Below are 44,136 nucleotides of genomic sequence, written 5' to 3' on the forward strand. Positions count from 1 at the left end.
AGACCACCTATGAGAAAGGGGTCAAGGTTTGCGGAAAAGAAAGGGAAAGACTCGAAGATCGTCTGGAACGTTCAGAAAAACTACCTTGGTATGATATTACTATCTTCCCTGAAACGGTATATTAGAATGTTTATATTCCCTTAGAACCGAAAACTACCGTGCTTTCATTTTTCAATTGATGCAAATGCTGGAAGACGCGGATTACCTTAAATCCCAGACTGCCCGCAGCGAGCTAAATGAAGAGGTGCTGATTTACCGGCTCAAGGTCGAGAAGATCCTCTGGAAGCTTGGCGACGGCGAGACCATCAAAGCCGATATTATCAAAAGGCGTTCCTACAAAGACCAGACCCCGCTTCCCAATAAGTTCTTTCAGGAAATTTATCAGCGTGATTTCTCCAAAATCAAGCGTCTGAGGGCCGAAGATCATACGGGTCAACTGAGCACGGATGACCGTCAAGAAAGAGAAGATCGTTTCCGTGCCGACTGGTATCTCGACGAAGCGAAGACCCGGTTGGATGAGAAGCTCATCCGCAGTAAATCCATCAGCGCTCTCTTTTGCTCACCTACCATGGAATTGGGAATTGATATTGGCGGGTTAAGCGTCGTTCATCTACGCAATGCTCCACCTAATCCCGCAAATTATGTTCAACGCTCCGGACGTGCCGGCCGAAGCGGTCAGGGAGCGTTGGTCTTTACCTATTGCTCCGGGTATTCGCCCCACGATCGCCACTACTTCCAGTACCAGGCTGATTTGGTGGCCGGGGCCGTGCAGACTCCCCGTCTTGATCTCTGCAACCGGGAATTATTAGAAACCCACCTCAATGCCCTGGCCATCTCGGAAATAGGACTGCCTGGGATAGAGGCGCAAGAAGGGGCCAGGCCGACCATTATGCGCTTGGTCGTAGATGACAACGACCGGATGCCGCTCACAACGGAGGTGAAGTCCGGATTGGATATCCTTCCGGGTAAATTCAATGAGATTAAGTCGGTTTTTAAAAGAGTGATCAAGGACTTCGCTCCCAAACTTGAGACCAAGGCCTCAAACTGGTATTCGGATCAATGGGTCGAACAAAATCTGGCCAAACTGGCCGAGCATCTCGACACGGCCCTTATTCGCTGGCGGCATTTGTATCGTTCGGCCAGAACGATCCTTACCAGAGCTACCCAGAAGATCGAGAGCGGCACGCTCAGTCTGGGCAGCGACGAATATCGCAAACACAAACGAAATCAGGATCAGGCCACCCGCCAACTGGATCTTCTCCGTAATAATCTTGGCGGCCGGTCCTCGGAGTTGTCCGAATTCTACCCCTATCGTTACTTGGCCTCAGAAGGATTCCTGCCCGGTTACAACTTCACCCGCCTGCCGCTGCGGATCTTTTTACCCACCAGCGATTCATCCGGCGAATTTATCTCACGGCCACGATCTATCGCCTTACGGGAGTTCGGTCCGCGGAACATCATTTACTATAATGGACGTAAATACCGTGTTTCCCAATTGATTGTGCAGGATGCCGAGTCCTCCCTGTTCGAGGCCAAGATCAGCAAAAAAGCCGGGTACTTCCTGACTGGAGACCAGAAAGACCTGGAGATCTGTCCCTTCACCGGTCTCAACCTGGGGGACAATGCCAACAAGGATCACCTCCACCATCTGCTGGAAATGACCGAATCCCGGGCTGAAGAAGTGGACCGCATTTCCTGCGAAGAAGAGGAGCGGGTGTCCCGTGGATATGAGATCAGGACTTACTTTTCAGTGGATGGCGGGCATCTGGAGCGTGTTCAAAAGGCAGTAGTCCGATCAAGTGAAAGTGCCCTGCTAAACCTCCGATATATACCGGCGGCGCGCCTGGTCTATGTAAACTATCAATGGCGCTCGAACCAGTCGGAAGGGTTTCCCATCGGCCTCTTGTCCGGGGACTGGCGAAGTTTAATGCCCGAGCCGAATAATAATCTAAGGGAAGACTTTCGCCTGGTGAAGCTGTGGACCTCTAATCTGGCCGATGCCCTTCACATCGAGCCGATTCCGGCACTTGGGCTCAAGGCCGAGGGGGTCATCACCTTACAGCATGCCCTGAAACGGGCCATCGAGAGCGTTTTTCAAGTGGAGCCCAATGAGATTGGGGTGGTTGCCGTGGGCGATCCGGAAGTACCCAACGTCTTGCTTTACGAGGCCTCGGAAGGCAGCCTCGGCATCCTCTCCCAGTTTGTGGATGTGGGGGGAGTCGAGATCTTTCACAAAGTCATTGAGCAGGCGATGGCTGTTTGCCGTTATGATGACGATAACTATAAGGGACCGGCCAGTTATGATGACCTGTTAAGCTATTACAACCAACGGGACCACAAGATTATCGATCGCCACTTGATCAAGGATGCATTAGGGAAGCTTAGCATCTGCAATGTCGAAATTCAGACCAACCCCGGGTTTGGAAGTTATGAGGACCAATATCAGACCCTGCTGCGCGGCTTTGACCCGAATTCCTCAACAGAGCGAAGGTTTCTCGATTTCCTCTATCAAAATGGTCTGCGTTTGCCGGACGGGGCTCAAAAACGCGTCGAAGGACTTTATGTCCAGCCCGATTTTTACTACGAACCCCGTATTTGGGTGTTTTGCGATGGAACCCCGCATGATGATCCTGTAGTGCAAGCCGAAGATGAAGCCAAGCGGCAAGCCGTCATTGCCCAAGGGGACGAAGTCTGGGTTTATTACTACCGGGACAATCTGGCGGAAAAAGTGGCGGCCAGACCGGACATCTTCAGGAAAGTGCGATGACTACATTGTTCCAACCCGGAAAACTGGTTTCCCTGCGCGGGCGCGACTGGATCGTGCTTCCTACGGAAGACAAGGATCTTCTGATTGTCAAGCCTCTGGGAGGCTTCGAGGATGAAATCGCCGGCATTTATCTACCCCTTAATATCGAAGCCGACCGGCCTAAAGATGCCAGATTCTTGGAACCGTCCAAAGAAGACTTGGGAGACATCAGCACGGCCCGTTTGCTATATGACTCGGCCCGATTGGCTTTTCGAAACGGCGCTGGACCTTTCCGATCTCTGGCCAAGCTCTCCTTTCGCCCCAGATCCTACCAAATGGTTCCGCTCATTATGGCCCTGCGGCAGGAGGCGGTGCGCTTATTGGTTGCTGACGATGTCGGCGTGGGCAAAACCATTGAGGCCCTTCTGATCGTCAAAGAATTGCTGGAGCGTCGCAAGATCAAGCGATTTGCCGTCGTCTGTCTGCCTCACCTTTGCGAACAGTGGCAGGAGGAGATTCGGGCTAAGCTCGACTTGGAAGCCGTTATCATCCGCTCCAATACTCAGGCGCGGTTGGATCGCCAAATTCAGGGGGATACCAGCGTTTACGACTATTATCCTTACCAGGTCATCAGTATCGATTTTATCAAATCCGACGTACGGCGCGATGTCTTTATCGAGCAATGTCCGGAATTGGTGATCGTGGACGAGGCCCATACCTGCACCCGACCCGCCGGGGCGTCAGCCGCCCAACAACAACGCTATCACCTGGTAAGCCGCATTGCCAGGAAACCCGACCAACAACTTATTATGCTCACCGCCACCCCCCATAGCGGCAAGCCGGAAGAATTTCATTCCCTGTTGGGTTTACTCCGGAAAAATTTCGAGACCATTGACCTCCCCAACTCCAGTCAGGCCCAGCGCCGAGATCTGGCCCGCTTTTTCGTCCAGCGCAAACGGGCCGATGTCGAGAAATGGATGGGCGAAGATACGCCCTTCCCTGAAAGAGAGGCCTTCGAGTGGCCTTATGATCTATCCCGGGGCTATGCCCGATTCTTTGACGATATTCTCGATTTCGCCCGCAAGCTGATCGCCCCCGATCCCATCCAAGGGAGACAAAAACGGGTTCAATATTGGACGGCCCTGGCCCTGTTGCGCGGCGTCATGTCCAGCCCGGCCGCCGGTATCGAGATGTTTAACACCCGTCTTTCTAACCTGGTTTCTGTGGCCGGCGACGACGCTGAAACCTCAACCAAAGGCGAGGAGGTAAGCGAGGAAAACCCCGTCCGCGACACCGAGTTTGGTTTCGAGGGCGACAACGCACCAACACAGGTTATCGAGCGTAACGACTGGACCGGCCACCAGCGTCAAAGGCTCCGGGCTTTTGCCCTTCAATTGGAGAGTTTGGGAACTTTGAAGGATGATCAGAAGCTCGCTTCAGCCGAGCTGATTCTTGAGGACTGGTTGGCTACCGGTTTCAATCCGGTGGTATTCTGCCGCTATATCGCGACGGCCAATTACGTAGGGGAAAGGCTTGCACCGGGGTTGAAAAAAAGATTCCCCAGGCTTGATTGCCAGGTCATCACCAGCGAACTGCCGGACGAAATGCGCAAACAACGGATTGAGGAGATGGGTAAATCTCCCTTGCGCGTCCTTGTGGCCACCGACTGCCTGAGCGAAGGCATCAATCTGCAAGAGCACTTTACCGCAGTGTTGCATTACGACTTGCCCTGGAACCCTAACCGCCTGGAGCAACGGGAGGGGCGCGTTGACCGCTTTGGGCAGAGATCGCTGAAGGTAAAGGCCTGTCTGCTTTACGGGGCGGGCAATCCTATTGATGGAATCGTACTGGATGTCTTGCTGCGCAAGGTGAGGGAGATCAAACGGGCCACCGGCATAAATGTGCCATTCCCTGAAGATTCCCAAAGTATTATTGATACCATTACCCAGGCCCTGCTTCTCAACCCCGATCGACAGATCGAGAGAAAACGCAACCAGCAGCAAATCGAGTTCGACTTCGGGGATTTTGAGGAAGCCGCCGCGGCCAAGGTCAAAGTGACCCGCAAGATTGATGAGGCCGCCGAACGGGAGAAGGTATCCCGCAGCATCTTTGCCCAGAATGTTATCAAGGATAAGGAGATTGAGGCTGATTTGCGGGAAATGGACGAAGCCATCGGCGATCCCAAGGCCGTGGAAGAATTCGTAACTTCGACTCTTAATAATCTGTTCGGGGTGCAGGTCACCCAGGATCGGCGGGGCTATCGCATCGTCTTGGGCAACCTGCCGCGGCAACTGTGCGACCTTCTGCCACCAGGCGACCCGGTCAAAGTCAGCTTTCAGTCGCCCACGCCGGAAGGGTATCACTATCTGGGGCGAAATCACCGTTTCGTTGAACAGCTCTGCCAACTTGTGATGGCCAACACCCTGGCCCGGGTGGACAAACGTGCCGCCCGGGCGGCCGTCATTCGTACCCGACAGGTAGCCGTCAAGACCACGCTATTGCTGTTTCGCTGCCGGAATGTGATCGAGCAGAGCAAAGGTGGGCAGCAGATCGTGGCCGAGGAAATGTTGCTTGGGGGCTGGCGCGGTACGCCTCAGCAGAGGGAATTCTTAAACCATGGGCAGGCCAAGTCCCTGCTGGCCGAAGCCAGAGCATCTTCGGATCTATCGCACCAGGCCAGAGCCGGTTTTCTGGAAAATGAACTCAAGTTGCTCAGTACCCTTAAAGTGGAATTTGATGCCATAGCCGAACAGCAGTCGAAACGACTGGTTGAAGCCCATGAACGCTTCAGCGCCCTCATGGACCGCCAGCGCTTCCAGGTGGTTTACCCAGTGCTGCCCATGGATCTTTTGGGCGTCTATATCTTGTTGCCGGAGTAACCCATGCCGCTGCCTGTCAATCTCATCTTCCCGGCCACACAGATCGACGTAGTCTGGTTTCCCGAAGGCCCCGGGGGTGATAAGTTCACTGAGAAAATCTTTCGAGATCCCCTCCCGCGCATGGTACGGGAGACTTTGGACTACATCCGTCGCAATTATCTGAATGAAACCGTGATCAAACAGGCCGGGCGGGCTGAGTCTACCCGGGTGGCCAATTTTCCCTTCGAGGCCGTTGAAGAAGCCCTGGTCAACGCCGTGTATCATCGCAGCTACGAAGAACGTGAGCCGATAGAGGTCCGTATTTCCCCTGAGGATCTGGTGGTGCTCAGCTATCCGGGGCCGGATCGATCCGTCAAATTGGAACAACTTCGGGTTGGTAAAGCCGTTCCACGCCGCTATCGAAACCGCCGAATTGGCGAATTCTTAAAGGAGTTGGACCTGACCGAGGGACGGTCCACCGGTATCCCGAAAATAATCCGGGCTATGCGGGAAAACGGATCGGCAGCACCTGAGTTTGAGTTCGATGAAGACCACACCTATTTCCTGGTGCGCCTGCTTATTCATCCGGCCATAGCCCAGATAGAAGCCGAGTCGCAGCTTAAAAAAAGGCCAGAGTCGAGGCCAGAGTCAGGGGGAGAGTCAGGGGTAGAGTCAGGGGGAGAGTCGGATTTAACGCATTCGATTCTGGGTGCTTTAGGATCGGCCATTCTTGGAAAGAAAGACCTTGCGTTAAGACTTGGTAAATCCAAACCCTCACGGTATTTGAATGACCTGATAAATAAAATGCTCCATGTCGGCTTGATTGAATATACCATCCCGGACAAGCCCAACAGCCGCTTGCAAAAATACCGGATCACCCGGAAGGGCCGGGATAGGCTGGCTTCCGCTCAAAAACAGGGTAGCCGGGGATGACAGGGCGTGGGTCAGATCTTGAACCTTGGATAAGGCGGCAGATTAAAGTAAGTCCCCGGGATGATCCTTGAATTCTGAAAAAATCAGATAGATTTACATTTTGGCAAAATACTGAATCGGTGAGCAGTTAGAGGATGATCTGTTACCCGATTAAAAAGTATTTCCATCTGTTAATTCACTAAAATAGTTAAAGAAGGAGAAAGAAATGGACAAAGAGGATAAAGGAATTACCCGGCGGCAATGGATACAGACTTCTTCCAGACTGGCCCTGGCCGGACTTCTGCCCGGCGAACTTCTGGCCCAGGCCAAGGAGAAGCCTGCCCCGTCCAAGAAAACCGGAACCCGGTTAATCCTGCTTGGCAACGGCGGCGGACCCAGGCCGAATAAGATGCGGGCCCAGTCGGCCTGGGTGGTCATGATCAATGATGTTCCCTATGTGGTGGATTGCGGCGGCGGGGTGAGCCGTCAAATGGTTTTTGCCAATATCCCTCTGAAGTCCCTCCGATATATTTTCATCACCCATCATCATTCGGACCATAACCTGGAATACGGAAGCCTGATGTACAACGCCTGGGTTACCGGCTTTAAAGGTCGGATCGATACTTACGGGCCTCCCCCGATTGAAAAGATCACCAGTCTTTTCTTGGAAATGAATGCCTATGATATCAACATCCGCATTCCTGATGAAGGCCGGCCTCCTCTCAAGCCCATGATCTTTGTCCACGAGTTCAGCAAGGGAGGGCTGGTCATGGAAAACGACCAGGTAAAGGTAACCGCCGCATTGGTGAATCACCCTCCGGTGGTACCGGCCTTTGCCTACCGGTTTGACTCCCCGGACCGATCCATTGTCTTCTCCGGGGATACCACTCCCTGCGACAATCTGATTAAATTAGCTCAAGGGGCCGACATCCTGGTCCATGAAGTCATCCACAAGCCTTCGCTGGCCCGTTTGCTGGCCCGTATCCCCAATGCCGACCGTCTGCTGGAACATATCGTCGCCTCGCATACTACCCATGTGGATGTGGGTAAGGTGGCCAAAGAGGCCGGGGTAAAGACTCTGGTGCTTACCCATTTTGTCCCTGTCGATGATCCCACTGAAAAAGAGGAGATGTGGATAGAGGGGGCCCGGACCCACTTCGACGGTAAGATTATTGTCGGCAAAGACCTATTGGAGATATGAAAATCCAGGCAAAGAGAGGGGCGAAGTATTGAGGCGGTTAGCTTCTATGAAATAATTCAAAAGACGGCCCCCATGCGCCGGGAACTGAAAAGGGATATCATCCAAAAAGACGACAGGAGCCGTTGGATAATACGCTCGGCCAAGTGACCGATCGATTTTTCGAATCGCCGCTGAAGGAGTGAACATCAAGGGACGAAGGAACCGGATCGATCGGCAATCTCCCGGGCCCGGACCTTCAGTGCTTCTTCTGCCAGGACCAGAGCGGCAGGTAAAAAAAACCAGGCCGGGCGGCGCTTCTCAAGAAAACGGTACAGTTCAAGGGAATCCAGGCCCTGTCTTTCCATCTCATTCCAGAAACCAATGCCCGAAAAACGCCAGAGTTTATCCGAATCCTTGAGAATTTTTTCCTCCAGGGATTCAGGATCGTTTCCGGAATCATGACGGCCGATCATGAGAGTGATCTGTTTGATAAAAATTGGATCATAGTCCAGGCCTTGTAACAGATGGCCGGCAATGATCGCACCTTCGACTTCATGGATGCGGTTAAGCCTGTCGGCTTCCTCCCCGCCGGCCCGGACCCCGAAGGCTATTTTGATCTGTTCAGGGGTAAGTTTAGACCAGCCCACATCATGGAGAATGACGGCAGGTTCAACGATCCGCCGGTTCCCTCCTTCGGCGCTCAATAACTTAAGGGAATATTGATAAGAAATTTGAGCATGAGGAAGGTCGTTCCGAACAGCCAGGTAGGGTTCGGCTAATCGAAAAAGCTCTGCAGTAAACTCAGACCATTCCATGAAAATGACTATACGACAGCCAAGATTCAGGGTCAAGCCGGAAAAGGATAAGATAAAATAATCCGTATGGTTACAGATGGGTCCACCCTGATAATCTTATAAAAAGTCCCTTCTGTTTGAATTGACGTTTTTTTGAATTTATGCTATGAAAATAAAATAAACTGGGGAATAAGAACCAAAGACAATAGGGGGATGGTCTGAACAAAAGGTTCCGGACTTATTTAGGAAACCGATAATGCGGAAACTGATGATCATGGGGGGGAGTCCTGCTTTTCAGGAAAGGCTTTCCCGTTTTTTTAAGGGCCGCTACGAGGTTAAAATAACCGACTCGGGGGAAGAGGGGTTGTCCTTGCTTCGGGTCTTCAAGCCCCCCATGGTTTTATTGGCTGCTTATTTACCCGATAGGATCGGGCTGGAAATTCTTAAACACCTTCAACAGGAATTACCTCAATCCAAGACCATCCTCTTTTCCACCCATCAGGATATGAATACGACCATTCAGGCCATGAAATTGGGGGCCTACGATTATGTCCAGGAAGATGTCGAGCTCGAAGAGCTGGATCGCAAAATACAAAAGGCCCTTCGGGTCCTGATTTTAAACGAAAAAATTCCTCCCCTGAAAGAACCGGAGTCCTTTTCCTCACCCGGTTTCACTTTAATCGGCCAGAGCAAGGCCATGCGGGACATCTATAAATTTATCGGGCTGATCGCCAATACGACCGCCTCGGTCGGCATTCGGGGAGAGACGGGAACGGGGAAGAAACTGATGGCCCAGGTGATCCATCAAAACAGCCCCCACCGGGAAGGCCCCTTTGTCACTGTGGATTGCACCACCATCGTCGAGACCCTCTCGGAAAGTACCCTTTACGGTCACGAAAAAGGATCCTTTACCGGGGCGATTGAAAGTCATCGCGGCTTGTTTGAAACGGCCGCCGAGGGAACCATCTTCCTGGATGAGATCGCCGATCTTCCCCTTTCGATGCAGGGCAAACTCTTGCGTTTTCTGCAGGACAAAGAATATCACCGTATCGGCGGGACTTCTCAAAAAAAATCCAATGCCCGGATCATCGTGGCCACCAACCGGGACCTCTATCAGGCCATCGCCCAGGGAAAATTCAGGAAAGACCTCTATTACCGGCTTAAAGTCCTGACCGCTTATATCCCGCCGCTGCGGGAACGTCGTGAAGATATCCCTTTGTTGATCCAGCACTTCCTGCACAAATTCAATCGCGACCATCATACCGGCGTTTTAAAGATCGAGGACCGGGCGGTTCAATTGTTGATCGATTATGATTGGCCGGGAAATGTGCGGGAATTGGAAAATCTCCTGACCCTGGCCTGCATCCTGGGCAAGGAAGAGGTCATTCTGGAAGAAACGGTCAAAGAGATTCTCAACCGCAGCCAACGCCTTCCTCATGATCGACCGCCTGTTTCCTCCCTGGGCGAAGCCGAAGAGGAAATTATAAAAAAGGCTTTAAAAACAGCGCAAGGCAACCTGACCCAGGCCGCCAAATTGTTAAAAATTTCCCGGCCTACTTTGAGGACTAAAATTCAAAAGTTTCAACTTTCGGTTTAACGGCAAACCGGCAAGGAATTTGCCGGACCTGGCAAAGTATTTACCAGGACCATCCGCCGTCGAACAGCCCCCTTCAAATAACACACTGAATTTAATCAGTTTTCTTTTTGCAGTTTTTGGCATTGAACTTGCTCTAAAGAAAAACAGAGATTAATCTTCCCTTAAATTCGAAAATACCGTTACGGGTTACGAGTTACGGGTTGCGGGTTCAAAACCAACCTTACTTCGACATTCATTATTCATTATTCGATATTCGATATTCGCTTTTAGGGCAAGGTCTACCGGCTTTGTAATGAGAAAAAATAGGAAGGAAACCCTATGCGTTTGACTGGTAAAGTTGCACTGGTTACCGGCGCGGCCAAGGGCTTGGGCCGGGCCTTTTGTTTGAGTTTGGCTCGGGAAGGTGCCCGGATTATGGCCGTGACCCGTAAGGACCTGGACAACCTGGAGAAAACGGTCAAAATGATCCGCGCTATGGGCGGGGAAGCCGAAATGCTTCAAGCCGATGTGGCTTTGGAGCCGGATACCAAGGCCATGGCGGAGGAAACGATTAATAAATTCGGCCGCATCGATATCCTGCTCAATAATGCGGCCATTTATGACGGGATCAAACGAAAACCTTTTTTTGAGATTGACCTTAAGGAATGGGATTTGGTCATGAACGTGAATGTCAAAGGGGCCTTTTTATCCACCCGGGCCGTTTTCCCGTTCATGAAGGATCAGGGATATGGAAAGATCATCAATCTGGCCTCGGAAGTCTTTTTTACCGGTTCCAACGGTTTTGCCCATTACGTGGCCTCCAAGGGGGGTATCATCGGTCTGACCCGGGCACTGGCCGTGGAATTAGGACCCCATAATATCTGTATCAATTGCATCGCCCCGGGGTTCACCGATACCGAAGCCAGCCGGGGTATCGCCGATGTCACTAAATATGATGTTTCCAAGACCCCGTTAAAGAGATTGGAAAGGCCGGAAGACCTGGTGGGGGCCGCCATTTTCCTGGCTGCTTCGGAAAGTGATTTTATGACCGGGCAGACGCTGTTGATCGATGGAGGCCGGGCCATGCATTAAACTCCAATCCCATTAAGCCAAGGGGGTGAGCGGGGACCGTTCACCAAGCCCTTGGCAGAACAGGGTGATCATCCAACTGGTTGAGCAATTCGGGCAAAACCCCGGGTCTCGTAGAGACCCTATAAATAACCACCATAAGGAGGAGGAACCATGAAAGTGTATGATGTCGTCCCCGGTTTGGAATTTGACCCAGAAAGAGATTTTGCCCAATCGCCCGCCTGGTTTCTGGATGGCACCCATTCCGTCCCGCCCTGGACCCCCATGTTTGGTTGGTTTTGGATCAACTTCTGCCGCCACGGTATGCAATACGGGGCGGAGAAGTTGAGCCTGCCGACGGTCAAGGGTTGGGATTGGCGTTTCCATAATGGGGGTGGATACCTGACCTTGCTGCTGGTCCACAGCGAGGAGGAAAAACAAAGGCGGGAAGCGGAATTCCGTAAGGCCATTCTCCCCTTTATCGAAAATTATGATGGATTATGGGGAGGATTTATTAAGGAGATTTTGGGGCGTTATGAAAAACTGAAGGCCCTGGATCTGGACAAGGCTTCCAACATCGAACTCCTGGACAATTTTGAAGAGACCATCAACACCTGCCGGCGCATGTGGGAAATCCACATGTATATGATGTATGGAACTTATACGGCCTATATCCTTTTTGAAAATATGTGTCGGGAAATGGCCGGAATCGACGATACCTCGCCGCTCTTTCATAATCTGGTCTCTGGCTTTGACAATAAGGTCTTCCAGGTGGATCGACGCCTCTGGGAGTTTTCCAAAAAGGCCCGGGAAGATGGATTGGCCGATCTCTTCCTGGAAACCAAACCCCTTGAAATTCAGGGCCGTCTTCAGGAATCACTCAAGGGCCGGGATTTTATGAAAGACTTCATGGCCTTCATGAACGAAGATGGCTGGCGTATGCAACGCATGTCCGAAATGAATCTGCCGACCTGGGTGGAAGACCCGACCCCGGCTTTGGTCAACGTCAAACAGTTTCTCCAAAAAGGGGGCGGCTTTAACCTCGAAGAAGAAAGGGGAAAAATTTCCCGACAGCGCCAAGAGGCGGAAAAGGTGGTTTTGGCCAAGATTCCCCAGGAGCAACGGGGCTGGTTTGAACGCTTGATGGTCCTGGCCCAGAAGAGCGGGGTCTTCAGCGAAGAACATGATCATTATCTGGACCTGTATACCCATGCCATGATGCGGCGCAGTGCCTTGGGTCTGGGCCGGCGTTTTGCCCAGAAAGAGACCATCAACGATGCCGACGATATCTTTTTTCTCATCCCGGATGAGGTTCGTCGGGCCGGAATCAATCCTGATCAGTTTAATCTGCGCTATATTGTGGACCGGCGAAAAGCCGAGTGGCAGGAATGGCAAAAAACCCCCAACCCCCCGGCCTTCTTAAAAGAGGGTTTTGATCTGGATATGGCCATGGGGGTCCTGGTCCAATCGATGGACCCCATTGCCCTGAAGGTCGTCGTCGGTTCCATGCCCCAGGTCCGTCCGGAACTCAAGGCCGATCTGTACGGGACCTGCGGTTCCCCCGGAGTGGCCGAAGGCCCGGCCAGGGTTATCTTGAACGAAGATGAACTCCATTTGGTCGAACAAGGAGACATCCTGGTGGCGGCCAGTACCTCACCCAGTTGGACCCCGGTCTTTTCTATGATCAAGGGCGTGGTGGTCGACCGCGGGGCCAGTCTCTCCCATGCAGCCATTGTCGGCAGGGAGTATGGGATCCCGGTGGTCATGAACGTCTTTGAGGGCACGGCCAAGATCAAGTCGGGTCAGCGGATCAAGGTGGATGCCAATATGGGGGCCGTGTTTATTTTAGACAAATAACCTAAACCCAAACAAAAAAAAATTTTACCGCCAAGGCCCTGAGAGCGTCGAGTCGACCCCGGGGCCGGGATAGGGATAGTTTGCCCTTGAGGTCCCAGGCGTCTTTTGGGTGGGGGAATGATTTCATGGGTACGAAATGGCTATTTTGGTTCGAAGAATTAGACAGCGGCCATAACGATCTGGTGGGGAAAAAGTGTGCCAATCTGGGTGAGATGACCCGGTTAGGCCTGCGCATCCCGCCGGGATTCGCCATATCCGTAGAAGGGTATGAACGGTTTATGGCCGAAACCGGGGCCGGAGAAGAGATCCGGTGCTACGTCCGGGAAAATCAAGACCATTTAAAGGAAGTCCAGCAGCAGATCAAGGCCAGCCAGGTTATTCGGGGTATTATTGAGTCCAAGGAAATGCCGCCGGATATGAAAGAGGAATTATTCCGGTATTACGATCAGCTCAAAGAACGGGCCGGCGGAAAAGAGCTTTCCGTGGCCGTTCGTTCCAGCGGGGCCGTGAGCATGCCCGGTCAGATGGAGAGTTATCTGAATGTTCGCAGGAAAGAATCCGTACTCTTAAAGGTGGTCCAGGTCTGGGGAAGTGCCTTTACCACCCGGGCCATAGCCTTTCGGCTGGAGAAAGGGATGGCCATGGAAAAGGCCCCCATCGGTATAGCCGTCCTGAAGATGGTTGAAGCCAAATCGGCCGGAGTGGTCTTGACGGTCCTGCCGACCATCGGAGACCTTTCCAAAGTGGTGGTAGAAGGCAATTGGGGATTGGGTGAGAGCGTGGTCAGCGGGGAGATCAATCCCGATCAGTTTATTGTAGATAAACATAACGGGACTGTGGAAATGACGATCAATCGAAAAACCAAGATGGTGGTTTATCATAACCTGGGGACCATAACCGAGGATGTGCCGGTCGAAATTCAGGATAAAGCCTGTGTCGAGCAGGAAGAATTAAAAGAAATCGTACGGGTCGCCAAAGAGGTGGAGGACCATTTCCAATGCCCCCAGGATATGGAATGGGTCTTGGATCGCGACAACTCCATTCCGGAAAATCTTTATTGGGTCCAGGCCCGGCCGGCCAAATACGCCAAGGTCAAAGAAAAGGAAGCCGAATATCTGGCTGAGTTGATGACCCGCTTGTTTAAATGACGGAGACCGTCCTCGTTACTGGTTGCTGGTTGCTCGAAAAAACGAATAACGAGTAACACCTGACTTTCAAATAGCTTTGGTTATAATTTGTCTCTCACAATTTTATGAGCGGTTTAAGGACCGCTTCGCTTAAGGAGTACGTATGGCCATCCTGTTTGTTCAACATTGGGATGTGATTCCCGGACAGTTTGATGAATATGCCTCTTTTGTCACCCATAAGTACAACCCGACCCTGCAAAAATTGGGGATACGGTTAGTGGGCGGTTATTATGTGGCGGTTGGGGAAGGGCCGAGGATTGTAGCGGTGGCGACGGTGGATGAAACCGAGAATTTACGGCAGACCCTTTCATCCAGGGAGTACCGGCTTCTTTCCGCCCAATTGCTCGAATATGTCTGGAAATATTGTAATAAGGTCTACGTCCCTACCGGTCGTATCCTGGAAGGCCCTTATCGTATCCAGACCGGGGTTTGGAAATTCACCCATTATTATAATATCCTCCGGGGCAAGGAAGAGGAGCATTTGAAGTTTGTCCGGGAAGAGTGTCTGCCGGGGCTGGAAGAGTTAAAGGTCCCCTTCACCGGGGGCTGGCGTCTGGTGGTCGGCAGCGGACCCAGGATCCTGGCTGAAGCAACGGGGAGAAGTCTCGTGGATATCGCCAAGGCCATTGATACCGCCCTCTTCAGAAAATTGGTCAGGACCCTGAAGAATAATTATGCCACGGATTACAGCAGCCGGATTCTGGCCCCTACGGGCCGAATCGAGGTCCCTTACCTCATGAATGAGATGATGAAGAAGTTTTAGTGCGAAAATAAAAATACAAAAAAGATTTTCATGCTTCGATGAATGGGGCGTCAAGAGAAGTTCGCTTTTTGACCGAAAAAGGGCGATAGGCAGCGAAAGGCAGGATAGATGCACTTTTGGAGAAGCCGTCGGGAAAGACGGAGAGCGTTTTCATGACACCAGGAAGAGAATTGTTTTGGGAGATCGGGGAAGTTTGGATCTTCTATGTTATGGCTGTCTTGGCCGTAGGTCTCCTGCTGGTCGGTGTTGCGGCTTATATCAATGTGTGGCTAAAAAGCGCACCGGGAAACAGGACCGCTTTTTCACGACAGGCTTTAAAGGAAACCCTTCTGGATACTTTTTTGGGGCGGGGTGCCTTTAGGGGGGATCTGTCCGCCGGTCTCATGCACTTGTTTATTTTCTTGGGATTTGTCATTTTGTTTATGGGCACGTCCCTGCTGGCCGTACACGAGTATGTGCACCCTTACCTGAAGGGCAAGCCCTATCTTTTCTTTGAAGCCTCCATGGAAGCGGGGGGGCTTATCCTCCTGGCCGGCCTTATCTGGGCCCTGGTCCGTCGGTACCTTCAACGTATCCCGAGGCTCGAACGCAGGCCGGAAGACGCCCTGGTGCCTCTATGGTTGCTCATGGTGATCTTGTCAGGTTTCTTTTTGGAAGGGGCGAGATTGGCGGCGCAAAAGCCGTCTTGGGCTCATTGGTCCTTTGTGGGGTCATTGATGGCCGGTTTAATCGCCGCTAAGGCGGCAGGGCCGGCCTACCCCTATCTGTGGTGGGGTCACGCCGTGTTGAGTCTGGGATTCATCGCCCTCATCCCTTTTACCAAGCTGTTTCACATCATCGGAGGACCGGCGGCCTTTTACCTCCATCATTCCGCTGGGGAACCAAGCGAAATATCTTTATCGGTTGAGGATGGCGAGGAAGCAGCGGATATCGGCGAGGTCGTATTTTTTGATGCCTGCATGCGCTGCGGTCGCTGCGCCCAGGTCTGTCCCTCGGCCGGTGCCGGTGAGCCTTTCGCGCCCCGCGATTTTGTCCAAGCCCAGCGACGAGCCCTCTGGCAGGAACATTCTCCGATCGGAGACGTCCGCTTTCTAAACCAGGAGCAGCCTATAGACAGCCAGGCGGCTTGGTACTGTACCACTTGCGCCGCTTGTTTGGAAGTCTGCCCGGTTTACGGGGCGGCCTTCAAAGTGGTCTCCAAAAAAAGGACCCTGCTGATCGAAGAGGGGAAAGATGTGCCCGACTTGATGAACCAGACCCTGGAAAGGCTTTTTAATTACGAGAATCCCTGGGTGGCCTCCAAGAGGGACAGGGCGGCCTGGGCCAAAGGCCTGGATGTTCCTGTGCTGACCAGGGGAGGCGATGAGAAACCCCTTTGCTACTTTGTGGGCTGCACGACGTCTTATGATGCCCGGGCCCAGGAAATAGCCAAGGCCTTCACGAGTATTCTGAAACAGGCCGGTGTCCCCTTCGGGATCCTGGGCGACAAGGAGCCCTGCTGCGGGGACATCGCCCGGGTAGTCGGAGAAGTAGGTCTGTTTCAGGAGAAGAAGGAAAACTGCCAGGAGCTTTTTGACCAGTACGGCATCGAAGAAGTGGTGACCTCCTCTCCCCATTGCTTCCACAACTTTCTCAACGAATATTCGGGGCGGCAATTCGGCGTAAGACCCTATCCTTTGGTCATAAGGGAACTGATCGCCCAGGGGAAGCTTAAATTAAAAAAGTCTGTCAATCTTACCGTGACCTATCACGATCCCTGCTATCTCGGACGTCACAATCGCATCTTTGAGGAGCCACGGGGAATTATTCGCTCCATCCCCGGCCTGAAACTGATCGAGATGACCCACCATGGTGCCGACAGCCTCTGCTGCGGCGGCGGAGGGGGAAGGATGTGGCAAGGGTCGGAATTGCGGGGTGAGGCCAGAATGAGTGAAATAAGGATTAAAGAAGCCCGGGCAACCGGGGCGGAGGTCCTGATCACCGCCTGTCCTTTATGTCTCATCATGCTGGAAGATGCCTTAAAGACCGTCGGCTTGGAAGGGCAACTGAAGGTCATGGATCTTAATGAATTGGTGTTGCAGTCATTGGAATAGGAAGAAAATAGCCGGGGTTGGGATGTACTTTCCATTGATGGAACTTGGTCCCCTGAAGGGATAATAAAATAGCATGGATAAAAACAATCAGAAACGACAAGTTCGTAAAGAGTACGAATGCGCCCATTTTCGTCATTCCCGTGGAAACGGGAATCCAGTTTTTTCATTGGCAGGCCGACCTGGATCCCCGTCCCCGATTAAGGCATTCGAGGACAGGCTCTGCGCGGGAATGACGACCTGCAATGAATCCATCAGAAATAGAGAGGTTTTGTTACCATGAATGAGCTTTTACTGTTGGTTGAATCCAAAGAGGGATTGCCGGATAAGACAACCCTGGAACTCATACGGGGGGGAAGCGACCTGGCTAAGGAGTTGGGTATCGACACATCAGCCGTAGTGGTGGGCCATGAAACCCCATCATTAGCAGAATCGGTGGCCTCCTACGGACTGAAGAAGATTTACAGACTGGAGCACCCAATGCTTTCAGGTTTTCAACCTGACGCCTGGGTGGGGGCCCTGGAGTGGCTATGCCGGCAAATCGGCCCCCGGATATTTCTCGCCAGCCACTCGTTTGTGGGAAAGGAAGTGGCCCCCAGGCTGGCCTGCCGGTTGAAAACGGAGCTCACCACGGATTGCATAGGCCTCAAGATCGATCCCCAGGACGGCCTTCTTATTCGCACCAAGCCTATTTACGGGGGTAACGCCATCGCCGCCCTGAAGTGCGCCGGCCTTCCTCAGATGGTCACCGTCAGGAAAAATATCTTTGAGCCCATGGAACCAGTCGATACCCGGAGTGAATTGGTGGACCTGGTTCCCGATCTCGATGAATCGATCATCAAGGTCAGGTCGTTGAAGATTGTCCCGGAAGAAGTTGTTGAACTGGACAAGGCCCATGTCGTCATATCCGGGGGAAGAGGGGTCGTGGAGAAAGAGGATTTTGACATGCTTAAAGCCTTGGCCGCGGCCCTGAACAAATCCTCCGGGAATGTGACCATGGTCGGCTGCAGCCGACCGGTGGTTGATAAATGCTGGCTGTCCTCCGACCACCAGGTCGGTTTGACCGGTTCGATCATTGCCCCGGATATCTATGTGGCCGTCGGGATATCGGGAGCCATTCAACATCTGGTGGGTATGATAAGGTCCAAGAAGATCATTGCCATCAATACGGACCCCGGCTGCAATATGTTTAAAGTCGCCGATTACGGCGTTGTGGAAGATTATAAGGTGCTCATACCGGCTTTGGTAAAGAAATTGGAGGAGTGATCATGAAAGAAATACGCATCATTGTCTGTGCCAAACAGATTCCCGATCCGGAGGCGCCCTTCTCAAACGTTACGGTCAACGTGGAGAAAAAAGAGGTCATCGTCGACGCCCCGGATGTGATCAGCCCCTACGATGAAAATGCCCTGGAAGCGGCCATCAGGATAAAAGAAGAGGTGGGGGGAAAGATAACCGTCTTGAGCCTGGGCCGGAAGGTTTCGGATACGGTCCTGCGAAAGACCCTGGCCGCCGGGGCCGACGCCTTGATCCTTATTGAAGATCCGGCCTTCGAGAGGCTTGACAGTAATTCCGTGGCCTACGTGCTTTCCCGGGCGATCCAGAAGATCGGCGAGTATGATCTTATCCTGACCGGGAGACAGGCGGGAGACTGGGACTCCGGGCAAGTAGGTTTGATCCTCGCTGAAATGCTGGGCATTCCGACCATCAGCCTGGCCCGTTCGATAAAGGTGGACGATGGCCGTGTGCTGGTGGAAAAGACCATCCCCGTGGGCTATGAGGTGGTCGAGGCAGGACTGCCGGCCCTGGTTACGGTGAGTAATGAGGTGGGGGAGCTGCGCTACGTTTCCAGAACCAGGATGATGGGCCTCCTGAAACGGCCCATCCCCATACCGAAATGGGGGTCCAAGGACCTGGTCACTGACCTGGAAATCCTTAAGAAGGTGCAACTTATCGAGCTGTCACCGCCCCCGGACATGAGGCGGGAGTGTGCGTTTATAGAAGGGGCATCGCCTGAAGATAAGGCGGACAAGCTGGCCGCTGTTTTCAAAGAAATCGGATGAGTGCAGTGGCGCCCGAATATGAAAGGGTTTTTATTCACCGCAAAGACGCTGAGGACGCTGAGAGAACCATTTTGGTTCAATCCCGTGAGAGGCGGGATTGAACCAAACCCATTAGGCCTCCGGCCAAGTAATTACCGCAGGTTAGCGAAAGCTTTTTCCTTTCTGTCCTCTCAACAGAAAGGAAAATTATTTCTCCTTTGCGATCTTTGCGTCTTTGCGGTGAAAACAGATTTTTTAAAATTTAATATTATCAAAATGAGGGAGGTAACGAAATGGCTGACAAAGTTTACGATGCGGTAATTATCGGAGGAGGACATCACGGAACGACCATCGCTCCTTACCTGGCCAAAGCAGGCCTGAAGGTCGGGGTCTTTGAGCGCCTGGATCATTTGGGTGGCGGAGCGGTCACGGAAGACCTCCCCGCTCCCGGATTTCGCGGGAATTTCTGCGCCCATTTTACCCGCTACTACGGCCACCCAGCCTATAAGGAATTCAATCTTCGAGAGGAAGGACTGGAATACACCTTCCCGGACACCAACGAAGCCATCATCTTTGATGACGAGACCAGTTACGTGGCTTATGCGGCCTTTACGGTGATCGATCCCATGACGGGCGAATCACGGTTTAATGAAGGAAATGTTAGAAAGACTTACGATCAGATCGCCCGGTTTTCCAAAACCGATGCGCAGACCTATCTCGATCTGACCGAAAAATATAAAGATAAGTGGCGAGTCGCTTACCATAAGTATCGGTATTCGCCTCCCACTCCCTGGGGAGTACCAGACCCCCTGGAAGCGCTTTTTGACGATCCTAAAAGCGGCCTGGATCTCCCCATGCAGTTTATGACCTGTAAGCAATTAGCCCGTTATTTCTTCGAAAGTGATGAGCTGCGCATATTAACTTTGAGGGGATTTCTCACCTCCTGGGGTTGTTTTCCCGATGATATTCCCGGTATCGCCATTGCCATCGCCACCATCCATCTGACCTTGGGCTGGGAACCGGCCGCCATTGCCAAGGGCGGCACCCAGGCCATCACCAATGCCCTGGTTTCCGCCGGAAAGAAGCTCGGCATAGAGTATACCCTGAATTCCGAAGTCCAAAAAGTCCTGATCGAAAACGGCCGGGCCGCGGGCATCAAGCTCATGGACGGCACGGAGGTTTCCGCCAGGCAAATGGTGGTGTCGGACAATGCCTCCCCGCAGCTCTTTTTAAGGTTGATCGGCGAAGACCGGATCACAGAAGAGATGAAGCGGAAGGCCCGGGTCTACCAGTTCGACCGGGGCGAGCTTTTTTGGGGAACGGTGGGGGTCCACGAACTGCCGCAGTACAAAGCCGCCAGGGATAACCCCGACGTCAACGCCACCCCCCGCACTTATTTCGCCCCCAAGGATCTCGGGTTCATGGAAGACAAGTACATGCATGAGATTTTCCTTTTCGGCATGCCCTCCAAGATGTTCATCCTGACGGCCCCCGACAGCATCTGGGACCCCAGCCGGGTGCCTGAGGGGAAGCATTCCCTGCATGTCGAAGAGTTCACCTGTCCGGCCCGGTTGTTTTCCCGGAAGGAATGGAAACAGATGACCCTGGAATTTGTGGACGTGCTGTTCGAGCGCTGGGCGGAGTATGCTCCCAATATGACCAAAGACAACCTGATTGTTCACCGCATCACCAACCCGGTCGATATCCAGGACACACACCTGGACATGAAGGAAGGAGGTTGGTGCGAAGGCAACTGCAGCGGTGTTCAAAATGGTCGTTTCAGGGGGGTCCCCGGGGGATATCGGACCTTTGTCAAGGACCTCTATATGTGCTCATCCGGCGTCTATGGCGGGCCGGGCATCGGACGGGGCTCGAGTTATAACTGTTATAAACTCATTGCCGAAGACCATGGGCTGCCGGCCCCAAAATATTAGTTCGAAAATAAGGTTTGTTTATGTAGCACAGCCGCCCTCGGATGTTTCCACTAACAACAGGCGTTTGAAAATATGATTTGGGGGGTACCATGCAGGAGATAAGTTTCCGACTTAACGGGGTCCGAAGGAAGGTAATTACCGATCCTCAAAAGAAACTCTTAGAGGTGATTCGGAAGGACCTGAAGCTGGTTGGAACCAAAGAGGGTTGCTCGGAGGGATATTGCGGCACCTGCACGGTGCTGTTGGACGGAAAGGCCACGCTGGCCTGCCGGGTGCCCGTATCCAAGGTGCAGGGACGGTCGGTGACCACCATCGAAGGTCTGGGCACGATTGACCGACCCCATCCCCTGCAACTGGCCTTTGCCAGGGCCGGGGCCATTCAATGCGGGTTCTGCACACCGGGCCTGATCCTCCGTTCCAAGGCCCTCCTCGATGAAAACCCGAGACCCGAACGGCCGGAAATTGAAAAGGCCCTCCAACCCCATCTTTGCCGCTGTACCGGTTATCAGAAAATCTTCGAGGCCGTCGAATTGGCGGCCTCGGTCCTGAGAGGGGAAACAGGTCCCATTTCTCTCAAAACAGAAGGAGGACTCATCGGAAAACCGGTGGTCCGGATCGATGCCTTAGAGAAGGCTACCGGTACGGCCCTCTACGCTGATGATATCGCTGTTGACGGCTGCTGCTTCATGAAGGTCTTGAGGAGCCCTCATCCTCAGGCCCGAATTCTAAAAATAGACAAGAGGGAGGCCGGGCAGGCCGCCGGGGTGGTGGCGGTCCTGACGGCCGAGGATGTGGGCGGGACCAATATCCTGAAGATGGCCGGGGACGATCAGCCGCTGCTCTGTAAGGACAAGGTCCGGTTTATAGGGGACCCCGTGGCCGCCGTGGTGGCCCTATCCGAGGGGGAGGCCTTACAGGCCCTTGATTTAATCCAGGTGGTCTACGAGCCGCTGGAACCGGTGCTGACCCCCTGGGAGGCGCTGCGGGAGGGGGCCCCGAAGGTGCATGACGACCGGGGTAACCTGTTTTTTCAACAGCCGATTATTTTTGGTGAGGCCGGAAAGGGTTTCGCGGAGGCCGATTTTACCGTCGAGGCGAAATATACGACCCAGACGGTTGATCATGCCTACCTCGAGCCGGATACGGGAATCGCTTTTATCCATGAAAACGGCCAACTGGTGATTATCTCGGGAAGCCAGAATATCCACGCCCATCGGAAAACAATCGCCGGGGCCATCGGACTTTCCATCGACCAGGTGCGGGTGATCCAACCGTCCATGGGAGGCGCCTTCGGCGGGCATCTGGACGTCTCGGTCGGCGGTCTTCTGGGCCTGGCCGCCTGGAAACTGAAGAGGCCGGTGAAGCTGGTCTATACCAGGAAGGAGACCTTCCAGGCCACGACCAAGCGGCATCCCTTTTACCTGGACCTGAAAATCGGGGCCGCGAAGGACGGCACTTTTACCGGCCTGCAAGGTGAGGTGTTAGTCGATGGCGGGGCCTACAAGTCTTTTTCCAACAGCGTCACCACCCGGGGTCTGGCCCATGCCAGCGGGCCCTACCGGTTTCCCCAGGCCCATCTTCTGGGAAAAGCGGTTTACACCAACACGGCCGTCCGGGGGGCCATGCGGGGGTTCGGTGTACCCCAAACGATTTTCGCCCTCGAATCGGCCATTGATGAACTGGCCTTGAAAATGGAAATCGACCCGCTGGAACTGCGTCTCAAGAATGCCTTTGTCCCGGGCGATGTAACCATCTGCGGGCAGACTCTGGTGGGCGCCTTTGGGTTCCGGGAATGTTTGGAAACCCTGCGGCCTCTTTACCTTCAGGCCCTGAGAGAGGCGAAAAATAATGGAGACGACGGGGTGAAACGCGGAGTCGGACTGGCCGGCATCTGGTTCGGGCCAGGCCGCAGCGCCCCCGATCAATCCGAAGCCTGGGCCGAGCTGTTGCCGGATGACCGGCTGCAGATTTGGATCGGTGCCGCCGACATGGGCCAGGGAGCAGAAACGCTTTTCTGGCAGATCGCGGCCGAGACCATGGGCTTTCCCCTTGAACGGGTCCTGATTTGCACCACCGATACCCGATTCACACCCGACGGTAATTTTTCCGCGGGCAGTCGTCAGACCTATGTCTCGGGCCGGGCGGTCCAAATGGCGGTCGAGGAATTGAAAAAAACCATGGGGGGTAACGGGGCCCACAGTTATGAACAAATGAAAGCCAAGGGTTTGCCCATCCTCTTTAAGGCGGTCAACCGGCCGGAAACGACCAAGTTGGATCCCCAAAATGGTCATGGCGTACCCTGGGAGACATACTCCTTCGGAGTCCAGATGGCGGAAGTGGCCGTGGAGGTGAAGACCGGCAAGGTAAAGGTGTTGAAGGTGACGGCGGTGAATGATCTGGGCACGGTAATCAACCGGCAGATTGTGGAGGGGCAGATCGAGGGGGCGATCGTGATGGGCCTGGGCTATGCCTTGACCGAGGAGTTTGTTTACAACGACACCGATAGTTTTGCCAAATTCCGGATCCCCCGGGCCAAGGACACCCCCCGGATGAAGGTGATCACCCTGAACATCCCCAGGGAGAAAGGCCCTTTCGGGGCCTCGGGCGCGGCGGAATATGCCGATGCGCCCACGGCCCCGGCCATTATGAATGCTATTGCCAATGCCTGCGGGGCCCGTATCCGGGACCTGCCGGCAACGCCTGAAAAGGTCAAAGAGGCATTGGGGGATATTGGACGCAGATGAACTCGGATCGGCAGAGGGCAGATCGTGCAGATTGCCGGGATTAACACAAAAATAAGTTCGGAGTAGGGAGTTCGGAGTAATCCACCTCGTGGTGCCCGCTTCAGGCGGCATGAAGGTTTTATATAAAGAGCGGATTGAATGGTTATCGGCGGGTATCGGCGTCCTCATCAAACCGGGAAGGGCGAAAGGATCATGACCCCTCGCCCTTCCCGGTCCAGGAATCGCTTCCCTCTGCCTATCTCTTGTTCCAGGGTGACGCCATGAGGAATTTGGCTGTGGCAACATCAGGCGGAGAGACGAGCTCATTCTTGCCGTTCTGCCATTGACGCAACCCATATTTGACGATCCCGGTCCCATTGGATCTGAATTTCACCGGCCCGCGGACGGTTACCATATTGGTGGCCCCTATGGCCGCCCTGAGTTTCTCTCTGTCCAGGCTCCCTGCTCTTTCTATGGAATCGGCCAGAATCTGCACCGCCGCATAGGCTGCGCCCACCGGGAGGCCTATATTTTTCTCCTGGGGAAAAGCGGCGTGGTAGTCCTGGACCAATTTTTTGTTGTTGGGATAGGGCATATTTTCCTGCCAGTTGCCGTCAGAGAGGATGTAGTTTGCGTCCGCCCCCAGGGCATCCCAGTAGGTGGTCAGGTCCGGCCCTCTTATCAGGGTAGTCACTTTAGGAGCATAGTCGAGCTGTTTCATCTGGCGGACCAGAACCATGCTCTGCGGCGGTGTGGGAACAGAGTACAGGGCATCTGCTCCGGCTGCTTTAGCCGCCAGGACAAGGGAAGAGAAATCATTGGCGGCGGAGGCAAACTTTTGATCGACCACAACAGCGTAACCCTTTGCCTTGGCCAGCTCACGCAGATATTTTCCGGACTCCAACCCCCAGTCACTCTGTTCTTCAAAGTAGGCTATCTTAGTAGGCCTCTCATTCTTGGGGATCGAATCCAAGAGGTCGAAGAAGGCCTTCACCTGATCGCTGCTCATGGAAAAAGGGGCAAAGATGTACTTGAATCCCCTCTTGAATGGGCCTTCAACAGCGATGGTCACGCCGATCCAGGGCACCTTATTTTTTTCGCCCGCAGACAATCCGGCCACATTGAGCAGCGATGAATACCCGCCCATGTAAGCCACGACTTTATCAACAGAATAAAGCTTGTCGAGTCTCGCCGTCGTTTTTACCGGGTCAGATTCATCATCCAGCACGATCAACTCTATGGGCAGTTTTTTCCCCAGCTCTTTCACCATAACCCCGCCATTAGTATTGATGTGCTTCACGGCGATCTCATATCCCGCTTTCAAATCCTTTCCCCCCGAAGCCATCCGGCCGGTCAAAGGCACTACCGTGCCGATCCTGATGCTCTGAGGGGCAGGCTGGGCGAAACTGGCCGTGTAAGTGAAAAGGACCGCCGACAACAGCAAAACGGCAATCAACAATGACTTTCCAATCGACCTCTTTTTTTTCATCTTCTCCTCCTTTTTTTAATACCTGCTTTTTTAGCATTGCCATGTGACTTGACTCAGCACTTTTTAGAGCTTTGTCTGCCTTTTGTCGCCATCCCCACAAGACCTCCAGGCAGAAAAAGCACGATAAGGATAAATACGACCCCAAAGATGAGCACATTGATCTGGCCCAGGTTGATGGCAAAGATCTCCTTCAAGATGACATAGCCGACAGCACCGATGATCGGTCCGGCAATGGTGCCTGCTCCCCCGATGAAAACGATCAGCACCGGGTCGAAGGACCAGACGAGGTCAAAGGGGACATAGTAATAGTAGCTCACATAATAATAGGCAAACAGCCCTCCGGCCAATCCGGTGATAAAGGTGCTGAGGGCCATGGCGATCACCTTGAATTTGACCACGTTGATACCCGTCGCTGCAGCTGCTTCTTCATCCTCGCGGACGCAGAGCATGGCCAGCCCCAATTTGGAATGATTAATCCCGTATACGCCGGCGATAGTCAGTATGACCACTACGAAGGCAGCGTAAAACCGGGTTACCGGGTTGTATCCCGACATCAGATCGGCGGGCAAGAAGTCCACCCCGGGCAGTACATTCTGAACGGTAATCGAGGCAATCATGGCTACCCCGAGGGTGCCGATGGAAAAGTAATGGGCCCTCAATCGCAAGGTCGGCAGGCCGATCAGGCAGGCCAAAATGAGGGCCGACAGTGCTCCGCACAGCAAGGCTATAGGGAAGGGCCAGCCTGCTACCCAGACGGCGCGACAGCACAGCGAGCCCATGCCGAAAAAGGCGGCTTGGCCCAGGTTGATCTGACCGCAATACCCCCCGAGAATGTTCCAGCTATGGGAGAGTATGGTATATAAGCATAGCAGGAAGAGGATGTTCAAAATATATTCGCCTTTTATAAAAATCGGTACCAGGCCAATGGCTCCGATAAAGCCGGCAAGAATCATTAGGGATTTGTTATTTAGGCTTGCCATCAGGACTTTCTCCCCATCAACCCCTGGGGCCGGAGCAGAAGAAAAAATACAAAAAGCACCAGACCGATGACCTCACGGTAGGCGGCTCCAAGAAAAAGAACGCCAATAGCCTCGGCAATACCGAGGGATAAACCGCCCAGCAGGACCCCGTAAACGCTTCCAACTCCGGCAAGGATGATCACCACCAGGGCCTTATTGGTCAACTCAAAAGAGACCGCCGGGTTGAAGGAGGATAAAGAGACCATGACGCCCGGCACGGCAGCCAGAGCCACACCGATTCCGAAGGAGACCAGATAGGTGAGTTCGACGTTGATACCCATCATGGCAGCGGCCTCGTGGTCCTGGGATGCGGCCCGAATGCCTTTGCCGAAATAAGTCCTGGCCAGAAAGAGGTCGAGGAGAATGGTGACCAGCACGGCAAAACTGACAGCGCCGATACCGATATAGGGTATGCGCAGGCCGAAAACCTGTAAGACCAGTCCGGCATAATCCGGGGTTACGGCCCTTTCATCGGCTGTCCAGAGAAGGGTGGCCAGGTTGGAGAGGATCAGGAGAAGTCCGAAAGATATCAAAAGGGAATTTTTGGTCTTCTGACCTTCGGAAAACCCTTTAAGGGGATTAAATAGGATTTTGTAAAGGACGAGACCCAGAATAAAAAAGGCCGGGGCTATGATCACTACCGACAGGAAGGGATCTATCTTCAACAGATGGACGAGCCAGAAACAGGTATAAGCGGCCCCCATGATGAGGGCGCCATGGGCTACGTTCAAATAACTCATGACCCCGAAAACGAGTGACAGCCCCAGACCGACCGATCCGTAAAGGGCCCCGTTAATCAGGCCGTATAAAAGAATTTGAAGGGTAATGACCATATCCTTTAGCTCAGAGCCAGATAGGCATTTTTTACCTGTTCATCGTTTAGAAGTTCCTGGGCCGTTCCCTGGCCGACAATGCGCCCATTTTCTATTACATATCCTTTGTGGGCTACGTCCAGGGCCATTCGCACATTTTGTTCAACCAGGAGTATGGTCATGTTCAGTGTCCGGTTTATTTCCTGGAGGGTTTTATAGATGCTCTGCACAATGATGGGCGCCAGCCCCAGGGAAACCTCGTCCACGAGCAGGAGTTTAGGCCGGGACATCAGCCCTCGGGCAATGGCCAACATCTGTTGTTCTCCCCCGCTCAAGGTACGGGCTGTCTGCCCGGTCCTGTCCTTGAGTCTCGGAAAGGTCTGAAAGACCCACTCCAGGGTTTCCTCTTTAGCCTTTCGCGCACTTTTAATATAGGCGCCCATTTCAAGGTTCTCAAGCACCGTCATCTCTGGAAAGAGTCGGCGGCCTTCCGGCACAAGGGAAATCCCCAGCCTTACCCTGTCCTGGGGCGGCATCTTTTGGATCTGCTCGCCTTCTATCGTGATCGTCCCTTTTTCCGGTTTCAAAAAACCGGATATAGCTCGAAGCACGCTGCTTTTCCCTGAGCCGTTGGACCCGATAAGGGCGACGATCTCTTCCTTTTCCACGGTCAGCGAAATATCCCATAAGGCCTGGAAATCCAGATAATAACCATCAACCTGCTCTATCCTAAGCACAGAAATTTTCTCCCAAATAGGCTGCGCAAACCTTTTTATCTTCTATGGCCTCCCGGGGCAAGCCTTCAAATATTTTGCCGCCCGAGCTAATGACGATTACCCTGTCTGAAACACCGAGAATTACTTTTATCACATGCTCAACAATCATCAGGGTAATACCGCGGGTCTTGATGGTTGCGATAAGGCGAAGGGCCTCTTCTACCTCGGTATGATTCAACCCGGCAAAAACCTCGTCCAACAGAAGGAGGTTAGGCCTTGTCGCCAGGGCCCGGGCTATTTCGAGCCTTTTCCGGTCGATAAGGGTGAGCCGGCCGGCCGGAACCTTTATTTTATTCCCCAATCCAACCAGGTCCAGTATCTCTGCCGCCTCTTTTAGCGCCTCTTTGAGCCTCCTGGCCGGCTCACTGCCGTAGGCCCTTCCGGCGGCCACATTTTCCAGCGTGGTCAACTGGAGAAAGGGTCTGACAATCTGAAACGTCCTGGCTATACCTTTTTGGCAAACGCTGGAAGCATCCCGGTTCGTTATATCTTCACCCAAAAAGGTCAGGGTGCCCCTGTCCGGTTTGAGAAAACCGGATATCATGTTGAACAACGTGGTCTTTCCCGAGCCGTTCGGCCCGATGATGCCCAACGTCTCCCCGCCCTTAAGCGTAAAGGAGATATCGGCAATCACAGTGAGACCGCCAAAGGATTTGGCCAACTTCCGCGCTTCTAAAAGGGACATGCCCGCGCCATCCTTCATGGGATAAATAGGTACCTTACCGGTTTCCATAATCTAACCAATTTTTTTAAAAGAGGCCAGGTACCGTTGCGCCAATACCTGGTAAAAGGCCAGACCTTCTCTGATTTGCACTATCTGTTCCGGACTCAATGCTTGAACAATTTTGGCGGGAGAACCTATGACCAGACTTCCCTTAGGAATTTCCTTATTAAAGGGGACAAAGCACCCCGCGCCGATAATGCAGCGGGAATGAATAGTGACCCCATCGGCAATGATCGCCCCCATCCCTACCAGGACCTGGCTGTGAATTTCACAGCCATGGAGGATACTGCCATGACCGATATGCGTTTCCCGGTGGAGTCGGGTGGTCTTTCCCGGAAAAGTATGGATGATTACGTTTTCTTGGACGTTGGAACCTTCGCCGATCCGAATGATGCCTATATCACCCCTAAGAACAGCACCCGTCCCGAGGTAACAACCGGCTTCAATTTGGACATCCCCTATCAATACGGCCTCCGGATGCACAAAGGTTTTAAGATCGACCCGAGGCCGTTTTCCTTCAAATTCATAAAAAGCCATAATAATCCAGTCCGGGGTTAACGCTCTTTCGCCCTTTCCAAGACCTCCACGATTCCTATGTTTCCGTCAATCCTGATTAAATCTCCATCGTTGATCGACCGGGTGGCATTCCAGGTCCCGACCACGGCTGGAATGTTATATTCCCGGGCGGCAATAGCCGCATGGGTTAACATCCCCCCGGTATCGGTGACGACACCGGCAATTTTAACGAAAAGAGGGGTCCAGGCTGTGCCGGTGTAGGGACAAACGAGGATTTCTCCGGCCTTGACCTTTTGAAAATCTTTATAGTCCAGGACCACCCGGGCCCGTCCTTCGGCTATGCCGGAAGCCCCGGGGAACCCTTCCAATCGTTTTTCGATTTCTCTTTCCCCCTTGGGATGGAGGATATCATCGATAATTCCGAATACCTTGATGCCGATCGGATCGGTCATTTTTTCAGGAACATTGCCAATGGTCAGGGGTGCGTCCGAATCAACGGCCATCCTGGTATCTTCTTTTCTCTCCCGGACCAAATTAGGGATCAAGGCGCTGTAATGATATTGGGCAATTTCCTCATTACAGACCAGGGCCTCCATCACTTCGACCAATTCATGGTAGGTTAAATAACAGACGTCCTCAATCTGCTCAACGAGCCTCCGGCGAAAGAGCCGCTTTCCGCAGGCCGTAATGGCATAATGCAACGCCGCCGTAGATCCCTGGTCGATATAAAATCCATGGTCTTCCTGAAAGGCATAAACCCCTTGAGCGGCTTTCAATAATCGTTGGAATTGCCGTTTTTCTTCCTCCCCTTCCAATCCTTCGTCAAAAGTTTTGATGGCCTTATCCCTTTGATTATAAATTTCCTGTTTGGAAGCATAAAAATCCCACCCTGTTTCCATGCGTGGGTAATAGCCTTTTATAGTGTCCAGCACCGGAACCGGGTCTTCTTTCCAGGTGGGTGTAGTCACATCCAGATGGGCGGCCACCACTCGATTGCCGAAGATGGATAAAAAGCGTTGAAATTTTTCAAGCCAGGGTTTGGCATCCCCGGTTTTATTTAACTGTTCCATTAAATCTTCCGCGTTGGTCCCGAGCAGGAGGTCCTTGATCCCGCACCTTTCGGCGAATTGAGCCAGGCTCCAGAGCTCTTCGTCGGTTTGGGTGGCGATGCTTTCAAACCCCCTCAACATGATGACAAAATTTTTTTCTTCCAGGCCATGTTTTTTACAGAAATCCTCAAAGGCGAAATAGACGGCATCTGCCGGGTACATCAGGATGAAGTGGATCTCCCAATTTCTTCTATTCAGCTTTTCCGCTCTTTTCAAATGTTCCAGGAGATGCGGTAAGATCAATTTATCCGTATCCACCCCATTGAGGGTATCCAGGTTGGAGATGACTTCTTTGATATGTTTTTGATAGTATTCATCCCAGTGATCGATGCACCTATCGATCAGTGCCCCGAAAGCCGGACCCCTTTGGGCAATTTCTTCCGGGTCGTCTATCAGTGCGAAGCCGATGTAGACTTTCCCCTTATAGATCTTGACATGGCCTCCTTTGGAGGGCGGCAACTGGGTGGTGGCCGCGGCCACATGGTACCCCCAGGCATGGTGGGCCTGGATAGTGGTCATACCCATGGGGGTAATGGCATAGGGTTGATGTAAATCATCACGAAACCAGAAGATGGACTTGTCAAAATCGGTGTTGGGTCTCAATGTCCTTAAAGATGAGATGCTTCGGTCTAACATGGTTCTTTACCTCCCTTTCTTTCCTGTATCGGCAATGGCCCAGGCAATTCTTCCTGCGCCGGGAAAGCCCTCGGTTATTTTCTCCGTAAGGGAAACAATTCAAAACCAATTTTTTTCTGAAAAGTTCCGATTATCCCTTCGGGTGCTGAGAGGATGACCGTGATGGTGATCGCGCCCAGAATAATCATATTGTAGCCCACATATTCCGAAAGAAATTGTTGAAGGAGCACGTAAATGGCGGCCCCCAGCAGGGGACCTTCAATCGTACCAATTCCTCCGATAATCACAATAAATAAAAGTTTTACCGTCCAGCCGATGCCGAAGGCTTCAAAGGGCTGTATGAAAATAGCATTCAAATATAAGATTCCGGCCGCCATTCCTGAAACAAAGGCACTGAGTAAGAAACAGGTAAATTTGCAAAGGAAGATATTGACCCCCATGGCCTCGGAAGCCACATCATCATCCCTGATAGCCATCAGTCCCAGCCCCAATTTGGACCGGAGCAAGAGGTAAATAAGAGAGATCGCGCCGATAGCCATGATCAAGGCGGCATAATAAACAACAGACATCGAAAGTCTGTAGGCCGGGTGGATAAACATTCCCATTCCATAGCGGACGTACCCCCAATTGCTGAAGCAGATACCCAACGCCTCGGCGATGACCCAGGTTCCTATGGCAAAATAAACCCCTTTCATCCTAAAAATGGGCAGAGAAATAAACAAGGCCAGGACAGCAGAAACAAGCCCCCCTAAAAATACACTTATAACAATAGGAACCCCATAAAAAACCGATAATACGGCCAGGGTGTACCCGCCGATTCCGACAAACATTTGTTGTCCCAGGGAAATCATTCCCGAATAGCCGGCCAGGAGATTCCACATGGAAGCTAACGTGGCATGAACCAGGATCAACAACAAGACGTTGACGATATAGCGTGAAGACCAGAGAGGCAAGGTAACCAGCAGGGATAGAAAAACGAACACCAAAATGGTTCGTATATGGTTTGAGTTCATAATAAGATCTACCGCCTTCCCAATATTCCCTGGGGCCGGATAGTCAGGATAATGAGCAAGATAATATAGCCGCTTAATAATTGGAGGCCCGGTCCGAGCACACGCCCCCCGACCAACTGGGAAATCCCCAGGATCATTCCTCCGATAAAAGTTCCGGGAAGACTGCCTAAGCCCCCGATAATCACCACGGCAAAGGCAATGATCAAATATTGGGTCCCCGAATGGGGGTAAAAAGTAAAAGTCATACCGACTAACAACCCGGAAACGGCTGCGGTGACGGCCGCAATACCCATGGCCAGGGCATAAATCCTTTTAGGATTAACCCCCATTAATTTAACCGCCGTTAAATTATCAGAGGCGGCCCGTATAGCCCGCCCCAGATAAGTGCGGGTCATAAACAGATACAGGAGAAGGAGGACCAATAAACCCAGACTAAAATCCACCAGGTAAATGACCGGTATGTAAAAGAGGTCGAAGACGTTGAAACTTTTAATGACCAGATCCGTTCTCAAGGAACGGGCGTCGGGCCTGAAAACAAGCAACAGGGCATTTTGAAGGATAATGGAGAGACCAAAAGAAATCATTAAAAAGGGCTCCATTCCTTTTTGGATCACCCGGTTAAATAAAAGAGACTGTATCAAATAACCAAAAATAAACATGGCCGGAAGAATGAAGACAAGCGTCCAGATAGGGGAACCGGTCAAAATCTTCAGAGAAAGGAGGCTGAAATAACTGGAAAGGATCATCAATTCTCCATGGGCCAGATTCACCTGTCGCATAATCCCGAAGATCAGGGAAAGCCCTATGCCGATCACCGCATACAACCCCCCCAGCAAAATCCCGTTTATTATAGGCTCAAAGAAGGCCGTCATAGGCAAAAATCCCTTTCTGAATTTTGCGATGTGAGCACTATGTTTGAGGAGCATCCCGCCAATGGCGGGATTTGAAGAAAGAGGCCCCTGCCTTTTGGCCTTAAGTTTGTCTCAGACGAACGTTCCTCAAACACTTGGTCAGGCTTTAAGGCCGAAATAGGCCCTCTTCACATCTTCCTCCGACAATTCCGCAGGAACGCCCTCCAGGGCAATCTTTCCCTCCTGAAGGATATAAGCATAGTTGGCCACCTTGAGGCTTCTTTTAATATCCTGCTCCACCATAACAACGGTCATCCCCTCTCGGTTGATCTCTTGCACAGTCCTGAAAAGGACTTTAACCACAATCGGACTTAATCCTAATGAGATCTCATCAAAAAGGATTAACCGGGGTTGGGACATCAAGGCCCGGCCGATGGCCAGCATCTGTTGTTCTCCGCCGCTCAGATCGGTTCCCATCTGGGCACTTCGTTCTTTTAATCTCGGAAAAAGGGTAAAAATCTTATCCAGGGTTATCTTTCGAGCCTTCCGTGCCCGGCGGGGGAAAGAACCCATGAGCAAATTTTCCTGAACCGTCAAATTTGAAAATATCTTACGGCCTTCCGGTACCAGGGCCAGTCCCAATTCCAAAATGTGATGGGTTTCCAAATGATCTATCTGGATTCCATTAAAATGGATACTCCCCTCTCTGCCTTTTAGGAGACCGGCCATGGTTTTTAGCAAAGTGGATTTGCCCGCCCCGTTGGCCCCTAAAATGGAGACGATTTGGCCTTTTTCAACCTTCAGGGAAATAGAGGTCAGGGCTTTAAATTCCCCATAGAAGACCTCCAGATTCTGAATTTCAAGGGAGGAATTCATAACTCTTCGGCCCCTAAATAAATATCCTGAACCTTCTTGGATTGGAAAGCCTCCTGAGGGGTTCCACAGAATAATTTTTCTCCGAAATTCAGGACCAGCAGACGATCCGGACCTTTTTGCATGGCCATCATAATGTGTTCGACCCAGATGACGGTCATGCCTTTCTTACGCAAGGAATGGATGATCCCCAAGACTTCTTCCACTTCCGCTTCGCCCAGCCCCCCGGCAATCTCATCCACTAAAATTAAAGAAGGCTCACTGGCCAAGGCCCTGGCCAATTCAAGACGTTTGCGGTCCAGGAGGGGCAAGGAGCCGGCAATACTATTTTTTTTAACTATAAGACCGGTCATCTCCAGAATATCTTCACAAGTCTTTTTGGATTGGGAACAGTTCCTTCGGGCCCCATATACTGCCCCAACCAATAAATTTTCCAAGATACTCATAGTGAGGAAAGGGCGGGGGATTTGATAAGTACGGGCAATGCCCAGACGACATTTCTTGTAAGCGGGGGTAAAGGTCACATTTTCCCTGTTAAAGAAGATGGTTCCCTTGTCGGGTTTGATTTGGCCGGAAATAAGATTAAAGAGGGTCGTTTTTCCGGCCCCGTTAGGGCCGATGATGCCCAGGATCTCGCCGGAGTTAACCTCAAAACTGAGATTAAAAATAGGCATCAGTTTACCGAAGGCTTTACGCAGGTTCTCCACAACAAGCAGGCGATTATCTTCCATTTGGGAAAAAACCTCCATCCCTTCCATGATCCTGGTTTATTTAATGGGCCACTTTGGGTGGCCCGTCATAAGGTTTTATTTGGGGATCGGGAAGAGTAGCTTGCCGGTGGTCGGGATCTTTTTATATTCCTTGTTGTAAACGATTTGAAGTTCCCAGGGCCACTTGGTTCCCTTGACCCATTGACCGCCCACTAAAGGCGTAGATGAATAATTTTTATCATTAAACTTGATAGGTCCGACCACCGTATCCAGTTTGGTTTGGGCCAGGGCTTCCCGGATTTTGGTTTTATCCAGAGAACCGGCCCTTTTCAAAGCATCGGCTGCTATTTCAAAGGCGGCATAGTCGAATCCCAGGGGCTGGGTGGCCTGTCTCTTGGTATCTTTGGTCCATTCGTCAGCCAGGGCTTTACAGGTTTTTCCGGACAAAGAGGATTTGAAGGGATGCCAGGGGGTCCACCAAACTTCCGTAGTCAATCCCTGGGGGAGGTTTCCGCCGATAGCTTCCATGGCCGCCGGGAAAAGGCAGGCCTTTCCAATGGTGGCCATCTTGGGTATAAATCCCTGTTGATGGCATTGTCTCCAGGCCGTGGCCCAATCAGGCGGAATGGGTACTCCGGTCAGGATATCCACTTTCTCCTTTTTCCAGGTGCTGATAAAGCTGCTGAAATCCTGCATGCCATAAGGAAAGCGGCCCACATCGATGACTTTGTGACCCATACTCTGGAGCTTTTTGGAAAACTCCTGGGCCCAAACGGTCCCGTCGGGATCATTGGGCCAGAGACCGCCCACCACCTTGTTGGTTCTCCCGGCATTTTCATTCCACATCCCGGTATAGACGTTGATAATTTGGTCCAGAGACCAAAAATAATGGAAGGTCCATTTATAAGGTCCTCCGGTCAACCAGGGTTCGATAGGGGCCACGGAAGAAATACAAGGAACCTGGTATCTTTCACAGATGGCCCCCACGGGGTTGACCGTATCCGGGGTGTGCAGGACGACCATCAAATCAACTTTGTCCTGAAGAATCAATTTGGAAGCCACCTCGGCCGCTTTGGTTGGGTTGCTTTCGGTATCCATGGGTTTGACTTTAATCGGGAGTTTTTTATTCAGCTCTTTAATAAAAATGCCCCCACCCTTGTTGATTTCCTCTACGAGTTTCTTGTCGGCCCAGGCCGATGTTTCCCCAAAGGCGGCAATAGGACCGGTGGCCGGAGTCGGGTGGCCGATTAAAATGTGGTCCCTGGACTCGGCCCGGGCGGTTAATGGCGCCAAGGAACCCCCGGCAACCACCAGACCGGCAGCGCCTACTGTTTTTAAAAAGTCCCTCCGTGAAACCCCTTTCCCCAATATTTCTTTGTGGCTCATAATCCCCCTCCCCTTTTAAATGTTAACTGCTTAATAAATTAGGACGCTGATTTTCGCCGATACCCGCAGATAACTATTCTATATTCAAAATCTTGACAATCTGCGTCGATCTGCGTCCAAAAAGGAAGTTCCTATACCATCCAGTTAATAATTTTTGCTCAAAATGTTGGTCAAATGGCCAATTACCCGGCAGTTTTATTTAAGCAAAAATCGAGAAATTAAAAGCTTCTGAATCTCTTCAGTCCCCTCTTCAAAATGAAAAGAGCGGACGTCCCGGAAGTGCCTTTCCATGGGATAGGCCTTGGTGTAGCCGATCCCCCCATGGATACGCAGAGCCATTTCAGAAACGCGAATGGCCACCTGCTCGGCAAACAATTTGGCCATGGCCGCCTCTTTAACGATATCCTGACCGGCATCAAATTTCCAGGCCGCTTCGTAGGCTAACAGGCGGGCGGCCTGAATTTCGGTTCCCATCTGGGCAATGTTATTCTGAATGGCCTGGCGCTGGGCAATCCGTTTGCCGAAGGTAGTTCTCTTTTTGGCGTAATCAACCGCCAGATCAAGCATCCGTTGGGCCAGGCCAACACAGCAAAAGGCAATCGACACCCGGCTTAAATGAAGCATCCCAAAGGCTACGTCCAGGCCTTTCCCTTTCTCCCCGAGGACCTGGGAGGCGGGCACACGGCAATTTTCGTACCCCCCGTTAAAATGGCGTGGTCCAATGCATCCCATCATCTTGGGCATGGGTTTAAGGATCACTCCTTCCGTGGGAACATCCACCAAAAACGAGGTAACGCCTTCGTCCGTGGCCGCAAAGGCGTAAATCAATTTGGTATAATCCGGGAAAAGGGTGATGAGCCATTTGTGGCCATTTAAAAGGTAATGATCCCCATCCCGGACCGCTTTGGAATTGATATCCTTTCCGGTTCCGGCTTCGGGTTCGGTCAGGCTGTTGGCGGCCCAAATTTCACCGGTCGCCAATTTGGGCAGATAGTTCTTCTTTTGCTCCTCCGTGCCGAAATAGAGCAGGGGGCGCCAAAAAAGCCCGTTCATGGTATGGGCGATCAAGCGGACGGTGGCATAGGCTTTGGAGAGCTCTTCCAAAACAGTGAACCATTCCACGGCCGTCCATCCCTGGCCTCCATATTCCATGGGGATGGTCAGACCGAAAAACCGTCCCTTTCTTAAGGCTTCGACTAATTCTTCAGGGATCCGTTCCTCTTCTTCTAAAGGTCCCGACAAGGGATCCAAAACCTTTTCCACCCATTCTCTGGCCTCTTGCTTATATTTTAAGATTTGATCTGAAAGGCTGAAATCCATGGTATACTCCTTCCGTTAGTTCGAAAATACCGTTGCAGGTTACGAGTTACGGGTCCCGGAATACGGGTTCAAAACCAACCTTACTTCGATATTCATGATTCGACATTCGATATTCGATATTCGATTTTTCATGCTTTGTGGTACCTCTATGGGCCTGAGGGCTTAATTACCCGATCATGGTCAAACCACCATCGACACTCAGTACCTGTCCTGTTAAGTATCTGGCGTCATCGCTTACAAAAAAGGCCACCACATCGGCCACATCTTCCGGTTCTCCGAGGCGTTTCAAAGGGATCATTTTGGCCACGGCCTCCATGATTTTCTTTCCTTTTTCCCCTTCATGCAACCCCGTTAAAAGGTCCGTCTGGACTGGGCCGGGGCTGACGCAATTAACTCGTATGTTATATCGGGCCAACTCCCTGGCCAGGGCCTTGGAACTGGCCATAATCGCCGCCTTGGTACCACAATAAATGACCTCCCCGGAGTTTCCTATCCTTCCGGCATCTGAGCCGAGACTGACGATATTGCCGCTATTTTGTTGAATCATATAAGGCAGACAAACATGGGTAGTCATTAAGAAGCTCCGGTAATTGACATTAATCATTTTATCCCAGAGGGTCTGGTCCGTATCCACAAAAAACCTGGAGACATCCATGCCGGCGTTATTGATAAGGATATCGATGGACCCGAATTGCTGATGAATCTTGGCTACCGCTTCTTTGACCCTCTCATAGTCGGTTACATCGCAATCCAGGGCCAAAGCACCGACCCCTAAGCCCGTCAGCTCCTCGGCTGTCTTCTGGGCCGCCTCTTTTTGAATATCCAATAAACCGATATGGGATCCTTCCCGGGCCAGACGTAAGGCGATAGCGCGCCCTATGCCCCTGGCGCCACCGGTAACGATGGCTGTTTTTCCTTTTAACTTCATTTTTCACTCCTTCAGCGTGGGATTTAATGCATTTCTTACTATATCCTCGATGCGTTGCTTCAAGACCTTTTTATCCGCTTTTCCGGCGGCGGTCAGGGGAATGAGTGATACCAACTCTACCCTGGCCGGCAAATGGGCTTTAGGGGCTCCCATCTTTTCCAGATAACGACGGATTTCTTCCAGGGTGATTTCTGATCCGGCAAGGGGTTTGATAAAGGCACATACCTGTTCTCCAAGATCCGGATCAGGCATGCCGATCACTGCGACGTATTCGACACCGGGATAAGATGAGACCAGATCCTCCACATCCCTGGCGGCAATATTTTCGCCACCGCGAATGATGATGTCTTTTATCCGGCCGGTGATCCGGATAATCCCTTGACCGTCAATGACCGCCAGGTCGCCGGTTCGGAAAAACCCGTCTAAGGAAAAGGCCTTCTGGTTAGCCTGGGGATTTTTGAAGTATCCGGTAAATACCCCAGGGCCTTTAGCCGCTAATTCACCTTCCACACCAGGAGGAGTCTGATTTCCATCGGGATCCAGGGTAATAAACAGGTCATAAGGGCAGACGGGCCGTCCGATCGTATTGAAGCGGATTTCTATGGGATCATCAGGACGTGATTGAGAACAGGGACCTTCCACCATTCCAAAGGCATTGATATACCGGGCACCCATTTTGCTTTCTACGCTTCGGACCAATTCGGGCGGGCTATTAGCCGCCCCGACATAAATTTTTTTTAGGGAACTTAAGTCATAATTCTCAAGCCCTTCATAATTAACAATGCGGCTGATCAGGGTAGGCACCAACCCGGTACAGGTCACCTTTTCTTCCTGGACCAATCGGCAAAAATCCTGGGGATGGGTCGAATCCATCAGGACCACTGTCGCCCCGTGAAAGAGCGGACCGGTTACACAGACCAGCAGGGCCAGGTTATGTCCAACGGTCGAGGTGACCAGGCAGGTATCGGTGACGTTGACATCCCAAGCCCGGGAGGTGTATTCCACGTTACAAATATAATCGTTATGGGTCCGTGGGGCACCCTTGGGAAGACCGGTAGTTCCTCCCGAGGGCAAGATCTGGCAAACATTTCCCGGATCGGGCCGGGCACCCTCCAGGGTGCGTTCTATTTCCGAGGAAGATACCTGTCTGGTTACCAGGTCATCAAACCAGAGTTTTCCATCCTTTTTTACCGGCCTGGCGGGACTCACTAAAATAATTTGCTGCAAACACCGGTTTTGACTTTGAACCTGCTCAATGAGTGGGAAGAATTCTGATTTGCGATAGTGATCGGGTACGATCCATCCCCTGGGCTGGGTGAGTTCGGCCAGATGAGAGACTTCCCTGGCGGTGTGGTTTATGGTCAGCAAGACCATAATCAGTCCGGCTTTTTGCAGGGCGAAATAGGAAATAACGAATTCAGGCCAGTTAGGCAGTTGGAGAAGGACCCGGTCCCCTGGGTTAAATCCCAATCGAAGCAAGCTGCAAGCCAAGGTGTCGGCCTGGGACCGGAGTTCCTTGTAGGTATATCTTTTTCCCTGTCCAACCAGGGCCTCTTTGGCCGGATAAAGATCGCTGGCCTTGTCGAGCATATCTCCCAGGGTTAGGCCCAACCACCAGCGCTTTTTTTCATACCCTTCGGCTGCTTTTGAATCATAAGGGGTAAAACCATCCAGATTCATACCAAGGCCTTTATAAAATAGTTTTGTATCAGTTTAGCTTTTTGAAAAACTATTTTCACCGCAGAGTCGCCAAGAACGCAAAGGGGAAATAATTTTTCTTTTCTGTTGAGAGGACAGAAAGGAAAAGCTTTCGCTACCCTTCGGCCGGCTTCCAAACGGAAGCCTTTGTTTTAGGTCGACGAAGTCGACCGCATAATTATGGCCGGAGGCCAGAGTTGTTTTGTACAATCCCGCCTCTCACGGGATTGTACAATAATGATTCTCTCTGCGTACTTCGCGGCTTTGCGGTGAACAACGCGTTCTTTTCAAACACCTAAAGTGTTACAAATAGTTGTGTTCACCTATCTTCTTGCGAAGAAAATTGAAGGGCCCACGAATTTACGGTTTTGGTATTTGGAGGCTCCCGTCTTTCTTTTTCCACTGAACGCAAGTAACTTCCTCGTAGGCCCCTTCGGCCTCCCGGCACTTGTTGCAGTAAACGCACTTGACGATATCCTTTTCCCGTCCTTCCTGGGACTTTTTGGGCCAAAAAGGATCACAGAGGATGGGACGGGCTATGGCCACCATGTCCGCCTCGGAATTTTCAATGATCTTCTGGGCAATTTGGGCCGTTGGAATCCTTCCCGCGGTAATAATCGTGGGATAAAAACCGGCCTGATTTAAGGTTTTCTTGATGTCAGCGGCTAAATAGACATTGACTTTTTCGGGCATCCAAAGCGGGGGCATAGATCGATTTCCACTGTAACCGGTATAGGGATCCAACGACTCCCCTTCTTTGGAGATGGCATCTTCAAACTTTCCCCCGGCCGAGATACTGATATAGTCAAGACCGAGCTCAGCCAGGCGTAAGGCAATAGGGCGTGAATGGCTGAGGGTGTTTCCACCCAGGGTGAATTCATCCCCGTTTATCCGGGCGCCAAGGACAAAATCATCACCAATAGCCTGACGCACGGCCTGGACAACTTCTATGGCCAGACGCATCCGGTTTTCCAGTTTTCCCCCGTAATCGTCCTTCCGGTGGTTATGGCGCGACAGGAAAGAAGACATGGTGTAGGCATGGGCAAAGTGGAGCTCAACAGCATCAAATCCGGCCTGGCGGGCCCGGTAAGCGGCCTGGGCGAACAGCCGGGGGATTTCCTGAACCTCCTCGAGGGGCAAGTCTTCCACCTTTTGACGATATCCGCTTCGCGAGATTTTCAGGAAGTGAATAATCTGGGGGGCGATCTTGGCCTCGGTTTCCTGATGAACCTGGTTGGTCAATTCCTTCAGTCCTGATATAAATTCATCGTCACTTAAGCGTAATAACTGGCCGCTTTTTTGTTTTTTAACGGAGACGGCTTCGGTGACAACAATACCCGCACCCCCCCGGGCATAGAGCAGGTATCTATTGATTAATTCTTCCGTGACCTTTCCCTCTTCGGTGGCCAACCGGGTGACCACCGGCGGCATCATGATTCGATTGGACAGTTTAAGCTTATTATTCAAGTAATAAGGCTCGAAAAGCTCCATAGCAGACTTCCTTTATTAAATTGTTAACCGGCTTATGAAGAAATTACCTTGTCAATCGAACCAAGGCGGCAATAAAATCATAGAGGTCCTGTTGTCGTTGACCCGCCCGGATTCCAAGCTTCGCCCAGATCTTGGCCGCCACATCCTGAAGCCGGGCGGATGGAAAATCTTTGAGCTTTCGGAGATCCAGCCCATCTCCTTCTATGGCTTTCCTGAGGGTCAAAATTGTCTCCGAAAGGACATCCTCTGTTTTTTCCAGATGAAAAAAATGATCCGTTTTACTGCCTTCCCGAAGGGATTTGCTTTTCGTCAAGGAAAAGGTTTCTTCAAAATGAATCCTTATAAGCTGCAAGGGCTTTCGGTTGATTTCAATCAGTTCCGGATAGCCGTCAGGTTTGTTTAAAGAGAGTCTCCCCCGGTCTTCGGGTCGGCTGATGACATAATAACGATTAATTCCGGAACAGGCCGGATCCACCCGGATCACCTCTTTCCAGCCGTCTTCCCATTCCAGAAGGAGGTATTTCTCCTTTTCAGGGAAAGGGCTGGGGCGGCTAAAAATGGGGTGATTCAGAAGTTCTTTCTGAAAAGACAGGGGCAGGGAGTCAAAGACAACAGTGGTCTTTGAACCATCCTCGAATTCAACCGTTACCATTTTGGGCCTGGGTTGCGACACCGGATTTATTCCTTCTTTTTGAGGATTGTTTTGAGTTCTAAAAAGGATTGGATGACCAGATCGGCTTTGGACTCCCCTAAATCGATAAAACCGATATATTGAATGGTCTTAAAACCCCGATCATGAGCCGGATTAATATCGGTTTCCGGTTTGTCCCCGATCATAACGGCCTCCTGGGGTTCGATCCCCCGCTCCCTTAATTCCCGGGCCAGGACATCATAAATCCTGCCGTCTTTTTTAGTATGGCCTTTATATTTCAAATCAGTGGTATCGTTTTCCAGATTGAATTTACCCTGGGGGGTAATCAATTCTTTAAAGTATTTAACCAGTCCCCTTTTTTTTAAAAAACGGGAAACCATATCCGTTCCTACGGGACCGAGGGTCTTTTTCATTTCAGAGACCACCTGAAGCTCTATCCCCTGGGCCTGCAGGTAAGAAAGGGCCTCTTCCAAGCCCCCTCCAACCTGCAAGTACTCTTGTTCTTTCTGGCTGAAAAGTTCGAGGGCTTGAGGATCATTATCCAGAACGAAACTATAGATTTCATCCCGATGCCCTTCTTTAATTCGGCCGTAATCTCCGTATTTCTCCTTGAGGATTCTATATTTTTGGATTTTGTCGGGGATTAATTCCGGCTTGCCCAGCCCCTTGTAAATATCGCCAAAGACATGGGGATTCCTTAACCCTCCCGGCTCCATGATACACTGGCCATAATCAAATCCGCACCATTTCACTTCCATAGGAATCGATCTTTCTTTTTCTCTTATTTCATGGGCGGTAATTTAAAGAGTCTTTCCAAATTTTTGCCCAGGATCAGATCAATCTCATCTTGTGTGAGCCCGGCCTGCTCTCCCACCTCTTTGACCGCCTTGATGGCCCCCTCCGGATCACCGACCCGATGGGCATAATCGGTTCCAATACACATGTGGTCCGGACCGACCCATTCCAGGCAGCACTTCATGGCTGGATGATAGAATGAAGTGGTATCCGGATAGACCCTGTTTTTATAGGTAATATCAGGCGATTCATCCAATACAACCCCCCATTCCTTTCCGTAGCCTTTATAGGAATCCTGTAATCTTCGAACAAAATAAGGGACCATGCCGCCCAAATGGCCGTGAACAATGGTTAACTTGGGGTATTTCTTCATAACGCCCTGGAAGATTAGGCTCAGGACGGCCATGCTGGTATCCAGGGTGTAACCCCAAAGCTGATAAGGCAGCCGCATTTTGTTCATCACGTCTTTGGTCATAGGAACGGCTGGATGCATCAGCATGGGAAGTTCATATTTGTTGGCCATGTCATAAATGCCATGATATTTTTCCAGAAAAATAGGTTCAAAATTAAAATTGGAAAACATCTGAATCCCGACACAACCCATCTGATGGCACCTTTCCAATTCTTTACAGGCTTCATCCGGATCCTGATAGGGAAGAGAAGCCAGGAAATAGAACCGTCCCGGATAATCTTCAGTGGCCTTTTTAAGGGCATCGTTACACTTTTGAGCCCAATAAATACCGATATCTCTCTCCAGGGTTTCCGGCCCCGGGATGGTGACGCTGAGAAGCTGGGTATCTAAACCGCCCTTATCGAGGTCTTTAATTCTTTCATCCAGATCATAGTGACCGGCTCGGTCGATATGGGCCACACAAACACCCTCATACCACATCCGGTAATGGGTCCCGCCGTCGTGAACGCCGTTAGGGGAGTTCTTGGCCCCCCGGCTGCAGAGATATTCGAGATATTCCTTGGGATACCAATGATTGTGGGCATCAACAGTCCTTTGTGCCATGGGTTTCTTCCTCCTTATTCTTCTTTAAGATTTTTTATATTTCTGCTTTGCAGGATAAATAAATTTCCCTTTTCGTAAGCCCATTCGATGTCCTGAGGGACACCAAACAATCCTTCTATCGTAATCCCGATTTGACCCAATTCCTGCACCTGGTCATCCGAGAGAGTAGGTCTGTCCATTAGGTCGGGATTCACAGTGATCTCTTTCCTTCCAACCCCTTTTTCTTCGTCAAAGCAAACCATAACCGTCTTTTTGGCGATCTTCTTTTGTTTTATCTTAAGGGTTGCTTTATCCAATGAGAAAAAATCGTTCATGGATTTGCCGGAAACAACCGATTCGCCCAACCCCCAATTGGCTTCAATGACCATCTCTTTTTGGCTGCTGGTTATCGGGTTGGCGGTAAATAAAATGCCGGCCACCTCGGGATTAATCATTTTCTGAACGATCGGGGCGATCAACCCCAGATGATGGTCAATTTTTTTATGATAACGGTTAAAAGTCGCCCTCGAAGTCCACAAGGAAGCCCAACACAGTTTTATGTGCTTCAGGATCTCCTCCCTTTCTTTCAAGTAATGGAAGGTATCCATCATTCC

35 protein-coding genes are annotated in these 44,136 nt (G+C 51.7%); 14 read left to right on the forward strand and 21 right to left on the reverse strand.

Annotated elements, in window-relative coordinates; translation table 11 throughout:
- The first annotated feature begins 118 nt into the window (after positions 1-118).
- The 4 genes from HY879_07465 to HY879_07480 all read left to right on the forward strand — a co-directional run bounded on the left by HY879_07465 (position 119) and on the right by HY879_07480 (position 7,717).
- Complete coding sequence (locus tag HY879_07465) at positions 119-2,767, forward strand: DUF1998 domain-containing protein (protein ID MBI5603177.1); 2,649 nt, start codon at positions 119-121, stop codon at positions 2,765-2,767.
- Positions 2,764-5,625 (forward strand): DEAD/DEAH box helicase, encoded by a 2,862-nt coding sequence (locus tag HY879_07470; protein MBI5603178.1) that lies wholly within the window; start codon positions 2,764-2,766, stop codon positions 5,623-5,625. The genes HY879_07465 and HY879_07470 overlap by 4 nt, the downstream gene beginning before the upstream one ends.
- A 3-nt stretch (positions 5,626-5,628) precedes the next feature.
- Complete coding sequence (locus HY879_07475) at positions 5,629-6,537, forward strand: hypothetical protein (protein ID MBI5603179.1); 909 nt, start codon at positions 5,629-5,631, stop codon at positions 6,535-6,537.
- A 205-nt stretch (positions 6,538-6,742) separates the two neighbouring features.
- Entirely contained in the window at positions 6,743-7,717 is a 975-nt protein-coding gene (locus HY879_07480) for an MBL fold metallo-hydrolase (GenBank protein MBI5603180.1), read from the forward strand.
- Between the two features lie 185 nt (positions 7,718-7,902).
- Here the strand turns inward: HY879_07480 and HY879_07485 are convergent, their stop codons facing one another.
- Positions 7,903-8,511 (reverse strand): phosphohydrolase, encoded by a 609-nt coding sequence (locus tag HY879_07485; protein MBI5603181.1) that lies wholly within the window; start codon positions 8,509-8,511, stop codon positions 7,903-7,905.
- 235 nt (positions 8,512-8,746) lie between these two features.
- Here HY879_07485 and HY879_07490 point away from each other — a divergent pair, with 235 nt between their 5' ends.
- The 10 genes from HY879_07490 to HY879_07535 all read left to right on the forward strand — a co-directional run bounded on the left by HY879_07490 (position 8,747) and on the right by HY879_07535 (position 23,751).
- On the forward strand, positions 8,747-10,087 hold the full coding sequence (locus HY879_07490; protein MBI5603182.1) for a sigma-54-dependent Fis family transcriptional regulator: 1,341 nt from the start codon (positions 8,747-8,749) through the stop codon (positions 10,085-10,087).
- A 318-nt stretch (positions 10,088-10,405) separates the two neighbouring features.
- Entirely contained in the window at positions 10,406-11,158 is a 753-nt protein-coding gene (locus HY879_07495; GenBank protein ID MBI5603183.1) for a 3-oxoacyl-ACP reductase FabG, read from the forward strand.
- 150 nt (positions 11,159-11,308) lie between these two features.
- Positions 11,309-12,991, forward strand: a complete 1,683-nt coding sequence (locus HY879_07500) for a phosphoenolpyruvate-utilizing protein (GenBank protein MBI5603184.1) — start codon at positions 11,309-11,311, stop codon at positions 12,989-12,991.
- A 125-nt stretch (positions 12,992-13,116) separates the two neighbouring features.
- Positions 13,117-14,139, forward strand: coding sequence for a PEP/pyruvate-binding domain-containing protein (locus HY879_07505; protein MBI5603185.1), 1,023 nt, complete (start codon positions 13,117-13,119; stop codon positions 14,137-14,139).
- A gap of 142 nt (positions 14,140-14,281) precedes the next feature.
- Complete coding sequence (locus tag HY879_07510) at positions 14,282-14,941, forward strand: hypothetical protein (GenBank protein ID MBI5603186.1); 660 nt, start codon at positions 14,282-14,284, stop codon at positions 14,939-14,941.
- 152 nt (positions 14,942-15,093) lie between these two features.
- Positions 15,094-17,034 (forward strand): 4Fe-4S dicluster domain-containing protein, encoded by a 1,941-nt coding sequence (locus HY879_07515; protein ID MBI5603187.1) that lies wholly within the window; start codon positions 15,094-15,096, stop codon positions 17,032-17,034.
- 276 nt (positions 17,035-17,310) lie between these two features.
- Positions 17,311-18,297, forward strand: a complete 987-nt coding sequence (locus HY879_07520) for an electron transfer flavoprotein subunit alpha/FixB family protein (protein ID MBI5603188.1) — start codon at positions 17,311-17,313, stop codon at positions 18,295-18,297.
- Between the two features lie 2 nt (positions 18,298-18,299).
- Entirely contained in the window at positions 18,300-19,094 is a 795-nt protein-coding gene (locus HY879_07525) for an electron transfer flavoprotein subunit beta/FixA family protein (protein ID MBI5603189.1), read from the forward strand.
- A gap of 272 nt (positions 19,095-19,366) precedes the next feature.
- Positions 19,367-21,007, forward strand: a complete 1,641-nt coding sequence (locus HY879_07530; GenBank protein ID MBI5603190.1) for an NAD(P)/FAD-dependent oxidoreductase — start codon at positions 19,367-19,369, stop codon at positions 21,005-21,007.
- Positions 21,008-21,096: 89 nt separating this feature from the next.
- The gene (locus HY879_07535) at positions 21,097-23,751 is read left to right on the forward strand and encodes a molybdopterin-dependent oxidoreductase (protein ID MBI5603191.1); all 2,655 of its coding nucleotides are present in this window, start codon (positions 21,097-21,099) and stop codon (positions 23,749-23,751) included.
- Between the two features lie 235 nt (positions 23,752-23,986).
- Here the strand turns inward: HY879_07535 and HY879_07540 are convergent, their stop codons facing one another.
- The 20 genes from HY879_07540 to HY879_07635 all read right to left on the reverse strand — a co-directional run.
- Positions 23,987-25,219: an amino acid ABC transporter substrate-binding protein gene (locus tag HY879_07540; protein MBI5603192.1), complete on the reverse strand. Its 1,233-nt coding sequence runs from the start codon at positions 25,217-25,219 to the stop codon at positions 23,987-23,989.
- Between the two features lie 53 nt (positions 25,220-25,272).
- Positions 25,273-26,199: a branched-chain amino acid ABC transporter permease gene (locus tag HY879_07545; protein ID MBI5603193.1), complete on the reverse strand. Its 927-nt coding sequence runs from the start codon at positions 26,197-26,199 to the stop codon at positions 25,273-25,275.
- Positions 26,199-27,071: a branched-chain amino acid ABC transporter permease gene (locus HY879_07550; protein MBI5603194.1), complete on the reverse strand. Its 873-nt coding sequence runs from the start codon at positions 27,069-27,071 to the stop codon at positions 26,199-26,201. Before HY879_07550 ends, HY879_07545 begins: the two co-directional genes overlap by 1 nt.
- A gap of 5 nt (positions 27,072-27,076) precedes the next feature.
- Positions 27,077-27,787 carry an ABC transporter ATP-binding protein gene (locus HY879_07555; GenBank protein MBI5603195.1) on the reverse strand — a complete coding sequence of 237 codons (711 nt, stop codon included), beginning with the start codon at positions 27,785-27,787 and terminating at the stop codon, positions 27,077-27,079.
- Entirely contained in the window at positions 27,780-28,511 is a 732-nt protein-coding gene (locus HY879_07560) for an ABC transporter ATP-binding protein (protein MBI5603196.1), read from the reverse strand. Before HY879_07560 ends, HY879_07555 begins: the two co-directional genes overlap by 8 nt.
- Positions 28,512-28,562: 51 nt before the next feature.
- Complete coding sequence (locus tag HY879_07565) at positions 28,563-29,087, reverse strand: gamma carbonic anhydrase family protein (protein ID MBI5603197.1); 525 nt, start codon at positions 29,085-29,087, stop codon at positions 28,563-28,565.
- Positions 29,088-29,104: 17 nt separating this feature from the next.
- Positions 29,105-30,811, reverse strand: coding sequence for a hypothetical protein (locus HY879_07570; GenBank protein ID MBI5603198.1), 1,707 nt, complete (start codon positions 30,809-30,811; stop codon positions 29,105-29,107).
- A gap of 74 nt (positions 30,812-30,885) precedes the next feature.
- Positions 30,886-31,824 (reverse strand): branched-chain amino acid ABC transporter permease, encoded by a 939-nt coding sequence (locus HY879_07575; protein MBI5603199.1) that lies wholly within the window; start codon positions 31,822-31,824, stop codon positions 30,886-30,888.
- 8 nt (positions 31,825-31,832) lie between these two features.
- Positions 31,833-32,696 (reverse strand): branched-chain amino acid ABC transporter permease, encoded by an 864-nt coding sequence (locus HY879_07580; GenBank protein ID MBI5603200.1) that lies wholly within the window; start codon positions 32,694-32,696, stop codon positions 31,833-31,835.
- Positions 32,697-32,834: 138 nt separating this feature from the next.
- Positions 32,835-33,551, reverse strand: coding sequence for an ABC transporter ATP-binding protein (locus tag HY879_07585; protein MBI5603201.1), 717 nt, complete (start codon positions 33,549-33,551; stop codon positions 32,835-32,837).
- Entirely contained in the window at positions 33,548-34,279 is a 732-nt protein-coding gene (locus tag HY879_07590) for an ABC transporter ATP-binding protein (GenBank protein ID MBI5603202.1), read from the reverse strand. The genes HY879_07585 and HY879_07590 overlap by 4 nt, the downstream gene beginning before the upstream one ends.
- Before the next feature lie 75 nt (positions 34,280-34,354).
- Complete coding sequence (locus tag HY879_07595) at positions 34,355-35,644, reverse strand: ABC transporter substrate-binding protein (protein MBI5603203.1); 1,290 nt, start codon at positions 35,642-35,644, stop codon at positions 34,355-34,357.
- A gap of 195 nt (positions 35,645-35,839) precedes the next feature.
- Positions 35,840-36,964, reverse strand: a complete 1,125-nt coding sequence (locus tag HY879_07600) for an acyl-CoA dehydrogenase family protein (GenBank protein MBI5603204.1) — start codon at positions 36,962-36,964, stop codon at positions 35,840-35,842.
- A 166-nt stretch (positions 36,965-37,130) separates the two neighbouring features.
- Positions 37,131-37,892 (reverse strand): SDR family oxidoreductase, encoded by a 762-nt coding sequence (locus HY879_07605; GenBank protein ID MBI5603205.1) that lies wholly within the window; start codon positions 37,890-37,892, stop codon positions 37,131-37,133.
- A 3-nt stretch (positions 37,893-37,895) separates the two neighbouring features.
- Positions 37,896-39,572, reverse strand: coding sequence for an AMP-binding protein (locus HY879_07610; GenBank protein MBI5603206.1), 1,677 nt, complete (start codon positions 39,570-39,572; stop codon positions 37,896-37,898).
- Between the two features lie 378 nt (positions 39,573-39,950).
- Positions 39,951-41,081 carry an NADH:flavin oxidoreductase gene (locus HY879_07615; protein MBI5603207.1) on the reverse strand — a complete coding sequence of 377 codons (1,131 nt, stop codon included), beginning with the start codon at positions 41,079-41,081 and terminating at the stop codon, positions 39,951-39,953.
- A 43-nt stretch (positions 41,082-41,124) separates the two neighbouring features.
- On the reverse strand, positions 41,125-41,754 hold the full coding sequence (locus HY879_07620) for a hypothetical protein (protein ID MBI5603208.1): 630 nt from the start codon (positions 41,752-41,754) through the stop codon (positions 41,125-41,127).
- A 5-nt stretch (positions 41,755-41,759) separates the two neighbouring features.
- Entirely contained in the window at positions 41,760-42,491 is a 732-nt protein-coding gene (locus HY879_07625) for an HAD hydrolase-like protein (protein ID MBI5603209.1), read from the reverse strand.
- 23 nt (positions 42,492-42,514) lie between these two features.
- Positions 42,515-43,543 (reverse strand): amidohydrolase family protein, encoded by a 1,029-nt coding sequence (locus HY879_07630; protein MBI5603210.1) that lies wholly within the window; start codon positions 43,541-43,543, stop codon positions 42,515-42,517.
- 14 nt (positions 43,544-43,557) lie between these two features.
- Positions 43,558-44,136: phosphoenolpyruvate synthase (locus tag HY879_07635; protein MBI5603211.1), on the reverse strand; the 579-nt coding region annotated here is incomplete at its 5' end.

Source organism: Deltaproteobacteria bacterium (assembly GCA_016219225.1).
Classification (GTDB): domain Bacteria; phylum Desulfobacterota; class RBG-13-43-22; order RBG-13-43-22; family RBG-13-43-22; genus RBG-13-43-22.

Excerpts from the sequence above, each read along its gene's own strand:
- HY879_07470 (MBI5603178.1), top strand. The coding sequence starts at position 2,764 with ATGACTACATTGTTCCAACCCGGAAAACTGGTTTCCCTGCGCGGGCGC.
- HY879_07475 (MBI5603179.1), top strand. The coding sequence starts at position 5,629 with ATGCCGCTGCCTGTCAATCTCATCTTCCCGGCCACACAGATCGACGTA.
- HY879_07480 (MBI5603180.1), top strand. The coding sequence starts at position 6,743 with ATGGACAAAGAGGATAAAGGAATTACCCGGCGGCAATGGATACAGACT.
- HY879_07485 (MBI5603181.1), bottom strand. The coding sequence starts at position 8,511 with ATGGAATGGTCTGAGTTTACTGCAGAGCTTTTTCGATTAGCCGAACCC.
- HY879_07490 (MBI5603182.1), top strand. The coding sequence starts at position 8,747 with ATGCGGAAACTGATGATCATGGGGGGGAGTCCTGCTTTTCAGGAAAGG.
- HY879_07495 (MBI5603183.1), top strand. The coding sequence starts at position 10,406 with ATGCGTTTGACTGGTAAAGTTGCACTGGTTACCGGCGCGGCCAAGGGC.
- HY879_07500 (MBI5603184.1), top strand. The coding sequence starts at position 11,309 with ATGAAAGTGTATGATGTCGTCCCCGGTTTGGAATTTGACCCAGAAAGA.
- HY879_07505 (MBI5603185.1), top strand. The coding sequence starts at position 13,117 with ATGGGTACGAAATGGCTATTTTGGTTCGAAGAATTAGACAGCGGCCAT.
- HY879_07510 (MBI5603186.1), top strand. The coding sequence starts at position 14,282 with ATGGCCATCCTGTTTGTTCAACATTGGGATGTGATTCCCGGACAGTTT.
- HY879_07515 (MBI5603187.1), top strand. The coding sequence starts at position 15,094 with ATGACACCAGGAAGAGAATTGTTTTGGGAGATCGGGGAAGTTTGGATC.
- HY879_07520 (MBI5603188.1), top strand. The coding sequence starts at position 17,311 with ATGAATGAGCTTTTACTGTTGGTTGAATCCAAAGAGGGATTGCCGGAT.
- HY879_07525 (MBI5603189.1), top strand. The coding sequence starts at position 18,300 with ATGAAAGAAATACGCATCATTGTCTGTGCCAAACAGATTCCCGATCCG.
- HY879_07530 (MBI5603190.1), top strand. The coding sequence starts at position 19,367 with ATGGCTGACAAAGTTTACGATGCGGTAATTATCGGAGGAGGACATCAC.
- HY879_07535 (MBI5603191.1), top strand. The coding sequence starts at position 21,097 with ATGCAGGAGATAAGTTTCCGACTTAACGGGGTCCGAAGGAAGGTAATT.
- HY879_07540 (MBI5603192.1), bottom strand. The coding sequence starts at position 25,219 with ATGAAAAAAAAGAGGTCGATTGGAAAGTCATTGTTGATTGCCGTTTTG.
- HY879_07545 (MBI5603193.1), bottom strand. The coding sequence starts at position 26,199 with ATGGCAAGCCTAAATAACAAATCCCTAATGATTCTTGCCGGCTTTATC.
- HY879_07550 (MBI5603194.1), bottom strand. The coding sequence starts at position 27,071 with ATGGTCATTACCCTTCAAATTCTTTTATACGGCCTGATTAACGGGGCC.
- HY879_07560 (MBI5603196.1), bottom strand. The coding sequence starts at position 28,511 with ATGTCCCTTTTAGAAGCGCGGAAGTTGGCCAAATCCTTTGGCGGTCTC.
- HY879_07565 (MBI5603197.1), bottom strand. The coding sequence starts at position 29,087 with ATGGCTTTTTATGAATTTGAAGGAAAACGGCCTCGGGTCGATCTTAAA.
- HY879_07570 (MBI5603198.1), bottom strand. The coding sequence starts at position 30,811 with ATGTTAGACCGAAGCATCTCATCTTTAAGGACATTGAGACCCAACACC.
- HY879_07575 (MBI5603199.1), bottom strand. The coding sequence starts at position 31,824 with ATGAACTCAAACCATATACGAACCATTTTGGTGTTCGTTTTTCTATCC.
- HY879_07580 (MBI5603200.1), bottom strand. The coding sequence starts at position 32,696 with ATGACGGCCTTCTTTGAGCCTATAATAAACGGGATTTTGCTGGGGGGG.
- HY879_07585 (MBI5603201.1), bottom strand. The coding sequence starts at position 33,551 with ATGAATTCCTCCCTTGAAATTCAGAATCTGGAGGTCTTCTATGGGGAA.
- HY879_07590 (MBI5603202.1), bottom strand. The coding sequence starts at position 34,279 with ATGGAAGATAATCGCCTGCTTGTTGTGGAGAACCTGCGTAAAGCCTTC.
- HY879_07595 (MBI5603203.1), bottom strand. The coding sequence starts at position 35,644 with ATGAGCCACAAAGAAATATTGGGGAAAGGGGTTTCACGGAGGGACTTT.
- HY879_07600 (MBI5603204.1), bottom strand. The coding sequence starts at position 36,964 with ATGGATTTCAGCCTTTCAGATCAAATCTTAAAATATAAGCAAGAGGCC.
- HY879_07605 (MBI5603205.1), bottom strand. The coding sequence starts at position 37,892 with ATGAAGTTAAAAGGAAAAACAGCCATCGTTACCGGTGGCGCCAGGGGC.
- HY879_07610 (MBI5603206.1), bottom strand. The coding sequence starts at position 39,572 with ATGAATCTGGATGGTTTTACCCCTTATGATTCAAAAGCAGCCGAAGGG.
- HY879_07615 (MBI5603207.1), bottom strand. The coding sequence starts at position 41,081 with ATGGAGCTTTTCGAGCCTTATTACTTGAATAATAAGCTTAAACTGTCC.
- HY879_07625 (MBI5603209.1), bottom strand. The coding sequence starts at position 42,491 with ATGGAAGTGAAATGGTGCGGATTTGATTATGGCCAGTGTATCATGGAG.
- HY879_07630 (MBI5603210.1), bottom strand. The coding sequence starts at position 43,543 with ATGGCACAAAGGACTGTTGATGCCCACAATCATTGGTATCCCAAGGAA.